The 57,671-nt window shown below is 55.9% G+C and carries 53 protein-coding genes (1 of these 53 running past the window's edge); 24 read left to right on the top strand and 29 right to left on the bottom strand.

The genetic code is table 11. The features are described 5' to 3' along the window. Nucleotides 1-756, bottom strand: partial view of a TIGR03013 family XrtA/PEP-CTERM system glycosyltransferase gene (locus VEB01_RS15650; protein ID WP_324877033.1) — the 5' portion only. Its footprint begins 639 nt before the window's first position; the window shows 756 of its 1,395 coding nt (coding positions 1-756); it begins with the start codon at nucleotides 754-756; its stop codon lies off the left edge, out of view. 990 nt (nucleotides 757-1,746) lie between these two features. On the opposite strand from VEB01_RS15650, the gene tviB reads away from it, so the two are divergent. From tviB to VEB01_RS15585, 13 genes are all read left to right on the top strand, one after another. Next, nucleotides 1,747-3,027, top strand: a complete 1,281-nt coding sequence (gene tviB, locus VEB01_RS15645; RefSeq protein ID WP_324877031.1) for a Vi polysaccharide biosynthesis UDP-N-acetylglucosamine C-6 dehydrogenase TviB — start codon at nucleotides 1,747-1,749, stop codon at nucleotides 3,025-3,027. Nucleotides 3,028-3,045: 18 nt separating this feature from the next. Continuing rightward, nucleotides 3,046-4,056 carry an NAD-dependent epimerase gene (locus VEB01_RS15640; RefSeq protein ID WP_324877029.1) on the top strand — a complete coding sequence of 337 codons (1,011 nt, stop codon included), beginning with the start codon at nucleotides 3,046-3,048 and terminating at the stop codon, nucleotides 4,054-4,056. Between the two features lie 176 nt (nucleotides 4,057-4,232). Beyond that, nucleotides 4,233-4,772, top strand: a complete 540-nt coding sequence (gene mobB, locus VEB01_RS15635; protein ID WP_324877027.1) for a molybdopterin-guanine dinucleotide biosynthesis protein B — start codon at nucleotides 4,233-4,235, stop codon at nucleotides 4,770-4,772. Next, a complete protein-coding gene (gene moeA, locus VEB01_RS15630) occupies nucleotides 4,759-6,003 on the top strand; it encodes a molybdopterin molybdotransferase MoeA (RefSeq protein ID WP_324877025.1) in 1,245 nt (414 codons plus the stop codon). Before mobB ends, moeA begins: the two co-directional genes overlap by 14 nt. Nucleotides 6,004-6,071: 68 nt before the next feature. Further along, a complete protein-coding gene (galE, locus tag VEB01_RS15625; RefSeq protein ID WP_324877023.1) occupies nucleotides 6,072-7,070 on the top strand; it encodes a UDP-glucose 4-epimerase GalE in 999 nt (332 codons plus the stop codon). 13 nt (nucleotides 7,071-7,083) lie between these two features. After that, nucleotides 7,084-8,163, top strand: coding sequence for a 23S rRNA (cytidine(2498)-2'-O)-methyltransferase RlmM (gene rlmM / locus VEB01_RS15620; RefSeq protein WP_324877022.1), 1,080 nt, complete (start codon nucleotides 7,084-7,086; stop codon nucleotides 8,161-8,163). A 127-nt stretch (nucleotides 8,164-8,290) separates the two neighbouring features. Continuing rightward, on the top strand, nucleotides 8,291-9,019 hold the full coding sequence (phoU, locus tag VEB01_RS15615) for a phosphate signaling complex protein PhoU (RefSeq protein WP_324877021.1): 729 nt from the start codon (nucleotides 8,291-8,293) through the stop codon (nucleotides 9,017-9,019). A 169-nt stretch (nucleotides 9,020-9,188) separates the two neighbouring features. Next, nucleotides 9,189-11,489: an outer membrane protein assembly factor BamA gene (gene bamA / locus VEB01_RS15610; RefSeq protein ID WP_324877019.1), complete on the top strand. Its 2,301-nt coding sequence runs from the start codon at nucleotides 9,189-9,191 to the stop codon at nucleotides 11,487-11,489. Nucleotides 11,490-11,669: 180 nt separating this feature from the next. Next, nucleotides 11,670-12,179, top strand: coding sequence for an OmpH/Skp family outer membrane protein (locus tag VEB01_RS15605; RefSeq protein ID WP_324877017.1), 510 nt, complete (start codon nucleotides 11,670-11,672; stop codon nucleotides 12,177-12,179). A gap of 48 nt (nucleotides 12,180-12,227) precedes the next feature. Then, nucleotides 12,228-12,668 carry a 3-hydroxyacyl-ACP dehydratase FabZ gene (fabZ, locus tag VEB01_RS15600; protein ID WP_475442037.1) on the top strand — a complete coding sequence of 147 codons (441 nt, stop codon included), beginning with the start codon at nucleotides 12,228-12,230 and terminating at the stop codon, nucleotides 12,666-12,668. Then, the gene (gene lpxA / locus VEB01_RS15595) at nucleotides 12,665-13,435 is read left to right on the top strand and encodes an acyl-ACP--UDP-N-acetylglucosamine O-acyltransferase (RefSeq protein ID WP_324877013.1); all 771 of its coding nucleotides are present in this window, start codon (nucleotides 12,665-12,667) and stop codon (nucleotides 13,433-13,435) included. Before fabZ ends, lpxA begins: the two co-directional genes overlap by 4 nt. A gap of 19 nt (nucleotides 13,436-13,454) precedes the next feature. Next, nucleotides 13,455-14,045: a ribonuclease HII gene (gene rnhB / locus VEB01_RS15590; RefSeq protein ID WP_324877012.1), complete on the top strand. Its 591-nt coding sequence runs from the start codon at nucleotides 13,455-13,457 to the stop codon at nucleotides 14,043-14,045. Beyond that, nucleotides 14,032-14,715 carry an MOSC domain-containing protein gene (locus VEB01_RS15585; protein WP_324877010.1) on the top strand — a complete coding sequence of 228 codons (684 nt, stop codon included), beginning with the start codon at nucleotides 14,032-14,034 and terminating at the stop codon, nucleotides 14,713-14,715. The genes rnhB and VEB01_RS15585 overlap by 14 nt, the downstream gene beginning before the upstream one ends. Nucleotides 14,716-14,722: 7 nt before the next feature. On the opposite strand, the gene VEB01_RS15580 is transcribed toward VEB01_RS15585, so the two are convergent. The 3 genes from VEB01_RS15580 to fabG are packed head-to-tail and all read right to left on the bottom strand — an operon-like array spanning nucleotide 14,723 to nucleotide 17,560. Continuing rightward, nucleotides 14,723-16,018: a cation:proton antiporter gene (locus VEB01_RS15580; protein WP_324877008.1), complete on the bottom strand. Its 1,296-nt coding sequence runs from the start codon at nucleotides 16,016-16,018 to the stop codon at nucleotides 14,723-14,725. A gap of 43 nt (nucleotides 16,019-16,061) precedes the next feature. After that, the gene (locus VEB01_RS15575) at nucleotides 16,062-16,844 is read right to left on the bottom strand and encodes a glycosyltransferase family 2 protein (RefSeq protein WP_324877006.1); all 783 of its coding nucleotides are present in this window, start codon (nucleotides 16,842-16,844) and stop codon (nucleotides 16,062-16,064) included. Further along, the gene (gene fabG / locus VEB01_RS15570; RefSeq protein WP_324877005.1) at nucleotides 16,841-17,560 is read right to left on the bottom strand and encodes a 3-oxoacyl-ACP reductase FabG; all 720 of its coding nucleotides are present in this window, start codon (nucleotides 17,558-17,560) and stop codon (nucleotides 16,841-16,843) included. Before fabG ends, VEB01_RS15575 begins: the two co-directional genes overlap by 4 nt. Nucleotides 17,561-18,043: 483 nt before the next feature. Here fabG and VEB01_RS15565 point away from each other — a divergent pair, with 483 nt between their 5' ends. Continuing rightward, nucleotides 18,044-18,778 carry a 4'-phosphopantetheinyl transferase family protein gene (locus VEB01_RS15565; protein ID WP_324877003.1) on the top strand — a complete coding sequence of 245 codons (735 nt, stop codon included), beginning with the start codon at nucleotides 18,044-18,046 and terminating at the stop codon, nucleotides 18,776-18,778. Between the two features lie 118 nt (nucleotides 18,779-18,896). After that, nucleotides 18,897-19,343, top strand: coding sequence for a methyltransferase family protein (locus tag VEB01_RS15560; protein ID WP_324877002.1), 447 nt, complete (start codon nucleotides 18,897-18,899; stop codon nucleotides 19,341-19,343). A gap of 157 nt (nucleotides 19,344-19,500) precedes the next feature. Here VEB01_RS15560 and hpnH read toward each other — a convergent pair whose 3' ends face one another. Further along, the gene (gene hpnH / locus VEB01_RS15555; RefSeq protein WP_324877000.1) at nucleotides 19,501-20,607 is read right to left on the bottom strand and encodes an adenosyl-hopene transferase HpnH; all 1,107 of its coding nucleotides are present in this window, start codon (nucleotides 20,605-20,607) and stop codon (nucleotides 19,501-19,503) included. 426 nt (nucleotides 20,608-21,033) lie between these two features. Here hpnH and VEB01_RS15550 point away from each other — a divergent pair, with 426 nt between their 5' ends. From VEB01_RS15550 to VEB01_RS15520, 7 genes are read left to right on the top strand one after another with little or no spacing between them, the layout of a single operon-like run. Further along, nucleotides 21,034-22,080, top strand: a complete 1,047-nt coding sequence (locus VEB01_RS15550) for a phytoene/squalene synthase family protein (protein WP_324876998.1) — start codon at nucleotides 21,034-21,036, stop codon at nucleotides 22,078-22,080. Nucleotides 22,081-22,112: 32 nt separating this feature from the next. After that, nucleotides 22,113-24,080 (top strand): squalene--hopene cyclase, encoded by a 1,968-nt coding sequence (shc, locus tag VEB01_RS15545; protein WP_324876996.1) that lies wholly within the window; start codon nucleotides 22,113-22,115, stop codon nucleotides 24,078-24,080. Next, entirely contained in the window at nucleotides 24,077-24,808 is a 732-nt protein-coding gene (locus VEB01_RS15540; RefSeq protein WP_324876994.1) for a phosphorylase family protein, read from the top strand. Before shc ends, VEB01_RS15540 begins: the two co-directional genes overlap by 4 nt. A 20-nt stretch (nucleotides 24,809-24,828) precedes the next feature. Further along, nucleotides 24,829-27,456, top strand: a complete 2,628-nt coding sequence (locus tag VEB01_RS15535; RefSeq protein WP_324876992.1) for an MMPL family transporter — start codon at nucleotides 24,829-24,831, stop codon at nucleotides 27,454-27,456. A 52-nt stretch (nucleotides 27,457-27,508) separates the two neighbouring features. Continuing rightward, on the top strand, nucleotides 27,509-28,897 hold the full coding sequence (locus VEB01_RS15530; protein ID WP_324876990.1) for an aspartate aminotransferase family protein: 1,389 nt from the start codon (nucleotides 27,509-27,511) through the stop codon (nucleotides 28,895-28,897). Nucleotides 28,898-28,926: 29 nt separating this feature from the next. Continuing rightward, the gene (locus VEB01_RS15525) at nucleotides 28,927-29,316 is read left to right on the top strand and encodes a copper resistance CopC family protein (protein WP_324876988.1); all 390 of its coding nucleotides are present in this window, start codon (nucleotides 28,927-28,929) and stop codon (nucleotides 29,314-29,316) included. A gap of 5 nt (nucleotides 29,317-29,321) precedes the next feature. Then, entirely contained in the window at nucleotides 29,322-30,977 is a 1,656-nt protein-coding gene (locus VEB01_RS15520; RefSeq protein ID WP_324876986.1) for a copper resistance D family protein, read from the top strand. A gap of 47 nt (nucleotides 30,978-31,024) precedes the next feature. Here the strand turns inward: VEB01_RS15520 and VEB01_RS15515 are convergent, their stop codons facing one another. From VEB01_RS15515 to VEB01_RS15400, 24 genes are all read right to left on the bottom strand, one after another. Further along, entirely contained in the window at nucleotides 31,025-31,654 is a 630-nt protein-coding gene (locus VEB01_RS15515; protein ID WP_324876984.1) for an HpnM family protein, read from the bottom strand. A 303-nt stretch (nucleotides 31,655-31,957) separates the two neighbouring features. Continuing rightward, nucleotides 31,958-32,347, bottom strand: a complete 390-nt coding sequence (locus VEB01_RS15510) for a DUF2802 domain-containing protein (RefSeq protein WP_324876982.1) — start codon at nucleotides 32,345-32,347, stop codon at nucleotides 31,958-31,960. 210 nt (nucleotides 32,348-32,557) lie between these two features. Beyond that, a complete protein-coding gene (locus VEB01_RS15505; protein ID WP_324876980.1) occupies nucleotides 32,558-33,034 on the bottom strand; it encodes a chemotaxis protein CheW in 477 nt (158 codons plus the stop codon). 97 nt (nucleotides 33,035-33,131) lie between these two features. Continuing rightward, nucleotides 33,132-33,779, bottom strand: a complete 648-nt coding sequence (locus VEB01_RS15500) for a chemotaxis protein CheW (RefSeq protein WP_324876978.1) — start codon at nucleotides 33,777-33,779, stop codon at nucleotides 33,132-33,134. Beyond that, nucleotides 33,776-34,579, bottom strand: a complete 804-nt coding sequence (locus VEB01_RS15495; protein ID WP_324876976.1) for a ParA family protein — start codon at nucleotides 34,577-34,579, stop codon at nucleotides 33,776-33,778. The genes VEB01_RS15500 and VEB01_RS15495 overlap by 4 nt, the downstream gene beginning before the upstream one ends. After that, entirely contained in the window at nucleotides 34,576-35,469 is an 894-nt protein-coding gene (motD, locus tag VEB01_RS15490; protein WP_324876974.1) for a flagellar motor protein MotD, read from the bottom strand. Before motD ends, VEB01_RS15495 begins: the two co-directional genes overlap by 4 nt. Nucleotides 35,470-35,476: 7 nt before the next feature. Beyond that, nucleotides 35,477-36,220 (bottom strand): flagellar motor protein, encoded by a 744-nt coding sequence (locus VEB01_RS15485; protein WP_324876972.1) that lies wholly within the window; start codon nucleotides 36,218-36,220, stop codon nucleotides 35,477-35,479. A gap of 2 nt (nucleotides 36,221-36,222) precedes the next feature. Continuing rightward, entirely contained in the window at nucleotides 36,223-37,272 is a 1,050-nt protein-coding gene (locus VEB01_RS15480; RefSeq protein ID WP_324876970.1) for a protein-glutamate methylesterase/protein-glutamine glutaminase, read from the bottom strand. 24 nt (nucleotides 37,273-37,296) lie between these two features. After that, the gene (locus VEB01_RS15475) at nucleotides 37,297-39,522 is read right to left on the bottom strand and encodes a chemotaxis protein CheA (protein ID WP_324876969.1); all 2,226 of its coding nucleotides are present in this window, start codon (nucleotides 39,520-39,522) and stop codon (nucleotides 37,297-37,299) included. A 12-nt stretch (nucleotides 39,523-39,534) separates the two neighbouring features. Next, nucleotides 39,535-40,272 carry a protein phosphatase CheZ gene (locus tag VEB01_RS15470; protein ID WP_324876967.1) on the bottom strand — a complete coding sequence of 246 codons (738 nt, stop codon included), beginning with the start codon at nucleotides 40,270-40,272 and terminating at the stop codon, nucleotides 39,535-39,537. Nucleotides 40,273-40,292: 20 nt separating this feature from the next. Further along, the gene (gene cheY / locus VEB01_RS15465; RefSeq protein WP_205780769.1) at nucleotides 40,293-40,667 is read right to left on the bottom strand and encodes a chemotaxis response regulator CheY; all 375 of its coding nucleotides are present in this window, start codon (nucleotides 40,665-40,667) and stop codon (nucleotides 40,293-40,295) included. Between the two features lie 70 nt (nucleotides 40,668-40,737). Then, nucleotides 40,738-41,517: an RNA polymerase sigma factor FliA gene (locus VEB01_RS15460; protein WP_324876963.1), complete on the bottom strand. Its 780-nt coding sequence runs from the start codon at nucleotides 41,515-41,517 to the stop codon at nucleotides 40,738-40,740. After that, nucleotides 41,514-42,344 carry a MinD/ParA family protein gene (locus VEB01_RS15455; protein ID WP_324876961.1) on the bottom strand — a complete coding sequence of 277 codons (831 nt, stop codon included), beginning with the start codon at nucleotides 42,342-42,344 and terminating at the stop codon, nucleotides 41,514-41,516. The genes VEB01_RS15460 and VEB01_RS15455 overlap by 4 nt, the downstream gene beginning before the upstream one ends. 28 nt (nucleotides 42,345-42,372) lie before the next feature. Further along, the gene (flhF, locus tag VEB01_RS15450; protein ID WP_324876959.1) at nucleotides 42,373-43,785 is read right to left on the bottom strand and encodes a flagellar biosynthesis GTPase FlhF; all 1,413 of its coding nucleotides are present in this window, start codon (nucleotides 43,783-43,785) and stop codon (nucleotides 42,373-42,375) included. An 80-nt stretch (nucleotides 43,786-43,865) separates the two neighbouring features. Next, nucleotides 43,866-45,956 carry a flagellar biosynthesis protein FlhA gene (gene flhA, locus VEB01_RS15445; protein WP_324876957.1) on the bottom strand — a complete coding sequence of 697 codons (2,091 nt, stop codon included), beginning with the start codon at nucleotides 45,954-45,956 and terminating at the stop codon, nucleotides 43,866-43,868. A gap of 104 nt (nucleotides 45,957-46,060) precedes the next feature. Next, complete coding sequence (flhB, locus tag VEB01_RS15440) at nucleotides 46,061-47,203, bottom strand: flagellar biosynthesis protein FlhB (RefSeq protein WP_324876955.1); 1,143 nt, start codon at nucleotides 47,201-47,203, stop codon at nucleotides 46,061-46,063. Between the two features lie 11 nt (nucleotides 47,204-47,214). Further along, entirely contained in the window at nucleotides 47,215-47,985 is a 771-nt protein-coding gene (gene fliR, locus VEB01_RS15435; RefSeq protein WP_324876953.1) for a flagellar biosynthetic protein FliR, read from the bottom strand. A 7-nt stretch (nucleotides 47,986-47,992) separates the two neighbouring features. Continuing rightward, the gene (gene fliQ, locus VEB01_RS15430) at nucleotides 47,993-48,262 is read right to left on the bottom strand and encodes a flagellar biosynthesis protein FliQ (RefSeq protein ID WP_324876951.1); all 270 of its coding nucleotides are present in this window, start codon (nucleotides 48,260-48,262) and stop codon (nucleotides 47,993-47,995) included. Nucleotides 48,263-48,269: 7 nt separating this feature from the next. Continuing rightward, nucleotides 48,270-48,998, bottom strand: coding sequence for a flagellar type III secretion system pore protein FliP (gene fliP / locus VEB01_RS15425; RefSeq protein WP_324877081.1), 729 nt, complete (start codon nucleotides 48,996-48,998; stop codon nucleotides 48,270-48,272). 35 nt (nucleotides 48,999-49,033) lie between these two features. Continuing rightward, nucleotides 49,034-49,459: a flagellar biosynthetic protein FliO gene (gene fliO / locus VEB01_RS15420; protein ID WP_324876949.1), complete on the bottom strand. Its 426-nt coding sequence runs from the start codon at nucleotides 49,457-49,459 to the stop codon at nucleotides 49,034-49,036. Then, entirely contained in the window at nucleotides 49,456-49,818 is a 363-nt protein-coding gene (fliN, locus tag VEB01_RS15415) for a flagellar motor switch protein FliN (protein WP_324877080.1), read from the bottom strand. The genes fliO and fliN overlap by 4 nt, the downstream gene beginning before the upstream one ends. A 118-nt stretch (nucleotides 49,819-49,936) precedes the next feature. Then, on the bottom strand, nucleotides 49,937-50,965 hold the full coding sequence (gene fliM / locus VEB01_RS15410) for a flagellar motor switch protein FliM (protein WP_324876947.1): 1,029 nt from the start codon (nucleotides 50,963-50,965) through the stop codon (nucleotides 49,937-49,939). A 2-nt stretch (nucleotides 50,966-50,967) separates the two neighbouring features. Next, nucleotides 50,968-51,480, bottom strand: a complete 513-nt coding sequence (locus tag VEB01_RS15405; protein WP_324876945.1) for a flagellar basal body-associated FliL family protein — start codon at nucleotides 51,478-51,480, stop codon at nucleotides 50,968-50,970. Nucleotides 51,481-51,836: 356 nt separating this feature from the next. Then, nucleotides 51,837-52,490: a hypothetical protein gene (locus tag VEB01_RS15400; protein WP_324876943.1), complete on the bottom strand. Its 654-nt coding sequence runs from the start codon at nucleotides 52,488-52,490 to the stop codon at nucleotides 51,837-51,839. Nucleotides 52,491-52,799: 309 nt separating this feature from the next. On the opposite strand from VEB01_RS15400, the gene VEB01_RS15395 reads away from it, so the two are divergent. Together VEB01_RS15395 and recC are read left to right on the top strand one after the other, a co-directional pair. Next, the gene (locus tag VEB01_RS15395) at nucleotides 52,800-54,014 is read left to right on the top strand and encodes an NAD(P)/FAD-dependent oxidoreductase (RefSeq protein WP_324876942.1); all 1,215 of its coding nucleotides are present in this window, start codon (nucleotides 52,800-52,802) and stop codon (nucleotides 54,012-54,014) included. Between the two features lie 236 nt (nucleotides 54,015-54,250). Further along, on the top strand, nucleotides 54,251-57,508 hold the full coding sequence (gene recC / locus VEB01_RS15390; RefSeq protein WP_324876939.1) for an exodeoxyribonuclease V subunit gamma: 3,258 nt from the start codon (nucleotides 54,251-54,253) through the stop codon (nucleotides 57,506-57,508). Nucleotides 57,509-57,671 lie beyond the last annotated feature (163 nt).

Here is a 57,671-nt window from a genome sequence, read left to right as displayed (position 1 = left end):
CAGGCAGTCGACACGGATCAGGCCCGCCTCGCGTTCAAAGAAGTTCAATAGATCCACCACTTCTCGGCCGTTCATCTTGCAGTCCAAAATCTCGTCAACGGCCAGCCCGCCTCGGCGGTCGTCCGGGGCTACAACAATTTCATCGATATCATGCGCAGTGGCGAATTCATTGAGAGGTACCTCCATAGCGCATAGACGGAGGGGATTTATCCGACAGGGATCTCCACCCATTTGTATGAAGCCGATGACGTGAAAGCTCGGATTGGCTGCTTTACTTTCGAACTCTTGAATCATGTTCGCGTTGTAACCCGCCCCTAAGACCAGCACTCGCCGCCTAAGCTCCTGCCGATCCACGAACTTCAGAAATAGAAAACGCGAGAACAGCGTTAACGTTAAGGCGGCTAGCAACGCATAGCCGAATACACCTCGACCTACGAAAACCGTCGGAATGACATAGAAGACCAAGCCCATCAAAATTGCACCGAGCACAAAACTTGCCAGGATTCGAAGCAGCAACCCTGCATCGCCCCCGCTCTGCACCCGTTGATAAAGGCCCATTCCCGTGGTGCTCGCCAACATGAACACACAGAAAACGGCGGACGGATTAGTTAAATCGATGGTCGAAAAGTTGCCATGGAGTTCCGGATAAAATCGTAAAACCGTCCCCATATAAAAGGCGGAGAAAAAAATGCCGCAGTCCAGTAGAAAAATAACCAGATAAACGCTTGAAATATAATGGCGAAAAACGCGAATCATAAATCTTGCCGACCCTTCATCAGATAAATTTGCCGCTAGAGTGTACGGAGTTGCCTTGTTCCGGCATGGCTACGGGATGAAAATCGGCCGAGTAGCTTTTAAAGAAAAAAATCGTATTGAAGTCATATTAAGGGGTGCTCAAGACGGCAATTGCGCTGCATGTCAGCGCTGATTTTGCTCGAAAAGTTGAGTGGATTGTTCTTGTTGTGCTCTGCCCCTGGCGCACATAATCTTATGGCTGAAAACTTACCCCTGGCACAAACGCATTCTAGGCTAGTCCACGCGCCTCTCGGCGAAGGCGCTAAATCGACTCAAACGAGCAGTCGGAATCGGATACGGAAGGTTTTATCTTGAGCCAAACCGCCCAGAAATCGAAATGGCCATTAATAAGCTTTTTTATTTTTTGCTAGAAAAGCCCAGCTTAATCCAGCACCAAGACCCTGAACGTTGATTTTTTTGCAGATGCCTAGAATAAGCTACACATAATCCACTTGTCTGGCAAAATCTCCGATTGAGCCAGGCCTTCTGCGTTATGAGCTTGGCTACGTTAAGTACTTCCCATAGCCATGAGCTTTCTCAAGCGGCATCCCAACAAGTTGGATATTTGCTTGTCTTAGGTGCGCAATCGAGGCGCCAATTTAACACATAGTTCCTTATATTTCGCCCGTCCCGATATCCTTGACGCATGGGCGCACGCGACATTCCGCCCCGATGTCCACACCACCCGAGATTGGTACAGTACCGATCAAGCCAAGGAAGAGCTTTCCGCTTCTACCACCTTCCTTTAAAATCGAATCGACGCTGTGGTATCGGTGGCGCCGCCGACCTCTCCCTTCCACGAAATCGCTTCGCTCTAACAAATGGAGAAATGCTGACCGAGCAAGGGACTGAATGTGCGAGCTATCATAGCCCAACTGTCTTCACAAGACCCTCGAGAAACATAGTCTAAGCTTTCGCTGGATTTCTAAGATTCTTCACTTATCCGGAGGCATGATGCGCTCGCTCGCTGAAGCAAAAATCGGCATAATCGGACTGGGCTACGTAGGACTTCCGCTCGCCGTGGAATTCGGCAGACACTTCGACACCATAGGCCTGGACATCAATGCCCAGCGCGTTACGGAATTGAAAGACGGACTCGATCGCTCGCTCGAGGTCGATGCCGACGAACTCGCAAGCGCGAAGCGGCTGAGCTACACCGCGAATCCCGCAGATCTCGCAGGCTGCAACGTGTATATCGTTACGGTCCCGACGCCCATAGACGCGCACAAACGTCCCGATCTGACCCCCCTGGAAAAGGCCAGCCAGACCATCGGCAAAATCCTGTCGAGAGACGACATCGTCATTTACGAATCCACGGTTTACCCGGGCGCGACCGAAGAAGTCTGCGTGCCGATTCTGGAAGCTCAATCGGGATTGGTCTTCAACCGGGATTTTTATTGCGGTTATAGCCCCGAGCGCATCAACCCCGGAGACAAGGAACACCGCGTCACCACCATCAAGAAAGTCACATCGGGCTCAACCCCGGAAATCACCGATTTTGTCGATGAGCTTTACCGTAAAATCATCACGGCGGGCACCCACAAAGCCAGCAGCATCAAGGTCGCCGAAGCGGCAAAAGTCATCGAGAACACACAGAGGGACGTGAATATCGCGCTCATCAACGAGTTGGCAATCCTGTTCAACAAGTTGGGATTGAATACTTTGGAGGTCTTGGAGGCCGCCGGGAGCAAATGGAACTTCCTTCCCTTTCGTCCGGGCCTTGTCGGCGGCCACTGCATCGGCGTCGATCCGTATTACCTCACCCATAAAGCCCAAGAAGTCGGCTATCATCCCGAGATCATCCTGGCCGGTCGCCGAATCAACGACGGAATGGGCGAGTATGTCGCTAGCCGCTTGGTCAAGCTTATGACGCAGAAGCGGCTTCAAGTCTGTCAAGCAAATATCCTCATCCTGGGATTAACTTTTAAGGAAAACTGCCCGGACATCCGGAACACACGGGTAACGGACATTATCAAAGAACTCGAGAGCTACAATGCTCGAATCGATGTTTACGATCCGTGGGCCAACCCCGAGGAGGTCCACGAGGAATACGGTATTGACCTTCTCCGGGAGCTCTCCGCAGGAAAATACGATGCTGTTGTTGTTGCAGTCGCGCATCGGGAATTCAGAGCCATGGGAATCGAAGCCATCCGCGCATTGGCAAAACCCGACGGAATCCTATTCGACGTTAAATATGCATTGCCACGCGACACCGTAGATGAGCACCTCTAATCCACAGGAATATAGCCAATGAAAGTATTGGTCACAGGCACGGCGGGGTTTATCGGCGCTGCGTTGGCGCAGGTGCTCCTTGCTCGCGGGGACGAAGTTATCGGCATCGACAACGTCAACGATTACTATGATGTCGGCTTGAAAGAAGCGCGGCTCGCCCGGCTGAAAAATCATTCCGGCTTCACGGAAATCCGCATTGCCCTGGAAGACCGAGAACGCCTGAATCAGGCGTTCTCGGATCACCGGCCGCAGCGCGTCGTCAATCTCGCTGCCCAGGCAGGGGTGAGATATTCGCTGACGCATCCTCACGCCTACATCGACGCAAATCTGGTGGGTTTCTGCAACATACTGGAAGCTTGCCGGCATCACGAAATCGAGCATCTGGTTTATGCCTCTTCCAGCTCCGTTTACGGCGCCAATACCGTTATGCCGTTTTCGGTCCACCATAACGTCGACCACCCGGTGAGCCTGTACGCGGCCACGAAGAAAGCAAACGAACTGATGGCGCATACTTACAGCCACCTTTACAGCCTACCGACCACCGGATTGCGCTTTTTCACCGTATACGGGCCCTGGGGCCGCCCGGACATGGCCTTGTTCATGTTCACCCGGAATATCCTCGAAGGGAAACCGATAGACGTCTTCAACTTCGGCCGGCACCGTCGCGACTTCACCTATATCGACGACATCGTTGAGGGCGTAGTCAGGGTTCTCGACAACATCGCCGCACCCAACCCGAATTGGAACAGTGAGCACCCGGATCCCGGCACCGGTAAAGCACCTTACCGCCTTTACAATATCGGCAATCACCAACCGGTTGAGCTCATGCGCTTCATCGAAGTGCTGGAAGAGTGCCTGGGCAAGAAAGCAGACAAAAACTTTCTCCCCATGCAGAGCGGCGATGTACCCGCCACCTACGCGGATGTAGACGATCTTATACGTGATGTAGGCTACCAACCGGCAACCCCTATAGAATCCGGAATTGCCAACTTTGTCGGCTGGTATAAAGACTATTACGGCTGTTCCTAACCGGACGCTGGGGACAACCTTTTCTAGACTGCTTCCTCCAAGAGGACACATCGTCAGCGCAATTAAACTTTGATGTTATTAATGGCTGCACACCCGATAAGCGCTCGGAAAGATCGTCGGGCCACCTTTCATTCTATTTGCAATTCGTCTACCGCTGCTCCAACTGAAACAGCCGAATGCTGAATTTCCGCAATGCGCAGGTGCCGATACTGGGCTTTGCCGCTTTCAGCGGCACCGGTAAAACCACTCTCTTAAAGAAGATTATCCCGCTGCTTCGATTAAACGACCTTAACGTCGGGCTTATCAAGCACAGTCACCACAGCTTCGAGATAGACTATCCCGGCAAGGACAGCTATGAGTTGCGCCAGGCCGGAGCGAGCCCTGTGATGCTGAGTTCGTCGCATCGCCGCGCCATCATCGTGGAACACCGGGTGATCCGAGAACCGACATTGGCCGAGGAATTAGCCTATTTTGACCAGACCGACCTGGATCTGATTTTAGTGGAAGGGTTTAAACGAGAACGCTTTCCGAAAATCGAGTTGCACCGCCCGGCTCTCGGTAAACCGCTTTTGTTTCCCGACGACGAGACCATCATCGCGATCGCGACGGATACTGAACCGGCGGTTACGCCCGGCATACCAAGACTGGACATCAACGATCCGGATCAAATCGCCCGTTTCATTTGCCAGGAATTTCTTCCCCATGCGCGAGCCTGATTGCTGCGCCGAGAAACAGCCGCAGCCCTTGCCCCTGAAAGAGGCGCTGGATCGGATATTCAAGATAATAACGCCGGCGCGGGGGACCGAGCAGCTCCCATTGAAGCAAGCACTGGGCCGCATCTTGGCGGAAGACGTCTATTCAACGATTGACCTGCCCCCGTTTCCCAACTCGGCTATGGATGGTTATGCCGTAAGAACCGGCGATCTCCGGAAAGCATCCAAGCTTCGCGTCATTGGGACCGCCTGGGCCGGCCAGCCTTTCTCGGCCCCGCTCTCGCCGGGAGAATGCGTACGGATTCTTACCGGCGCCGCGCTCCCGGAAAACGCTGATGCCGTGCTCATGCAGGAGCATGCACGCCGCGAAGGAGATCACATTCAAGTCGCCGCGGAACCGAAACCGGGCGAACACATTCGGCCTCGCGGGGAAGAACTGAAAGCCGGAGACCGACTTCTTTCCGAGGGGGAGTATCTCGGGCCCGCCGAAATAGGACTTTTGGCTTCGATCGGTATGCCGGCGGTTTCGGTCCGGCGTAAACTGCGCGTCGCATTTTTCTCCACCGGCGATGAACTCCGCGCCATTACAGAACCGCTTGCTTTCGGCGAAATTCATGACAGCAATCGTTACGTGCTGGATGCTCTGTTAACAGGTTTGGGCATCGAGACTATTGATATGGGCGTGATTCGCGATGACAAGGACGCGATCCGGCGCGCTCTGCTGGAGGCATCGGATCAAGCGGATGCCGTCATCAGCGCAGGGGGCGCTTCGGTGGGCGATGCCGATTTCATCACCGAAGTAACGAGAGAAATCGGTCATATCGACTTCTGGAAAGTCGCGATCAAACCGGGCAAGCCTTTTGCTTTCGGCCGCATCAATTCAAGCTTTTTTTTCGGCTTGCCTGGGAATCCGGTGTCTATGACGGTGACATTTCAGCAGCTAGCTCGCCCAGCCCTGCTACGATTGATGGGCGCACCGATCATTGAGCCTTTGCGTCTCAAAGCTGTTTGCACCAACCGTCTTTATAAGCTGCCGGGGCGACTCGAATTCCAGCGCGGCGTTTATCACTGTACCCCAAACGGCGGTTATACCGTTACCGGCTTGACTTGCCAGGGCGCTTCACAGATGACCTCCCTGAGTTTGGCCAACTGTTTCATTATCCTTCCCACCGAAAATTCCGGAATCGAAGCCGGTCAAACGGTGGAAATAGAACCTTTTCACACTTCATACTGAGCGGTCAGGTTCTAAAAAACGCAATTCGCTATATCAATACGCATTAACCCACCAACGAGGAGCGCTATATGGAAAGAAAAGGGGTTTTAGTCACGGGTGGTGCCGGCTATATCGGCAGCCATGTGGTCAAGCAATTGGGTGAAATGGGAGAACGCCTGGTGGTGCTCGACAATCTCTCCACCGGGTTCGGCGAAGCCGTACTTCACGGGAATTTCATCGAAGGCGATATGGGCGATACCGATTTGGTGGCCCGGATTATGCACGACTATAACGTAGACGCGGTGCTGCACTTCGCCGCCCACACCATCGTTCCGGAGTCCGTGGCCGACCCGCTGAAATACTACGGCAACAATACCTGCAAGACGCGCAATCTGCTGGAATGCGCCCGCAACGCCGGCGTGAAACATTTTATTTTTTCCTCGACGGCCGCCGTATACGGCATCCCCAATGAGCCCTATGCTTCCGAGTCGTCGCCGACCGCGCCGATCAATCCTTACGGCGCATCCAAACTAATGAGCGAATGGATGCTTCGGGATCTCTCCGCTGCAACGGATATGCGGCATGTGATTCTGCGCTATTTCAACGTGGCCGGCTCGGACCCGGAAGGCAAGATCGGCCAGTCGACTCGCAAGGCAACTTTGCTGATCAAAGTCGCGGCAGAGGTGGCCGTCGGCAAACGGGAAAAATTAAGCGTTTTCGGCACCGACTACCCTACCGGAGACGGCACCGGAGTGCGTGATTACATTCATGTCAGCGACCTTGCCGATGCGCATATTCAGGCGTTGAACCACCTCCGCAAGGGAGGCGACTCGGCCACGCTCAATTGCGGCTACGGGCACGGCTACAGTGTCCGTGAGGTTATCAATGCCGTGAACCGGGCAAATGAAAAGCCGATTGCTGTGGAAGAAATGCCGCGGCGGCCCGGTGACCCTCCGCAATTGGTGGCGGCGGTCGGAAAAATCCACGAAGTACTTGACTGGAAACCACGTTACGACGACCTGCCATTCATCGTGAAAACCTCCTTGGATTGGGAGAAGAAACTGCTCGAACACCCCTGGGGCAACTAGAAGCAGTCTGGGATTGAATACCGTAAACACCGACATCCCCGATCGCGTTTTACTCTATTGCCGCGGCGGATTCGAAAAGGAGTGTGCTGCCGAAATCTTGGAGCGAACCAGAGAATTAGGCGTATCCGGCCACGCAAAAGCCAAGCCTGATTGCGGCTTTGTGGTATTCGTGCCCGATAATATCGAGGCACGCTCGCTGCTTGGCCGGTCTCTTCGTTTTGACGATTTGGTCTTTGCACGACAATTGGTTTTCGCCGTCGGACCGATCAACGAGCTTCCCGTAGCCGACCGTACTCAGCCGTTATTGCAGGCGGTCAAGCGGTTGGGAGACCGATTCTCGGACGTATATCTGGAAACGGCGGACACCAACGAGGCAAAATCGCTTTCCACCTTCACACGCAAATTCGCGGCACCGTTCAATCGTGCCCTTAAAGACGGCGGATTGCTCGGCAGCCCCTCGGCTCCCCGTCTGCACCTATTTTTCCTCAGCTCCACGGCAGCCTATGTGGGGATGTCGATGCCCGGCAATTCATGTCCCTGGGTCATGGGCATTCCCCGCCTGAGATTTCCCCGTGGCGCACCGAGCCGATCCACGCTCAAGCTGGAGGAGGCCTTCCTGACGTTCCTCGACGATCAGCAAAAGAGCCTCAGCCCCGGCATGACGGCAGTCGATCTCGGGGCGGCTCCGGGAGGCTGGACCTGGCAGCTGACCAAACGGCACATCAAAGTCACCGCCGTCGACAACGGCAAACTCGACCCCGCCTTGCTGGACACGGGCCTGGTGGAACACCTGCGGATGGATGCATTTCGTTATCGCCCCCCCAAACCCGTCGATTGGCTGGTCTGCGACGTGGTGGAGCAACCGGCTCGAATCGCCGCCCTGATCGGCGAGTGGATAGCGCTGGGTTTATGCCGGAGGGCGATCTTCAATTTGAAGCTGCCGATGAATAAACGTTACGAAGAAGTCAAACGCTGTCGTGGAATCATTGAAGAGCAAATAGGAAAAACGGCTACGGATTATTTGCTTGCGTTCAAACAGCTTTACCACGACCGCGCTGAAGTTACCGCCTATATTTCGCGGCGAGCCACATGAAGACTTGGCCTTATCCGCCGCCGGCATCAGCTTGGAATGGCTTGAACTTTCATGCGCCCGGATGAGTTGATAGAATGCCAAGCCGAGGCGAACCACTAAAGTCAATAACCCCCGATCACGCAGCACGATGACTAATTTCTTCGACACCGAAAATTTGCATCAGCACATTTCCAAGCAGTATGACAACGAACTGCTGGACATCCGCAATCGGGTGCTCACCCTAGGCGGACTGGTCGAGGAACAAATCGAGTCGGCTGTGACGGCTTTGGTCAATAACGATGTGGAACTGGCCGAACGCGTGATTGCCGACGACTATAAAGTCAACTCCTTGGAAGTTTCCATCGACGAGGAGTGCACTCAAATCATCGCCCTGCGCCAGCCCACCGCCCGCGACTTGCGGTTAGTGGTAGCGGTCATCAAAACCATTACCGATCTGGAGCGAATCGGCGACGAAGCGAAGCGTATTGCCCGACTGTCTATCGATCTTGCGGGTCATTATCCGAAGAAAAATCAGCTAACCGAAGTCGAACAGCTGGCAAAACATGTGCGCGGATTACTTCGGGAAGCTTTGGATTCTTTCGCACGCATGGATGTGGATGAAGCCTTGCGCGTCGTCCAGGAAGACAGGATGGTGGATCGGGAGTACGAAAGCATTATGCGCCAGCAGATTACGTATATGATGGAAGATCCCCGAGCCATCCCGGTATCGCTCGATATTATGTGGTCGGCCCGCTCGCTGGAACGCATCGGCGACCGCTCCTGTAACATCTGCGAATACGTCATTTATTACGCCAAAGGTAAAAATATCCGGCACATCAGTATTGAGCAGGTGGAGAAGGACTTGCGGGAAGCTTGATACTATTGTGTTAGGCTTCACCAGGTTCTGGATCCCTCCCGCCACCAAAGTTGAACTCTCCAGGATTGTCATGGGACTGAGCCGTGTAAGCGCGTGATGCGCTATATTCCCAGACTCCCTCAAGCTGTTAATACTAACGACCCCTGCAATCCCTAGACTGCCCTAATCCATGAACCGCTACAAACTAGCGAAACTGCTGCTGTTAGGGATTTTCTGCACCTTCTCGGCCTGGGGACTTGAGCCGTTCGTTATCGAAGACATTCGTGTCGAAGGCTTACAGAGAGTTTCGACCGGTACTGTTTTTAACTATCTTCCGGTCAAAACCGGCGATCTTTTCGACCAACGACAGTCGGCGGAATCCATCAAAGCCTTGTTCAAGACGGGCTTCTTCAAGGACGTTCGACTGGAACAGGACGGTAATGTCTTGGTCATTATCGTCGAAGAGCGTCCTTCCATAGCCAGCGTTAAGATCGAGGGCAACAAGGACATCAGCACGGAAGATCTTACGAAGGCCTTAAAAGGCGTAGGGCTTTCCGAAGGTAAAGTATTCGATCGCCAAATCCTCGACAAGGTAGAGCAAGAACTCAGGCGGCAGTATTACAGCCGCGGAAAGTACGGACTGAAAATCGATTCGGAGGTGACCGACCTCCCGCGCAATCGAGTAACGGTGAACATCAAAATTTCCGAAGGCAAGGTAGCCAAGATCAAACAGATCAATATCGTCGGAAACAATACCTTTAGTGATGACGATCTTTTGGATGAATTCGAGCTCAGTACGCCGAATCTGCTCTCGTTCTACACCAAAAACGATCAATACTCGAAGCAAAAACTCTCCGCCGATCTGGAGCGGCTGCGATCGTTTTATTTGGATCGGGGATATATCAATTTCGAGATTGAATCCACCCAGGTTTCCATAACGCCTGATAAGAAAGAGATCTATATCACCATCAACGTCAAGGAAGGCGACGTCTATACTGTCAACGAAGTAAAACTGACAGGCAAACTCATCGTGCCGCCCGACCAATTGACGCCGCTAGTCAAGATTGGCCCCAGCGATACGTTCTCACGCAAGCTAGCCACGGAAACCTCCAAAGCAATCTCGGATCGTCTGGGCGATGAGGGGTATATTTTCGCGAACGTCAATATGGTGCCCGACATCAATGAGGCGCAAAAAGCGGTTTCAATCGCCTTTTTCGTCGATCCCGGCAAACAGGTTTATGTTCGCCGCATCAATTTCCATGGCAACACCAAGACGCGGGATGAAGTGCTGCGGCGTGAGATGCGGCAAATGGAGGCGGCATGGGCCTCCACCGGCAAGATCGAGCGTTCTAAAACCCGATTGGAGCGGTTGGGCTATTTTCAGGAAGTCAACGTCGAAACCCCGGCCGTCGCCGGAACCACCGACCAAATCGACGTCAATTACAACGTGGTGGAAAAACCGTCCGGAAACCTGATGGCGGGTGTCGGCTTTTCTCAGGCGCAAGGTATCATCTTCAACGCCAGCGTTACTCAGGACAATGTTTTCGGCACCGGCAAAAGAATCAACCTGACGTTCAACAACAGCAGCGTCAATACGATTTATCGACTCGGTTATTTCAATCCATACACGACACTGAATGGAATCAGCAGCGGTTTCGACATCAGCTATAGAAATACCGATGCGGCGCAAATGAACGTAGCTCGTTATAACACTGACGTCGCCGCCGCCGGCGCCAATCTCGGTATCCCGCTGAATGAATTCGACAGTCTACGTTTCAATTTGGATCTCGAGCACACAAAACTCGACGCCACCACCAGGTCGTCGCAAGAGATTCTCGACTTCCTCGACGACAATGGCGATACCTACAACACCTTAACGCTAGCGGTCGGCTGGGCCCACGACACCTTGAACCGAGCCATCTTTCCAACGCAGGGCGGAGCCCAGCGGCTTTCCTTGTTGGGCGCTATCCCTATCAGCGACCTTAATTACTACAAGGCCAGCTATAAGCTTCAACACTATTTCCCGATAGCGAAAGATCTTACGTTCATGCTGGAGGGTGAAATTGCATACGGCGACGGCTATGGAGATACCGGGAACCTGCCGTTTTTCGAAAATTACTTCGCGGGCGGCCCGCAGTCTGTGAGGGGCTTTCAACCCAATACGTTGGGGCCACGCACCAGGCCAAACAATCAAGGACTCGGCGGAAACGACCCCTTCGGCGGATCGAGCAAATTGATCGGCACCGCCGAACTATTCTTCCCGGTGCCCTTTATGCAAGACAGCAAAAACCTTCGCCTGGGTACCTTTGTCGATGCGGGCAACGTTTTTGACGGCACCTATGATTTGGGAGAAATCCGCTATTCCGCCGGATTGTCCGCCAAGTGGCTGTCGCCTTTCGGCGCTCTGGCTTTCAGCGTCGCGCAACCGATAAACGCCAGCGGCCGAGACGAGGTTCAAAACTTTCAATTTTCGTTCGGCTCCGGGTTTTAATCCTCTAGCTGTAGCATGAGATGACGCGGAGAGTCGCTGGGCATTAAACAGTTCTTGTATAATCGACAATAGAAATCCTGGATTCGACAACACCCGTATCCGGAAAAACGATTAGAAACTCAGTATTTCTGCCATCAACAACCTTTCCATTAACCGAATTTTCGAAGTGAGACTTAGAACATGTTGAAAAAAAGCATTGGTTTTGCGCTGCTTGGCTTATTGGCGAGCATGAGCCTTGAAGCCGCCGACCTCAAAATTGGATTCGTCAATGTAGCCCGGTTATTGGAAAAGGCACCCCAGGCTGAGAAGGCAAAAAAGGAACTGGAGCGGGAATTTGCACCGCGTGATAAAAAGCTGGTCGCCGAACAGAAAGAAATCAAATCGATGGAAGAAAAGCTCGCCAAAGATGCCGCGGTAATGAGCGATTCTGAACGACAGAAAATCGATAAGGAGATCATCAGCCGCAAACGTGAAGCCAAACGCTTGCAGGACGAATTTCGAGAAGATTTCAATCTCCGCCGCAACGAAGAGCTGACTCAATTGCAGAAGGAAATTTTCGAAGCCATTCAGTCCCTGGCCAAGGATGAAAACTTCGATCTTCTTTTGACTGACGGGGTAGTATTCGCCAGCGACTCGATCGACGTGACCGGGAAGGTCGAGAAAAAACTCGAAGACAGCTTTAAGCGCTAATACCGCTGAGCCATGACCTCATCCATTCCCGAAAAAGGAAAAGCGCCTTTGGATATTCAAAAAATAAAGGAGTATCTACCTCATCGATATCCTTTTCTCCTCGTGGATCGAGTTCTTGAAGTAGATCCCGGTAAGCGGCTCTTAGCCTTCAAGAACGTGACCTATAACGAACCGTTCTTCACGGGACATTTCCCGGAGTTGCCAATCATGCCCGGGGTTCTGATTATTGAAGCACTAGCCCAAACAACCGGCTTGCTCGCATCGGAAACAGCGCCGGATGTTTTGGGAAAAGGCATGGTTTACTATCTCGTTGGCCTGGATAAAGTGCGTTTTAAGCGCCCGGTCGTTCCGGGCGACCGCCTGATGCTGGAAGCAGCCTATCTGCGTCACAAGCGGAATATCTGGGCGTTTTCCTGTCGTGCGGAAGTCGACGGGGAATTCGTAGCCAGTGCGGAAATTATGTGTGCGGCGGCGGAGCAGGAGTCTTGATTCATCCCACGGCTATTATCGATCCTTCCTGTGAGTTAGCGAACGACGTCAGCGTAGGAGCCTACGCCATCATCGGACCCGATGTCCGAATCGACTCCGGCACTAGTATCGGTCCTCACGCGGTGATTAAAGGACCGGCCCGAATCGGGAAACACAACCGGATTTTCCAGTTCGCTTCTGTGGGAGAAGACCCACAAGATAAAAAGTACCGCGGTGAAGTCACCTATCTCGATATCGGTGATCGCAACATCATCCGCGAGTATGTAACGATTCACCGCGGCACTGCTCAAGATCAAGGAATTACCCGCATCGGCAATGATAATTTGCTGATGGCTTATACTCATGTCGCTCATGATTGCGCAATAGGCAACCATGTCATCATGGCCAATGCCGCCTCGCTCGCCGGCCATGTGCGCGTGGACGACCACGCTATATTGGGCGGCTTCTCGCTCGTACACCAGTTTTGCAAAATCGGCCTGCACAGCTTTTCTGCCATGGGCAGCGTCATCACCCGCGACATCCTGCCCTATGTCATGGTCGGAGGCAGCCCCACCAAGCCGCACGGCATCAATACGGTTGGCTTGGAGAGACAGAGCTTTAGCCCGGAGTCGATCCGGCAAATTCGGAAAGCCTATAAAATCGTGTACAAATCCCGGCTAAAGCTCGAAGAAGCGATCCAGCACCTTGACGAAATGACCGCCGAGACGCCTGAAATCCAAAGAATGGTGGACTTCCTCAAGCAGACTGGTCGGAGCATTATCCGCTGACAGACAGCGGATAGGTTTTTTGGAATCGAACCCAGTGGCGCTGATTGCCGGTTGCGATGAAGTGGGCCGTGGATGCATTGCCGGACCGGTGGTTGCGGCGGTGGTGATCGTTGAAGACTGCTTTTATATCGACGGACTGGCTGATTCGAAAAAGCTGACGCCGAAACGCCGCGAAGAATTGGCCGTGGCGATCAAGACCAGAGCTTTCGCTTGGGCGGTAGGCCGAGCCGAGGCGAGTGAAATCGATCGCATCAACATCCTGCAGGCATCACTGTTAGCTATGTGCCGCGCCTTTACCGCACTACCGACAAAACCGGATCGGGTTTTGGTAGACGGTAACCGCTACCCGGAACTCCCCTGCCCCGGCGAAGCCATTGTCGGCGGAGACGCAACCGTACCGGCGATCTCAGCCGCATCGATACTAGCCAAAGTATTCCGGGACTGGGAGATGAACATCCTCGACAACCTGTATCCCGGCTACGACTTCGCCCTCCACAAAGGCTATCCCACAAGCATTCATACATCGCGTTTACGCCAATTGGGACCGAGTCCGGGCCACAGACGATCTTTTGGACCGGTTAGACGCGCAATCAACCTTGGATCAGATTAGAATCAGTCCAACTTTCAGCGAGGTGTCGATGGAACTCTTGGCTATTAGCTTGGCCGAGCCGAAACAGGTCGAATATGACGACCGCTGGATTTCCACGGGCATTTACAAGGAGCCGGTCGAGGGACCGGTCAAGGTCAGCGCCTTCGGCCTTGAAGGCGACGTACAAATCGATTTAAAAAATCATGGCGGCAAGGACAAAGCCATTTATGTTTACACGGCGGAAAACTATCGTTTTTGGGAACGGGAATTGGAAAAAACGTCCCTGCCCTTTGGACAATTCGGCGAAAACTTCACCGTCACCAGAATGCCTGATGAGACCGTTCACATCGGCGACATCTTTCAAGTCGGCAAGATCGTAGTGCAAGTCACTCAGCCGCGCGTTCCCTGCTTCAAACTGGGAATCAAGATGGGCGATCCCTCGTTTGTAAATGTCTTTCTGCACTCGGGGCGGACCGGATTTTATTTTCGCGTATTGGAAGAAGGCGAGGTGCATAACGGCGATACGATTACCCTTCTTCACGAAGACGAGGAACGATTGAATATCCGGGATGCAATGCTGGCCATCATAAAAGGTCCCCGCCAGCAAGAGATTATTGAAAAAGCCCTTCGAATCAAAGCGCTGTCACAAGCCTGGCAAGAGAGTTTGGAGAAACGCCGCCTGCGGTCATAAACCCGGGTTATGCATCCCGTCCCGCCGGGATCGCGTGTCCCATGGACGGCAGCCATGCACGAAGCCCCGGTGCCGTCATGATGGTGCTGGCGATCGCCATGAGCACCAGCATGGTGAAGACTTGGGAGGGAATCACGCCCAGATCGAACCCCAAGTTCACGACAACCAACTCCATCAGCGCCCTCGTGTTCATCATAATGGCGATGTTCCGCGCTTCCGGCCTCTTTAAGCCGGATAGCCGCGCCGCAATGTAGCAGCCGCCGAACTTACCCATAACGGCCAGAGAAACAAGCCCCGCGCACCAGAACCAGAGTTCCGCAGTTTCCAATCCTCCCACATCGGTACGTAGGCCGGTATAGGTGAAAAAAATCGGCAGGAAAAACACTGTCACCAAATCCGCCACCTTGTGCTTCCATGCCTCCACGAGCCCATGCTGATCGTGCAGCAGCACACCCATCATGAACCCGCCAAAGATGGCAAAAATCCCGAGCTTGCTGGTCAACATGGCCGAGGTGAACACGATAACCAGAAGAATGGCCATAAGGTCCTGCGGCAACGCCTGACCGTCGAAATCAAAACGGCGCACCAACAATCGCAGTACTTGCCGCACCACGTACCAGCACACAATCACGTACAGCAACAGCGAGGCCACCTGCATCAACATGCCGGCGACGGAGAAGTGAGCGGTGACCACTGCGGAAATGAACGCCAGCAAAGTCCAACCGACCGCGTCATTGATGGCAGCCGACGAAATGGTGATCACCCCAATCCGGGTCCGCGTCAGGTCGAACTCCATCATGATGCGCCCTAAGATCGGCACCGCCGTAATCGAAAACGCGGTGGCCATAAACAAAGCATACCCCGACACAGGAATGCCGGAGGCCAGATGGGGCGCAGAGCCGTAGCCGAACGCCAGCCCAAGCACGAACGGCACCACAATGCCCATCACGCTGATCAGACTGACCGCACGCTTGTTCTCTCGGGATTTGAGGTGGGAAAAGTCGAATTCCAGGCCGATCTGAAACATCAGCATGATCAGCCCGATCTGACTCATAATGCTGATCGGCAGCGTATCGGTAGCCCGGAATATCAATCGAAAAGTCTCCGGTGCGAGCACGCCGAATAGCGAGGGCCCCAGCAAGAGCCCCGCGACGATCTCGCCCACTGCCCGCGGTTGGCCGACTCGCCTGGCTAGATAGCCCGCCACTCGCGCCGCGATGATGATAACGGTGACTTGTACGAGGGTAAAAAACAGTACGTGCTCGGTCGTTTGAACGGTGCCCTGAACCAAATTAGCCGTCATTATTGTATGTTCCGTTTCCGGTTACGCTTATTGGCGGGCCAGGCTACTCGTAATTGAACGGACGCATGGTCAAGCTGCGCCAAAGCCCTTTTGGATACAGGCCGCTCGTGATCAGCTTCCACGCAACCATGCGCGTAATCCTAACGATATCCGTTACCGGGCGAAAATGGCTGGGGCGCGCGTTGTCGCGATAAACGGCGCTTACCCGCGCCGGTAACGCATAAAAACCCATGCGAGCCGCTTCGATCAGAATTTCGCTTTCAAAAACGAAACTTCTATCCCGGCTATAGGACAATGTCACCGAGCGGATCAATTCCGCGGGATAAACCCGGAATCCCGATTGGCTATCCTCGATCGGTTGGCCCGAAGCCCAGGCGATCCAAAAATTGGCGAAGCGGTTGGCGCGATAACGGGCCGGAGGTATAGCGGCCTTATTCCACAGCCTGGAACCGATCACGACATGGCGCGGGAAGCGGTGCGCCGCCCGAAGCAGTTTAGGAATTTCGAGCGGGTCGTGCTGGCCGTCGCCGTCCATCGTCATCACGGCGACAACATCATCCTCCCGCAATGCGTGCTGTAAACCACGCCAAAGGCTAGCCGCCTTGCCCTGATTCGTCTCATTCCGGAGCAACTCGATGCCGAGTCCCTCCAGGGCCGACGAAGTCCCGTCCGTCGAGCCGTCATCCACTACGATGACGCGGGGCACAAATTGAAGCGCCGCGGTCACGACTTCCCGAATCGTTGCCGCTTCGTTGAAAGCCGGAATCACCAAGGCATAAGCACCGAATCCCTCAAGCTCATGGCTCGCCGCTCGATCTCGAATCATGCCATGCCACCGTTGACAGACAATACCTGCCCCGTAATGTAGGACGCCTTATCGGAGGCCAAAAAACCAACCAAATGCGCCACCTCTTCAGGCGTGCCGGAACGCTTCATAGGCACCAGCTGTTTGATCAGTTCGGAATTGAACGCTTCTGAAATCATAGGGCTTTCAATGATTCCCGGTGCAACCACGTTCACCGAGATTCCGCGGGATGCGACTTCGAGAGCAAGCGACTTGGAGGCACCGATCAATCCGGCCTTCGCCGCCGCGTAATTGGCTTGCCCGCGGTTCCCAATAAGTGCGGCCACCGACGACACGTTAATAATGCGGCCCCATCGGGTTCGGATCATGGGCAGGAGCAACGGCTGAGTAACGTTATAGAAACCGGTCAACGAAACCTCCACGACGCGCCGCCATTGCTCCCGGCGCATGCCGGCCAGCGGCGCATCGTCATGGATGCCGGCATTATTCACCAACACCTGGATCGGGCCGACTTCCAAGAGCGCCTCCAGAACCTGTGCGGTGGAATCGCCATCGGCCACGTCGAAGAACACGGCCTCCGCCGATCCACCTCGCGCCCGAATGTCTTCGACCACGACGCGCGCACCATTCGGATTTCCGTGCCCGTGCACGATTGCATGCAAACCGTCATTGGCCAATTGCCGTGCAATTGCCCCGCCAATGGCTCCACTGCCACCGGTTATTAATGCTCGCCTCATCAGTACAGCCACCTTAAAGCAAAGGCACAACCTAACCGAGACTGTCGTCGGCGCTGATTCATCTTCTTTTCATGAAAATATCGAGAACTTGGTGAGGCTGTTAGCCGCAAATCCGCTATTATCGGATTTTTCAGGAGGATAATTCGGTCTTGTTTTCATTATCGAGGGAAAGGCAGGATGTCGAATGAAATTATCCGTAATGTCTGAGTACCCGATCCGCTTGCTGTCCGTCCCGACCTTTATCGATGCTTTACTTTAAAATTTTCGGATCAATGGGATTGCAGGCTTCTAACCAATGCGTTCGAGACGAGGAGCGAATTTTAAGGTTTTCCCCGCCATGAAAGCCACCCCGAATCTCAAAGCACCTGAGATAGAAAGAGAATCCTCCGTCATGCCGGGTACAAGCTCGAAACGGTTGGGGAAGAGAAACTCCTGCCATTGCCTAACCCGTAACGCCGCTTTGCCCAACGGAGATTGCACATAATGAACTCCCGGTCCGATACCGTTGCGCACCCTACAAGCACTGAAATCCACGTTTGGCACTTGAATCTCGCCGTTACGCCTCGTGATTGCGATGCCTTCTGGAGGGTACTCAATCCGACCGAGCGTGATCGCTGTTCGCAGTTCCGCTCCGACATTCACCAGCGGCGATTTATTGTCACCCAAGGCGCGTTGCGGTGCTTGCTAGCTCGTTATTTGGACATTGCCCCGTATGCCATCCAATTCGAGCGTAACGAACACGGCAAACCGCGGCTGGCCGGAACAGAACCCGACAAGGGATTGGTCTTCAACGTTTCCCACTCGGGAGACCGGGCTCTCTTTGCCGTCGGCCTGGACCTGGCGCTTGGCGTCGATCTTGAGATCAGGCGCCCGCTTACGCGCGTGGAAGGTCTGGTGGAGCGCTGTTTTGCCCCTTCGGAGCGCGATTATTGGCACTCGCTGCCAGCATCTCGTCGCTTGGCGGCATTTTTTGACGTTTGGACTCGCAAAGAAGCGTTTATCAAGGCAGTGGGGCGGGGTTTAGGACTCGGTCTCACCCGATGCGTTCTGGCTTCCGGCGAAATTCCGCGCTGGAAGGCGATTCCGGGGTCTTGCGGTGATCCCGATGAATGGTCGCTCCGAAATTTAGATCTTGGTGAAAATATCAGCGCCGCTCTCTGTGCGCGGTCATCGGACATCCATTGGCAATTAAGCGATCTTAATAATTTTTTGCAGTGAGATACTCGGGGTTGGCGCCCCAGCGCTAGAAACATCTCAAAACAACGACAGACTTTTCAGGCAATCGCTACCTAACGTATCATCGCCCTGCCAATCAACCCTGTCCGGCTATTCGATAATGCAGCACATAATTCGCTTTCCGCCTCCTATCATCGCCTTAGCACTTGTTGGCCTAAGTTTCGGACTAGATCAATTGGCCCCGGATATTCCTCACCTCAAAGCACCACACCTGGGAATCATACTTATCGCCGTGGGCTTTGCCACAAGCGCTTCGGCGCTGTTTCAGTTCCGGCTTCTCCGAACCACCTTCGTACCTACCGGCGATCCCACTGCGCTAGTCATGGAAGGCCCTTATTGCTGGACCCGCAATCCCATGTATTTAGGAATACTCACAGCCTTGGCCGGATTCGCCTTTTTTGTCGGCTCAGCATCGCTATTCATCGCCCCGATCGGCTTCTTTTTCGTGATCGATCGCCTTTTTCTTCCTTACGAAGAAACCAAGCTGAGCGGCCTGTTTGCTGAGAGCTATCTGGAATATCAACGTCGAGTGCCCCGCTGGCTATAAGCAATTAGTCTCACCACACGAAACGAAGAATGCTTCCCGCACTCGCGGCGCAACGCGCGTCGTGCGAATTAGCCAAGGAAGGTAAAACAAATCTGGGAGAAGCAGAACGAAGCCGGCGGCGTTTTGACTCAGGACGCCGCCGGCTTCGAAGTTGGAATCAGTCGGCGGCCTCGATGCGGATGGCTGGTCTTGCCTTAACGCCGACCGATCCGACGTCGTATTCCGGTACCGGCTCGGGTGCCATCGGACCATCTGTACGCGGCCCGAAAAGAGCTACCCAAGCCGCTTTCAAAGGATTTTTCACGGAATCTTCCACCGCGCTCGCTTCGTATCCGCAATGGGCCATGCAATTGGCGCATTTCGGATTCTTGGAGTTGCCGTACTTATGCCAGGGGGTATCTTCCATCAGTGCTTTGAAGGACGGCGCATAACCTTCATCGACCAATAAATAACAGGGCTTTTGCCAGCCGAACACGTTGCGGGTGGGATTACCCCAGGGCGTGCAATTGTAGCTTTGGTTGCCCGCCAAAAAATCCAGGTACAAACTTGAATGATTCAGCTTCCACTTGCGACCGCGGCCCAGCTTGAAGACCTTGCGGAACAATTCCTTACTGTCGCGCATCTTGATGAAGATGTCCTGCAGTGGCGCGTGCTCGTAGCTGAAGCCCGGAGCAATGGTCGTACCCTCGACACCGAGCTTCTTGCAGTAGTCAAGGAATGCCGCAATTTCTTCGGCGTTTTCGCCTTGAAACAAGGTACAGTTGATGGTGACGCGGAACCCCCGTGCGATAGCCATTTCCACAGCTTCGGCGGCCCGATCGAACACGCCTTTTTGACAAACCGAAGCATCGTGGCGCTCACGGTTGCCGTCCAAGTGTATCGAGAAGGTGAGATAGGGGGAGGGCTTGTAATCGTCGATGCGCTTCTTGAGCAGGAGCGCATTCGTACAGAGATAGACGTACTTCTTACGCTGGATCATTCCTTCTACGATCTGTGGCAGTTCCTTGTGCAACAGAGGTTCGCCGCCGGCAATCGAAACAATGGGCGCACCGCACTCATCAACAGCCGCCAAGCATTCGTCGATGCTGAGTCGGCGATTCAAGATCTCATCGGGATAATCGATCTTTCCACAACCGGCACACGCCAAATTGCAGCGGAACAAGGGCTCAAGCATCAACACTAACGGATAACGTTTGTTCGCTTTTAACTTTTGTTGCAAAAGATACTTCGCTACGCTGAGTTGTTGCCGTATTGGAACGCTCATTCACCTTCCCCCAAGTTGACAAGTTCAATTCACTAAAAAATTAGGCTGTATTCTTGTTGACAGCACACAGGACACGTCGCCGACGACTATAAATCATACTGAATTCCTGACCAATACGCTTTGGAATTCGCCAAATCACCCATAACCTCGACAAGCCGGGTAATTCCGATTAGTTCAAGCTTAATTATAATGTAACATCCTAGCCTGTAGTTGTATTTTCCTCAACTAAATTTCGTTAAAATACAACACACCTTGACGATTGGGGCAATACAGCTAGAATCTTCGGTTTTTCCAGCGCACCGTTGCTGCCTTATCTCAAGATGAACTGGCCGGAACACCGCATCTAGAAACTGGTTGGAATTTTTGAACTTGAACGGAGCAACACTCGTCCGCACAAGCGGAAGCCTTTCTTTGGATTTAGACGTAATGAGCGACGACGCCCTGCAGTCCCACCTTCTGGAAGGCGTTTCCCGCACCTTCGCGCTCACCATTCCGCAACTGCCGCCAATCCTGGCCAAACCGGTCTCGAATGCCTACTTGTTGTGTCGCATAGTCGACACCATCGAGGATGAAACAGCGTTCACATCCGCGGAAAAGCGCAGGTTCTGTCAGCAATTCGTGCGGGTGGTCCAAAGCAGCGAGGCCGCTGACCTCCTAAGGGACGAACTCGGGCCGCGCCTTTCGGAAAGCACTAGTCCGGCCGAGCATGAGTTGATCCACTTAATTCCCAGGGTCATCACCATCACTCACAGCTTCGATCCGCCGCAACGGGAGGCACTGGCTTGCTGTGTCGAAATCATGGCGAAAGGCATGGCCGAATTCCAAGACCGTGATTTGCGATACGGTCTTTCAAGCATGGACGAAATGAGCGACTACTGCTATTACGTGGCCGGCGTGGTCGGAGAAATGCTCACGAAGCTGTTCTGCCACTACTCCCCCGAGATCGCAGCCCATCGCGACGAAATGATGAAGCTGGCCGTGTCGTTCGGCCAGGGCCTGCAAATGACCAACATTCTGAAGGACCTTTGGGATGATCATGCCCGCGGTGTTTGCTGGCTGCCACGCGAGATCTTCGACGAATGCGGATTTGATTTGCGCGAGCTTAAACCGGACCATAACAACCCCAAATTTTGCGAGGGGTTCAAGCAACTGATCGGAATCGCTCACGAACACCTTAGGAATGCGCTTACCTATACTCTTTATATACCTTCCCATGAGACGGGACTCAGAGAGTTCTGCCTGTGGGCATTGGGCATGGCGGTGCTAACCCTGCGAAAAATCAACAAAAATCTTTATTTCAGCGCCTCATCACAAGTCAAGATTACACGTCGGGCGGTGAAAGCGACCGTTCTCACCGGCCGCGTGCTGCGTTCGAGCAACATCCTGCTCAACGCCGCATTTTACCTGGCAGGATCCGGCTTGCCGCGCAGCGGCCGTCAGATTCTGCTCTCGGGAAATCGTACCGACACGTGAGAAGCTAACCACAAACAGGGAATCCCTTGCTCATGTTGAAAGAAGCGACCGCACTTTCCGCTCTCGATTCAGTGTTCGTCCGACCCTATAACGAATCGCCGCTGGATAATGCTATCCGGCGCGCCAAAGAGGAGTTGCTGGGACTGCAATACAAAGCCGGTTATTGGGTGTTCGAACTCGAAGCCGACTGCACCATCCCGGCCGAGTACATCCTGATGATGCACTACATGGACGAGATCGACGAGGCACTGCAAGCCAAGATTGCCAACTATCTGCGCGCTCATCAGCAAAAAGACGGCAGTTATCCGCTATTCCGCGGAGGCGTCGGCGACATTAGTTGCACCGTAAAAGCGTATTACGCCCAGAAATTGGCCGGAGACGACATCGACGCTCCGCATATGAAAAAAGCCAGAGAGTGGATTCTGGCCCAGGGTGGAGCTGCGCGCGCCAACGTCTTCACCCGAATCATGCTGGCCATGTTTGAACAGGTGCCATGGCGCGCCGTGCCTTTTATCCCGGTGGAAATCATGCTGCTGCCGCGCTGGTTTCCGTTCCACCTCGACAAGGTGTCTTACTGGTCGCGCACGGTGATGGTGCCTTTGTTTATCCTGTGCAGCTACAAAGTGAAAGCGCGCAACCCGAGGAAGATCAGCGTTCGCGAGCTATTCACCGTCGCTCCGGAAAAGGAAAAGGATTATTTCAGCCATGTAAAGACGCCCCTCGGAAAAAGCCTTCTGGCGCTGGAACGCGTCGGTCGCCTGATGGAACCCCTCATTCCCAAGGCAATGCGGCGAAACGCCACCGAAAAAGCTCGCGACTGGTTTATGGAGCGCTTGAACGGGGTAGACGGCCTGGGCGCCATCTTTCCCGCCATGGTTAACGCTTACGAGGCCATGGACTGCTTGGGAATCCCTCCCGAAGACGAGAACCGCCGGATAGCCAAGGAATCCATCGAACGTCTGCTCGTCGTCGGCGAAGATAGCGCCTATTGCCAACCATGCGTATCGCCTATTTGGGACACGGGGCTATCCAGCCTGGCGCTGCAGGAAGTCAACAAGTTTGAAAAAGATCCGCAGATCGACGACGCTTTAGCTCACGGGTTGCGCTGGCTGGCGAGCAAACAGCTTACGGACGAGCCCGGCGACTGGCGTATCAAGCGCCCGAATCTGGAAGGCGGCGGCTGGGCTTTCCAGTTCGACAACACCTATTACCCCGACGTGGACGACAGCGCCGTAGTCGCCCACGCCTTGGCTCAAGCCGAAACCTACGAGTTCGACGAACACATTCGGCGTGCCACCAACTGGATCGCCGGCATGCAATCGGAAAACGGCGGCTTTGGCGCGTTCGATGCCGACAACACGCACTATTATCTGAATCACATACCATTCGCGGACCACGGCGCCCTGCTGGATCCGCCTACCGCCGACGTGAGCGGACGCTGCGCAATGTTCTTGGGTAAGATGCTGGAGCAACGCCCGGATCTCAAACCGGTGCTGGATCGTACGATCGAATACCTCAGAAAGGAACAGGAAGCGGACGGCTCGTGGTTCGGACGCTGGGGCACCAATTACATCTACGGCACCTGGTCGGTGCTTGTAGGCTTCGAGACGGCCCGCATTCCCAAAACCGATCCCAGCATCAGAAAGGCGGTCGCTTGGCTCAAGAGCGTACAACGCCCGGACGGCGGCTGGGGTGAAGACAACTTCACCTATCATGACACGAGCCCGGAACACCGGGGCCGCTTTCACACCAGCACGGCCTTCCAGACCGGACTGGCATTACTCGCGCTTTTGGCCGCGGGCGAGGCGGATTCGCCGGAAGTCGAAGCCGGCGTGGATTACCTCGTAAGAACCCAAAATACCGATGGTTTCTGGAAAGACGATTGCTTCACCGCACCGGGATTCCCGAAGGTCTTTTATCTCAAATACCACGGTTACGATAAATTCTTTCCGCTCTGGGCGCTGGCGCGTTATCGCAACGAGCGCTACAGCACGGCGTGAAGTCCATTGGATTTGTAGTCGCGCTGCCGGCTGAGGCTCGCACGCTCGCCCGACAGCGCATCGGCTTCGGTTGCCAGCTGGAACTGCCGCAGGGGCATTGGTTAATGGTCTCGGGCGCCGGCCCGCATAACGCGCGAATCGCGGCATTCCGACTGATTGAACGCAAAATCGGAGCACTGGTAAGCTGGGGCTGCGCGGCCGCCCTCGATCACTCCTTAAATGCCGGCGATCTGGTATTGCCCGAACGGATCGTTACCCCAGATGGCACTGGGCATGCGGTCAGCCCCGGCTGGCGCGAAAGAGCTCACCATGCCCTCAAGCCAACACTGCGGATCACGTCGGGCCCTTTATGGGGAAGCCCCGAAATCGTAGCGAGCTCGGCAGAAAAACAAATGCTTCATTCCGCCAATGGCGCGGTTGCCGTCGATATGGAAAGCGCTGCCGTAGCATCGGTTGCGGAAGCCCGAGGCTTACCTTTCCTAGCGGTTCGAGCCATAGCCGATCCGGCATGCATGAGTCTTCCCCGATCCGTAACTGTCGCCGTAGATGAACGGGGCGACGTTAACCTTCCGAAACTCCTACGGCATGCATTGAGTCATCCTGCCGAATTCGTCGCGCTGGCCCGGCTCGGAAAAGCGTTTAACGCCGCCGCAAATACGCTTCGCCGAACAGTGCACCTCTTGGGGTCCGATTTCCTTCTTCCGCCGCCAGCCGCTGGCGGTTATTAACCCTCGCAACTAAGACACCGATGAGCAGAACCGCCGAGCATGTCCTTATTCGCTTCATCCACTGGTGGGAAGAAAATTTCCTGAACCGGCCATGGCTGGTCATCTTGCTGTTCTTAGTCGTCTGCGGGTTTACGCTCCAGTACACCATGGAGAACCTGAAGGTCAATACGAACACGGCGGACATGATTTCCACGGATCTGCCGTTCCAGCAGAATCGCATCAAGCTGGAAAAAGCATTTCCGCAAGATGTCAATACCATCATTCTCCTGGTCGAAGGCAAAACGCCGGAGGAAACCTCCGAAACGGTCAAACGCATCGGCGAGAAACTCAGACAGAATTCGACCGACATCAAATCGGTCCACATTCCGGACGAAGGCGAATTCTTTGCTCGAAACGGCTTGTTATATCTAAATTCGGAAGAGTTGGAGGATTTGTCCACCCAGCTTGCCAATGCCCAGCCTTTTATCGGCCATATTTCAGAGAACAACAGCCTCGGCGGTCTTTTCAATATCTTGGGCGAAGCGTTGAAGGCTTCCGAAGTGGGTTTCGAAATCGAGCTAAATCCTTTGCTGGAGAAGATTCGCGAGGCGGTTGTCGCCGCCAGCGAAGGCAAACCTTACAGGCTGTCCTGGCAGCAATTGATGCTCACCCGCGAAGAGGGCCTCGGGGTCACCAAGCGGTTTATTACCATCTCACCGGTCCTTAATTTTGACGAACTGCTGCCCGCCGAAAAAGCGGTCGGGGCCATCGACAAAGTTGTAGCGGATGTATTGCAAGGAGATCTTGCCGATGTGAGGGTCCGCAAGACCGGCGAGGTGGTGCTCGAGCATGAGGAAATGCAGACCATCGGCACCGGAGTTTCGATCGCCAGCGTCGCATCCCTCATTCTCGTTTGCGCCACCCTGTGGATCGCTTACCGCTCCCTCAAGCTGATGTTCGCCACCTTTGTTGCGTTGACCATGGGCTTGATTCTCTCCCTGGGGTTCGCTACCGTCGCCATCGGCCAGCTCAACCTGATCTCCATCGGGTTCGCAGTCCTGTTTATCGGCATGGGCGATGCGTATTCGTCCCATTTCTGTCTGCGTTATCGGGAATTGGTCCTACGCGGGTTATCCCAGCGGGATGCCCTGCGGGATACCCTAACGTCCACCGGCGCCTCACTCATTCTGTGCACCTTCACCGCGGCTATCGGTCTCTACGCCTATATCCCGACAAACTACTCGGGAGTTGCCGAACTCGGCATTATCGCCGGCACCAGCATGTTTATCGCACTGGCGACGACGTTCACGATACTGCCGGCGCTGATGAAAATCATGCCTTTGAAACCACGACAGCCGAGCAAAGAGAAGAAAGGCTCATCATTTCTGCTTTCCAACTGGCCAATCCGCTATGCGCCAGCGATCCGTGTGATCACCATCCTACTGGGCTTGATTTCCGCAGGTCTGCTCTGCGACGTAACCGTGGACTTCAACCCGATCAACCTGCGCGATCCCAATACGGAATCGGTCAAGACCTTTAAATATCTACTGCAATTCGAAGACACTTCACCCATGACGCTGGCCTCCTTGGTGCGGGGCGAAGCCGAGGTCAAAGCCAAGGAAGCCGAATTCGAAGCCTTGCCGACAGTTGACAAGGTGGTCAGTATCCTCGACTTCATTCCCGAGAATCAGGACGAAAAGCTCGCCATCATCAGCGATCTGTCGCTCATCATGGGCCCGCAACTCAGCAACTTCCCCCCACCCGCTCAAGGGGGCGTTGACCCCGAGGTAATCGAGAAATTCCATCAGGTCGTACAAGACCGTTCTGCGGCGGGCGAAAACGGCGCGATCAAAGCGTTGGACGAAGCCTTGACGCAGTTGCGCGACCGCCTTGAAACCGCCGACGAAAGCACGCGGCAAGCGGTACTCAGCAAGCTCCAGGACAGCATTTTAGGCCCGCTTCCGGCCACCATCGCCCATCTTCGCGAAAGCCTTCAGGCTCGTCCGATTTCCATGGAGACCATGCCTGACGACCTGAAAAGCCGCTGGATCAGCGCCGACGGACTGTACCGCCTGCAAATCTTCCCCAAGAAAGACTTGAACGATCTCGAGAATTTGCGAGAGTTCATTCTGGAAGCACAGAAAGTCGATAAAAATGTAACCGACGTACCGGTCACGTATCTCGAATCGATGAATGAAGTTATCGATGCCTTTCAGCAGGCGTTCGCGATCGCCTTTGCTGCCACCACAGTACTGTTGCTGCTAGTCTTAAGAAACCTAAAAGACACGCTATTGGTGCTGCTGCCGCTGCTGCTGGCATCCTTATTTACCGCCGCCTCGACGGTGCTGCTCGACATCCCGTTCAATTTCGCCAATATCATCGCCCTACCCTTGCTCTTCGGTCTCGGTGTCGACAGCGGCATTCACATGGCGCACCGTCTGCACTACTTGCATTCGAGCGGCGAAGACCTGCTCAGCACCAGCGAAGCGCAAGGGGTATTCTACGGCTCGCTGACCACCGTGTTCAGCTTCAGCAGCCTTGCCTTTACGACCCATCAAGGCACCGCCAGCATGGGCATGCTCCTGGCAATCGGCCTCATGCTTACCCTGGTCTGCGCCTTGGTCGTACTACCCGCCTTCAGTACGTTGAGGGTCTCCCACCGGCGTTGATCCATGTAAAATTCGAGCGTTTTTTTAGCCATAGATAATTCCCGAGGTTTTGATGTCCACCTACATTGCGGATTTGCTGGCCACCCATAGCGGCGAGAACTTCGAGCTACACGAAAATTATCTGAACACTCAGATGGTCCGGGTGCTCAAGGCCATCGGCTATGACCGCGTCTACACGAAAGCCCGTGGCCCGTATCTTTACGATGATCAGAACAACGAATACTTGGATCTCTTGAGCGGCTTCGGCGTATTCGCGCTTGGCCGCAATCATCCCGCGATCATCCAGGCGCTTCAGGACGTATTGCAAAGCGAACTGCCCGACATGGTGCAAATGGACGTGTCCCTGCTAAGCGGCCTGTTGGCGGAGCAAATTCTGAAGCGCTGCCCCGACAATCTCAGCAAGATGTTCTTTTGCAACTCGGGCGCGGAGGCGGTCGAAGCGGCGATCAAGTTCAGCCGCTATACCACCAAGCGGGAAAAGATCGTCTATTGCGAGCACGGATTCCACGGCCTCACCATGGGCGCGCTTTCTCTTAACGGCGAAAAGGTCTTCCGCGAGGGTTTCGGTCCTTTGTTGCCCGAATGCGTTGCCATACCCTTCAACGATATCAAGGCGTTGGATGAAGCTTTGCGTAACAAAGACGTTGCAGCCTTCATCGTCGAGCCGATTCAAGGTAAGGGCGTCAACCTGCCAAGCGACGATTATCTGCCTGAAGCGGCTCGCTTGTGCGCCCAATACGGAACCCTTTTTGTCGCGGACGAGATTCAAACCGGTATCGGCCGCACGGGTAAATTTTGGGCCATTGACCACTGGGGGGTGGAGCCCGACATGATTCTAATGGCTAAGGCCTTGTCGGGGGGATTCATCCCGGTGGGCGCCGTGGCGATGACCAAGAACGTCATGGACGCCGTATTCAATCGAATGGACCGAGCCGTGGTGCATGGTTCGACCTTCTCCAAGAATAATATGGCAATGGCGGCCGGGTTGGCCGGACTGAAGGTCATCGATGACGAAAAACTGGTGGAAAACGCCGCGCGTCTCGGAGATGAACTTCTGGCCGGAATACAAGGCTTGGTCGACAAGTACGAGCTGTTTCAGGAAGCCCGCGGCAAGGGACTGATGATCGCCCTTGAATTCGGCTCGCCCAAGAGCTTCTCGCTAAAGGCCGCCTGGAGCCTGCTGGAAACCGCCAACAAAGGGCTGTTCAGCCAAATGATCACCATCCCTTTGTTCAAGAACCATCGCATCTTGAGCCAAGTTGCCGGGCACGGCATGAACGTGGTGAAGTTTCTTCCCCCGCTGGTGATCGACGAAAAAGACACGCAGTGGATTCTCACTGCATTGGACGACGTTATTGCCGACTGCCACAAGGTTCCGGGAGCCATTTGGGACCTTGGAAAAAACCTTACCAGCCATGCCCTTAAATCCAAGGCTGGCTGAATCCACATCCACGACAAAAACCGCATACCATGCACCAATCAATCGCATTCCGCAGAAATAAACTTGTATTCCTGCTGTTTTTCATTTGCCTGTCCCTGGCTTACGGCGAACGACTATGGGCTCATGCCGTCGTTACCGAATCCTCCCTGGCCCAAAACCCGATTCAGCCAAATCACGCCACGACAGTCGTGCTTTTTTTCAATTCCAATGTGGAATTGCCGCTGTCACGAGTATTTCTCGTCAGTAAAGGCGATGTTTTTCATCCGGTACAAATCGAAAAAGGAAAAAAACCGGGCGAGATGCGTATTCACGTACCTTCCCTCGCGCCGGGCGAATATGCCCTGAAATACAAGGTATTCGCTGCGGATGGACACTTCACGGAAAATGTCATTCGTTTCCACGTCTCTGAGCCGCGGTGACCTCTATGTACATGCAAGGTTTAGCCAATTTTATCGATGATTTCCTCGGCGGGCTGATTTTGATCAGCTATGCCCTGGTTGTGGGAAGCATGCTATGGAGTGCTTTTATCCTTAAGGTATGGTCGTCCGAATCCGTCTCCCATGAGTCCGTGGTCCGCCGCGGCGTTGGCTTGTTGCGCGCCGGCGCCATTGCCTTGGCCGTCACCCAGGGCCTCAAATTGGTCATCAAGGCCGCGGTTTTGACTTCGGTTCTGGGCGAATTTCCGATTGAGGCTTATATAGGCACCGTTCAGTTTCAGGCCGGTTTAGTCCGTTTCCTGCTGTCCTTGGGACTGATCTTGATCGCCAGCCAGTTGCGTCAAACACCGGACAAACAATTTTCTTGGAATCTCGCCGCGATTTTAACCGTCCCCATGGTTATCAGCGGCGCGTGGCTGGTGCATGGCGTGGGCCGTTTCGAAGACAGGGAGCAGCTCATGACCATGACCGTGCTCCATCAGTTCGCGGCGGCCGTGTGGTTCGGCGGCGTTGCGCAACTCTTGTCGCTTTGGCATATGAGCCGGCGATCTCATGAGGCAAAAGCGCTATGGCCGATTGCCATCACCCGTTTCGCTTGGCTAGGCGTCAGCTCGGTCGGCATTCTCCTAATCACAGGGCTCCCGCTGGCTTGGACTTACATCGGCAGTTGGGACGGTCTTTTCGGCACCGGCTACGGCAGTCTGGTCGTCACTAAAGTCATCCTTCTAATCGTCGCTCTTGGCTTCGCCTATCTGAACCACCGGGCCGGCCGGCTGTGGTTGGGACAGCGGCAAACGTCCGGCATAGATCAGAAGGTTCCGCATTACATCGAGGCCGAGACCTTCATATTGGTAGGAGTGCTTTTCATTGCCGCTACCTTGTCGTCGCAGCCGCCTTCCGCGGACATCAAGGAACTGTCCGCGACCGTCTCGGAAGTAGCCGAGATGTTCGCCCCGCACGTCCCCCGTCTCACTTCGCCCACGCACGAACAACTGCTGGCCGGAGAACCCGGGCGCGTGGCGGTGGTTGACAAGATTCCGTCACCCGCGGCTACGGAATGGTCGGATTACAATCACAACGTGTCCGGCCTCTTCCTGACGTCCATGGGGCTGATCGCCATGCTTTCCTACAACAGGCGCTTACGGTGGGCCAGGTATTGGCCCCTGGGTTTCGTAGGATTGAGCATTTTTCTGTTCTTCCGTAGCGATGCCGAAACCTGGCCTCTAGGTCCTATCGGTTTCTGGGAAAGCACCTTCGGCAACGGTGAAGTGTTCCAGCACCGTATTGCCACGCTTCTGGCCTTCGCCTTGGGTGTAATGGAAATACGCGCTCGCACCAATCGAGAAGCTTACCGCTTGCGTTACCTGTTCCCAATGCTGTGCGCGTTCGGAGGCATTTTGCTGCTTACCCATGCTCATGCGGAGTTCGAATTGAAAAGCGAATACCTAATTCAGTCGACGCACACGGCGATGGGACTCCTCGCCGTGATCATGGCGAGCGGACGGTGGCTTGAACTCCGTTTGGCGGGAACCGACGAGAATTACGGCGGGTATTTGGAAGGAAAAATCGCCGGTTTTGTATCCATCATGGCGATGTTCCTGATTGGCAATGTATTACTGTTCTATCGCGAACCGTTGTTCTAAAGCCGAACAACATCTGTTGTAAAAAAGGGCGCCAGCGGCGCCCTTTTTTATCCGGAAGTGGAATTATTACTGGAATAATCGGCGATCTTCTGGGATAGCTTGTTCAGAAGACTATCAAATCCCTCGCGGTCAATAACGCTGGTATATTGCGCTTTCTTGAGCGCCAAATCGCTGATGCCGTCGACGATGATATTGATAATACGCCACTGCCCATTGAATTCATTCACGATGTATTCGAATTTAATGGGCTTTTCGTTAGGTGAAGTGAGAAAGTAGCGCAGCAACACACGATCGCTCTTCATATCTTGGGCGGAATCATATTTAAATTCCTCCCCCGAGTGGTCATTAAACTGAGCGGCGTAAGTGGCAATGCTCAGATCGGTCAACTTCTCTATAAATGCCGTTTTTTGCTGCCTGTCCAGCTTCTTCCAGTGATTACCGAGAGCAATCTGTGAAACAGCTTCAAACTCGAACACCTCCTTGACTACCGGTTCGAGTTTCTTATACCGCCCTTCATATCCTAATTGTTTAGCCTCCTTCATGACCTCAATTAGCGTGCTATTGAGCAGGTCTACGTTTTTTTTCGCTTCCGTGGCGGCATCCGCTGCAACTGACAACGGAGATAAAGCAATCAGAAATAATCCCAGGATAAACCGAAGAAACATTGTCTTACCCATAAGTCCGAAATCGAAATCGCCGCGACTATATCACAAAACTCCAAGCGGAACCCTACGCTTCGTTGTGATCCCGCTACGATTTTGCGCTAAAGCAACAAACCAGATCTTACGACCTTCGAATCAAGCTTTCCGGTATTCGATTCGGAAGCGCGGGAATTGTTCTCGACAAGGGACTCAATCGATCATATTTTGCCGGCCGAGCCGTATGCAAACTTCGATCTGCTAAAGCTCGGCGGTGAGATATGCAGTCCAAGAAGCCCACACAACGCCTGGAAAACAAAAGCTTACTTCGGCGAATCCGTATCAGCCCTGTCGCTGAGCATAGAGACGCGCCAGCAAGTTTGCCTCGGATAGGGAAAGACCCAGCTGGGATACCAGTTCCTGGGGATCGACGCCGTCCTTGAGCCTTTCGATTGCCGCACGATAAGGTTGATAGCCCGTCTCCTGCGAGGATAGCGACGCTACTCTCTCATCGCACTCTCGAAGCCGTTGCTCTTGATCTAGTACACGTCGATCTACCTGCACCGCGGCTGCTGACAACCCGATCAAATCGTTTTGCTGCTTAGCGAGCCGTGCGGCTAAAGACGAGTAATCGCGCCTAAGAATCAGGTAAGCCCACGTCAGAATGAGCATTCCCACCAACAACGCGACCATCAGCCCAACCAGAATAAAATACGGGGGATGCCAGTCCATCAGGCGTATTCATCGATATGGGGCGTTGAATCGCCATTTTCCGCCGGCCCTGTTTTTTTCTTTTCTTGCGAATTGGATTTTTGCTGTTTTCGGCTTTCGTCCCGCTTGACCTTGTCCACAGCCGGCAAAGGCCTCATGTGTTCGACAGGATGAATCTCAACCATAATCTACTTTTTAACCGTGAAAACAGCGAACTCAAAGTGGCAGAAATTAAAACAAATCGAGCTCGGCCTTGTCTTCGTCGCTTAAAAACCGATTCAAGTCGACCAGGATCAGTAGTTCACCGTTATGGCTCGTCACACCCTGGATATAGCGGGCACTTTCTTCGTTGCCCACGCTGGGAGCCGATTCGATTTCGGAGGCCCTGAGTTCAACGACCTCCGCAACGCTATCGACCAAAATGCCGATGACTTGGTCTTCCGCTTCGATAATCACGATCCGCGACGCGTCGTCCGGCTCTTTGGGAAACAGACCGAAGCGCTTACGGGTATCGATCACCGTGACCACATTTCCGCGCAAATTGATGATACCCACCACGTAATCCGGCGCCCCCGGAACCGGAGCAATCTCGGTAATGCGCAGTACCTCCTGCACCTGCATCACGTTAATTCCGTAGGTTTCTTCGCCCAAACGGAACGTGACCCACTGATTCACCGGATCGCTGCGTTTTTCCAACGCTTCGCTCATATTACCCTCTCGCTTATAGCATTATCATGAAGATCTTAAAGCCATTCCCCGGTGACGAACCCTCGCCGTTGCTCCCTTAAACGTATCGCCAGCCGACTCAGGGACGCCGGTGTCGCCAAATCCGTTTGTCGTTGGATTGAGTGCCCGGAATCAAGCGGTCCGGATCCATTAACACGCATAAGCGATTGATAACGGTACCGGCCGCCCACACTCGTTTCGATTGATTTACACGCCAGCGAACATCACTCTCGCGCAGCCGGACCATATCGACAATCTCGTCGCACACCAGTCCCCACCGCCCTTCATCAAGCAATAGAGCATGGCGATACGAACTGCGAGTGGACGTCGAACTCTTTCCGCTTATGAGAAGCTCCGTATCCGCCAATTGGATGATCTCGCCCTGAAATCGTACCAGCCCTAGGAACCAATCAGGCTTCCCCGGCAAGACCGTCACCCGGGACGAATCATTAAGGCGTTCGATTCTTCTCACTCCGGCCAAAGGCGCCGCAACAACCATGTGACCGACTCGAAAGTAAACGACTTGAAATTCCGGTTGAGCCCAGCCGGGCAACGCCGGGGGAGCGGCTTGGGCAGGCTGAAACGTCGTTATCGAATCTTGCTCCGTCCGCTCGGCTACCAAAGGCTCGGGTTGCCCGTAGGTCTGGTTCAGCAGGCTCCGCAGATAAAAGCTTAATACCTGATCCTGCCATCCGATTGTGCTTTGCCCAAGGCTATCGGCTCTCATGCGGTCGCTAAAGCCGGCTCGATCCGGCGAGACTGGTCTTGCGAGAACATATGCTCGAGCAGTTCGGTGTAAGCCATGACGGCTTTGGATTTGGGCATGTAATGAGACAGCGGGATTCCGGCGTCACTTGCCTCCCTCACCTGGGTGTCGACCGGAACTACGGAGCCCCAGACTTGATCGCCATAACGTTCGCGCATCACCCGAAGGGTTTGTATCGATGCTCGGGTACGCCGATCAAACAAGGTCGGAACGATGGTGTAGTTCAGCTTTGTTTTTCGGGACCTACCAATCATTTCAAGGGTATTCAGCATCCGCTCCAAACCCTTGAGGGCGAGAAACTCGGATAACACCGGAACGAACAGATGTTCGCAGGCGGCAAGAGCGTTCACCATCAGCACGCCCAACATGGGTGGACTGTCGATCAGCACGAAATCGTATTGTTTGCGAACGGCCGACAAACCATTGGCAACCACCAGCCCCATGCCGCCGGCTCCGCCTTGCCGCTCGACGGTCGCAATGGCGGTAGCGGCCGGCAGCACCGAGAGCCCCTCGAACTCCGTGGAAACAATGTAAGGGCTCGGGAGCAACTTTTTCTTGGCAAGCACATCCTGAAACAGGTTGTAGACGCTGAAATCGATCTGGTCCGGGTTCATTCTGAAATAGCTGGTCAGCGAACCGTGGGGATCGAGATCTATCAATAAAGTACGGTATCCCCGAGACGCTAGAATCCCTCCCAAAGTAACAACCGTAGTGGTCTTACCGACGCCGCCTTTTTGATTGGATACGGCCCAGACTCTCATGGCTGCTTGACCTCCGACGGGTGTGTCGATGCACCCGACGCCACCGGCTTTCGAGGTGCGTCGAGTTCCTGGACTCGGTCGCCGGAAGAGAGTTTGTAACGTGTCGCCCCGTCGGACATCAGGACAATCACCACTCGCCGATTCTGATAACGCCCTTCCTCGGTCTTATTGTCGGCAATGGGATGATGCTCCCCATAGCCGATAGCCGCCATTCGGCGCGGATCGATGCCGTTGCTCATTAATTGGTTGACCACAACGGCGGCGCGCGCGGAAGACAACGCCCAGTTGGAAGGAAATTCGGCGGTGCTGATCGGCAGATTGTCGGTATGGCCCTCCACATGTATGGCGTTGTCGATTTCGCGGAAAATTTCGGACATTCGATAAAACATAGGCAGTGATTCCTTCGAAAGGTCAGCCTTGCCGCTGGAGAAAAACATCCCGCTCTTCATCTCCACCTCCACCCACAGATCATGGCGCTTGACGGCAACCAAATCGTCCTGGATGTACGGCGATAAAGCCGCTTCGATCTGGTCCGCCAGACTCTCCAGTTGAGCTTGCTCCGCCTTAAGATCCTCGCCCGCCAACTCGGCCATGCTCTCGGACGAAGTCGAACCGGCCGGCGTTGAGGGTTCGCCTAAAATGTCTTCCCCTTTCTTTAGCTGGCCGATTTGGATCGGTTCCAGCGTATGCCCGAGGTTATGGTCCTTCTGCGGTTCCTTGAACACCGCCGAGAGCGATTCTGACAGCACCCGATATTTGCCTTCGTTGACCGAAGAGATCGCATACATCACGACAAAAAACGCGAACAAGAGCGTAATGAAATCGGCATAGGAAACCAGCCAGCGCTCCAGGTTTTCATGCTCTTCTTCCGAATGTTTCCGTCGCGCCATACTCTTGTCACCCGTCCAGGAAACCGGTCAGCTTCATCTCGATGTTCCGCGGATTCTCGCCTTCCGCTATCGAGATGATCCCTTCCAGAATCAGTTCCCGCGCCTGGTTATTGGCTTGTGCCCTGGATTTCAATTTGTTGGCAATGGGCAGAAATATCAAATTGGCGAAACCGACACCGTAGATCGTCGCCACGAACGCCGTTGCAATGCCGCTGCCCAACTTGCTGGGATCCGACAAATTCTGCATCACGTGGATCAACCCCATTACCGCACCAATGATTCCGACGGTTGGCGCGTAGCCTCCCATGGCCTCGTACACCTTGGCCGCACTGATATCGCGTTGTTGCCGAGCGTATATTTCTACTTCCAAGCTGTCCCGTATAACCTCGGGCTCGTTACCGTCAACCAACAGCTGAAGCCCCTTTTTTGCCAGTGGTTCCTTCTCGCCGCTTATGAAGGTTTCCAAGCCGAGCAGCCCTTCCCGCCGCGCCAATGCGCTCCAACTGACAATTTTCTTGATTTGCTCCTTATGGTCTATTGGCGGAACTACAAAGACCCATTTGAGCATTTTGACGGCATAGAAAAACACCGCCGGCGGGGCCTGTAGCATGGTTGCGCCCAGCGTGCCGCCGAATACGATAATCATGGCCGGGGCATTCAGCAGTGAATTGATATGCCCACCCTCCAGCCAGTTGCCGCCTAGAACGGCGGCGAGCCCGAGAGTGACGCCGATAATGCTTAAAGGATCCATGCCTAAAGGTTCTTCAGTTCGTCGGCCATGTCATCGAGATCATATATGCAGTCGGCCAGGTTGCCGTCGACGATGGCTTTCGGCATGCCGTAAACAACGCAACTCTGCTCGTTTTGAGCCCAAACGACCGCACCTTTGGCTTTCAATTTTTCCGCGCCGAGCTTCCCGTCAGACCCCATGCCGGTCAGAACGATCGTGAGAACTTTGCCGGGCATGCTTTTGGCGATGGAACTAAACGTCACGTCGGCACTGGGGCGGAAATGTTCTCCGTTTCCGCTCTCCCGAATAACGATCGTCTTACGCGCCCTGTGCTCGCTCAACTCCAGTTGGAAACCTCCGGGCGCCAGAAGAGCGACACCGGGTCTGAGTTCGTCTCCGTCCTGAGCTTCCTTGACCCGAATCCGGCAAAGTTGATCCAGTCGCTCGGCAAAACTGGCGGTAAAGTTTCCCGGCATGTGCTGGATCAATATGATGGGAACCGAAGCGGTTTCGGGAATTTGCGTCAAAATTTTCTGTATAGCCACGGGGCCGCCGGTAGAGGCGGCGATTACCAGCAAACGAAAATCCCGGATCTGCGCTTTCGCAGCCGCCGGTCTGGTAACGGGCCGAGCGGTGACCGGTCTGGTCAACCGGCCGGACCGCCTTAACCTCGCCGCATGCTCGGCCAAGTCTCGAACACGGCGCCGCAAAATGCGCTTGGCCATGTCCTGATCTCCGCTGATTTCGTGCAACTGTTTGGGCATGAAATCCATCGCACCGGCTTCGAGTGCGTCCAGCGTCGCCTTCGCGCCCGCCTTGGTGGACGAGGAAAACATCAGAATCGGTGTCGGCTGATCTCTCATGATCTGGCGCGCCGCGGTAATGCCATCCATAACTGGCATATCCACATCCATGGTGATTACGTCCGGATTGAGGGATGCCGCCTTTTGCACGGCCTCGGCGCCATTGGCGGCGCTTCCTACGACCTCCATGTCACTGTCGATGCTGAGGATTTCGGTCAATCTACGGCGTATAAAGCCCGAATCATCCACCACCAAAACCCGGATTGTCATGAAAACCCCTTAGTTGCTCTATGGTTAACGCAACGGAGCGTACCGTTTCATCAAGCCGGGCACATCCAAAATGAGGGCGATTTTGCCATCGCCGGTAATCGTAGCGCCGGCCATTCCGGCTACGCCGTCGAGCTTAGCGCCTAAAGGCTTGATAACCACTTCCTCCTGCCCGACCAGGTGATCAACCACAAACCCTATGTGCCGTCCGACGACATTCACCACCACCACATGGCCGGAATCATTGGCCCGCTTTCTGTCATGCCGATAATCCGGAATCAGCCACTCCTTGAGATAAAACAACGGCAACGCTCGCTGCCGGACCAATACGACCAACTGCCCGTCTATCGTATTGGACTTCTTGAGATCGAGGTCGAGGATTTCGACGACGCTCGCCAGCGGCAGAGCGAAGGGCTGATTGTTCAGCTTGACCATCAAGGTCGGCATGATGGCCAAAGTCAGCGGCAACTTGATGGTAATACGGCTGCCCTTGCCCTTGTTCGAATCGATCGCTACCGAGCCGTTCATCTGGGCAATCCGGGTCTTGACCACATCCATCCCGACGCCTCTCCCGGAAATATCCGAAATCTCCGACTTGGTGGAAAAGCCGGGCATGAAAATCAAGTTGTAACATTCTTTGTCATCCATGCGCGCGGCACTTTCTTCGTCCATCAGCCCTTTTTCCACGGCCTTGCGCCGGAGCACGTCCGGGTCCATTCCCTTGCCGTCGTCCTCGATGGTCAACTCGATATGATTGCCCTCCTGAGAGGCGGTCAAAACGACCAAGCCTTCGCGGGGCTTGCCGGCCGCAACTCGCGCGTCGGGAGTCTCGATGCCGTGATCGACCGCATTGCGGACCAGATGCACCAGGGGATCGGCCAAAGCCTCGACAAGATTCTTGTCGAGATCGGTCTCTTCGCCGCGAAGCTCGAGCTGCACTTCCTTGTTAAGGCTTCTGGCCAAATCCCGCACGACGCGCGGAAAACGGCCGAACACCTTTTTGATCGGCTGCATGCGCGTCTTCATGACCGATAGCTGAAGGTCCGACGTCACCACGTCCAGATTGGCGACCGCTTTGGCGATCTCTTCGTCATTGAGGGCGGTCTTGAGGGTCTGAAAGCGGTTGCGGACCAAGACCAGCTCGCCCACCATGTTCATAATCTCATCCAGGCGCTGGGTGTCGACGCGAACCGTGGTTTCCACCGCCGAGGCGGCCGGCGCCTTAGCCGTCGTTTTGGTCGGGTTCCGCGCCGTACCGGGCATTTCGGTCGGCGCAGGGGGCACGGCGGCAGGACGCGCTATCTCCTTCTTCGGCACGCCGCCATGCCTGCCCTTGCCGTGGAGATTATCCAGCAGGCTCTCGAATTCGTCCTCCGTGATGTCATCACTCCCGGCTACGGGTTTCGGTGCCTCGGGGACCATGGCGCCCGGTATTCCACTGTGTTTACCCTTGCCGTGAAGCTCGTCCAACAGACGGTCGAACTCGTCCTCGGTGATTTCGCCGCCCGATCCGGTCTCCGGGGCCTTTGAAGCCGCCGTGTCGGGCACGCCGCCATGTTTGCCCTTGCCATGAATCTCATCCAGCAGGCGGTCGAATTCTTCCTCGGTAATTTCCTCGGAAACCGGACTCTTAGCTTCATTTGCCGGGGTGGATGATGACTGATTCGACTCCTCCGGCGCATCCGGCAATTGCCCGAACTCCGTCTCGGCCGGATCGTCGTCTTGAGCGGGTTCCAGCATCGCCGCAAGCGCCATCTCCACAACGTTCTGCGCGGACGGGACGATTTTGGAACTGGCCGGCCGAACAATTTCCGGTTCCGCAGACGTCCGGATTTGTGGGCCAGGACTTGGATTTTCTTTGGTTTCCGGCAGCGCAAGAATTTTCAGCCGGTTTATTAACGACGGATCAGCCGATTCGGGATCCTGCCCGAACCGAATGTCCCGAAACATGGAATTAACCACGTCCAAGACTTCCAAAATGACGTCCATCAAAGCCGGATCGGCGCGCCGCTCTCCCTGCCGAAGGACGTTGAACACATCTTCAGCGTTGTGGCAAACATCAACCAGGGCAGAGAGATTGAGAAAACCCGCCCCACCCTTGACGGTATGAAAGCCGCGAAAAATGGCATTCAATAAATCGTAATCGTCCGGTGACTGCTCAAGCTCAACCAACTGAGCATTGAGTTTTTCTAGGATTTCTCCGGCTTCCACCAGGAAATCCTGAACGATTTCATCGTCGAGATCGATCGCCATTACGCGCTACCTTCAGAAGCCTAAACTCGACAGCAAGCTGTCCACGTCGTCCTGACTGTGCACGGTATCCTTGTCCACACCCGGAACGGCAGGGCCAAGCGGTTGCGACTTAGCTTCCGGCACGCTTTCGCCGGAAGCCTTGAACCGACGCCCGGAAATCCGGATCAAATCGACCATGCTGTGCTCCAGGTCTTGAACAAGTTTGATCACGCGTCGAATAATCTGGCCGGTCAGGTCTTGAAATCCCTGCGCCATGAGCACTTCGGTGAGACTGCCCTGGATGGTCTGCAAATGCCCCGCGGAAACGTCGAAATAATCCGCCAGGTCTTGAGTCAACGATTTGAACTCCTCGTAAGGCATTTCCCGCTGGCGAAAACGTTGCCACCGGACGCCCAGCTCATTCGACTGCTCGTGGAGGCTCTCGGCAAAAGGCAAGATGGACTCGACGGCATTCAAGGTGGTGTTCGCCGCCTGCTCGGTCATGGTAATGACATAGTTGAGGCGCTCTTTGGCGTCGGGGATTTCCTTCTCCGTCAAATCGGCGATCTTCTCGTCCAGCGAAAAATTCGCCAGCGTGTCATGTAGCTGCCGGGTCAATTTACCGACTTCTTGAAACATCAAGGTTTCCCGAACTCGACCGATCTCATCGAGAATACGGTCGGCCAACTCGTCGTCACCTTGCTCCAAAGCCGCCAGAAGTGCCCGCGCCTGCTCGATCCGCCCGTCGGCGGACGGTTGATTGTCAGTCATTAGCCGCCCCAAAGGTTTGATCAGGCTTCCAGGCGTTCGAAAATCTTTTCGATCTTCTCTTGCAGGGTAGCCGCGGTGAAAGGCTTGATCACATAGCCGTTTACGCCGGCCTGTGCCGCTTCCACAATCTGGTCCCGTTTCGCCTCGGCGGTCACCATCAATACGGGCAACTGAGCCAGATTGGGATCGGCGCGTACCGCACGCAGCAGATCGATACCCGTCATTCCGGGCATATTCCAATCGGTGATCAGAAAATCGATCCCCCCCGACTGCAGCTTCGGCAAAGCGCTCTGTCCATCGTCAGCCTCAAAGATGTTGTTGAACCCGAGCTCCCGCAGCAGGTTTCTGATGATCCTTCGCATGGTGGAAAAGTCATCCACAACCAGGATTTTCATATTCTTATTCAAGGACCCTCACCTCGCATTCCGGTTGACCATCTTCTGTTAACTGTTCGTTATATGAGCTTCAGGCTTGCACGGCCTTACGCCGCCCTTTTGCACGGGCTCCGGCGGATTGCTCCGCATCCAGCCAGCCCTGCATCCTCGCCCGTAGGCGCAGCATGGCTTGGCTTTGAACCTGACAAACCCGGGATTCGCTGACGCCCAGCACTTCGCCGATTTCGCGCAGGTTGAGTTCCTCCTCGTAATAGAGCGAAATCACCAGCCGTTCCCGCTCCGGCAAACCCGAAATGGCATCCGCCAGAGCCTCCGCAAACCCGGATTGGGTCAATGCTTCGATGGGCGGCGAAGCCGAATCCGCACACTCGTCCAGGGCTGAATCGCCGGCCTCCAACAGCTCTTCGATGCTGAAGATGCGACAGCTCAAAGCATCCTGAAGAACCTGGTGGTATTCGGAGACCGAAAGCCCTAAATACTCGGCGACTTCCGCATCGCGGGCGTCGCGGCCGGTTCGGGCCTCGATGGCCCGCATCGCTTCGGCCACATCGCGAGCCTTGCGATGAACCGAGCGCGGCGTCCAATCGTAGCGTCTGAGCTCATCCAGCATGGCGCCGCGTATCCGAATTCCCGCATAAGTTTCGAAGCTCGCGCCTTGAGCGTGATCGTACTGGCGGGCCGCCTCCAGCAATCCCACCATGCCGGCCTGGATCAAGTCCTCCACTTGCACGCTGGAAGGCAGCCGGCTCATGAGATGGTAGGCGATCCGCTTGACCAGCGACGCATGCTGCCCGACGATGGCATCCACGCCGGGCGCTTGTACCGAGGCGTACAAGGCGATGCCGTTCATAAGGCTGCCGCGCTGGTGTACTGAATCATCCGCTCGACGAAAAACTCCAGCCGACCGCTGGTTTGTTCCGAAATCGGCAGGGCATCCGTTTTCAGCGCCAGGGCGCGAAACGCCTGCGCCGCTTTACTGTGAGGATAGGCGACAGCCACGGGGGTTTGCCTTTGGACCGCCTTCCGCAATTGCTCGTCCCGAGGCACCGCGCCCAAGAAATTGAGGGCCACGTCGAGATAACGGTCCGTCACCCGGCACAGCTTGCTGAATAGCGCCTGCCCTTGCTGAAAATCTTGAACCATGTTGGTCAAGATCTGGAACCGACAAACCCCGTAGTCCCGATTCAACAACTTGATGAAGGCGTAGGCGTCGGTGAGCGATGTGGGCTCGTCGCAGACCACCAGAATGATGTCCTGGCAGGCACGCGCGAAATTGACCACGCCCCCCGAAATGCCCGCCGCCGTGTCCACCAGCAGCACGTCGATATCCTGATTCATCTCCCCGAATGCGCGAATCACGGCCGCTTGTTCCGCGGAGTTGAGTTCCGACATGCGCTGAATGCCGGACGAGGCCGGCACGATTTTCAGGCCCGAAGGCCCTTCGACGAGGATTTCATCCAGGGTGCGCTCGCCGCTCAACACGTGGGACAAATTGAACTTCGGCTGCAGTCCCAACAGTACATCCACGTTCGCCAGCCCCAAATCGGCATCCAGCAGGACCACTTGCCGACCGAGTTCGGATAGGCAGACACCGAGATTGACGGCGACATTGGTCTTGCCAACGCCTCCCTTGCCGCTGCTCACGGCCAGAACGCGCACCGGTCTAGGCTGTGCCATACGTCGAATTCCGTCGGCCTGATCTGTGTCAAACATTCGCATGGACTACCCAGTCTTCGTAGGAAGGCGCCGGGGCGCCGACTTCCTCGGCATCGGACCGCTCGGCAAAACACCGGTTTAATAATAGATGAGTTCTCGCCACGTGCAGGTCTTCCGGGACCTGCTGCCCATCGCACACAAACGCGACGGGGAGCCGGTTTTCCACCACGGTGGATACCGCGGCGCCCAGCTGGCCAGTTTCATCCAGCTTGGTCAGAATGCAGGCTTCCGGAGAAAAGCCGCGGAAGGCCTCCACCGCTTCCTGCATCGCGCGCAGCTGGCTGGCCGCGGACATGACCAGGTACGATTTGATGGGCATCTCGGTACGGCTGAACAACGCGACTTGCTCGGCCAAGCGCCGGTCCCGCTGCCCCATGCCGGCTGTATCGATGAGCACGAGACGCTTATCGTAAAACCCGGACAGCAATTGACGCAGATCCTCGATACTGGACGCGGCCCGGACCGGCACGTCCAGGATGCGGCCATAGGTGCCGAGTTGCTCATGGGCTCCGATGCGGTAGTTGTCCGTGGTGATCAGTGCGATTTGCCGGGGTCCATGCTTGAGCCTGAACCGGGCCGCCAGCTTCGCGATCGTCGTCGTTTTCCCGACACCCGTCGGCCCGACCAGCGCGACGACGCCGCCGTAGTCGAGCAGATTGTCTTCGGCGAGCGGAATCTGCCGTGCCAAGACGTGCTGACTGGCTTGCCACGCCACGTCGGCATCGTTGACGCTGCCCAATCGCTCGGCCAGTTCCAGGCTGATTTTCTTGGAGAACCCGAGTGCGCTGAAACGACGCAGCAGATCCAGTCGGGTCGGGCTTCGGCTCGCCGCAGCCTGCCATCCGGTTTCGCTCAAATGGGCATCGATCACGCGCCGCATCTGTCTGAGTTCCCGCTGCATCTCCTTGAGCGCCTCGGCATCGACGCTCGGCTTGACGGAATCCGGCTGTCTCGCAACCGCCGCGGCCGAGCGATCTTGCCGGGGCTGGAAAACCGGCTTTCCGGCAATGGGCCCGGCCGCAGCACCGTCCTGTTCAACCCGTTTCGCCGCTTGAGGGGCTGGCCTGCTAACATTCTCCGTGGCTACCGAACCCGTCCCCAATGCGGCGGCAGAGGTGTTACCTAAAGCCTCTCGAAAAGCGCCCTCGGCACGGCGCTTCGTGTCCGTTTCGACTTTCGCGAAAGGCTCGGCATCGCCTCCCGAAGCACCGGCCGGTTCGCCGCGCAGCTCCGGCTTCGAGCGGTCCAAAAGCAACTGCTCGTCAAAATCGCGGGCCGCCACGATTTCCACGCCGCCGTCCACTTTTCGGTTGGACAAAATGACGGCGTCAGGCCCCTGCTCTTCGCGGACCATACGGATCGCTTGACGAATATCGGGTGCGAAATATCGTTTGATCTTCATGCCTATGCCCCAAGTCTTTCAGAAGCCGTCCAAAAATCGCCGTAAACAACACTGGCAAGCTCAGCAGGGTTTTCGGCTGCTCAGCCGCGCTGGCCTATACTCGCCACCACCCTAACTTGCCGATCCTCCGGAATCTCGTTGTAAGCCAGAACATTGAGTCCGGGAATGGAATGGCGCACGAAGCGCGCCAACCACGACCGTACCGGCGACGACACCAGCAAAATGGCGGGATGTCCCTCCATCTCCAGTTTCTGCGCCTTCTCTTCCAAGGATTTGTGAAGCTGCTCCGCCAATCCCGGCTCGATACCGGCGCCTTCCTGCCCGGCCGTTTGCAGTATTTTTTGCAACAACTGTTCCAGGTCCGGGTCCAAGGTCAGAACCAGGATCTCTTTCTCCATGCCACTGATTTTCTGAACGATTAACCGCCCCAGAGCCGCACGTACCACAGCCGTCAAAACGCCGGGATCTTGGCTTCTGCCGCCGAACTCCGCCAAAGTTTCGGCGACGGTCCGCATATCGCGGATCGGCACGTTCTCCTGAAGGAGGCTTTGCAGCACTTTGACGATGACGCTGAGGGGCAGGGTTTTCGGTGTCAGATCCTCGACCAGCCGTGGCATCGATTTGGCGAGGACGTCGAGCAGTTGCTGCGCTTCCTGATGTCCGAACAGTTGGTGAGCATGGGACTGCAGCAAATGGCTGAGATGCGTGGCCACCACCGTGCCGGGATCGACCACGGTATAACCTAGTGTTTGGGCATGGTCGCGCTGATCCGGATCGATCCAAACGGCCTCCAAGCCGAAAGCGGGATCTTTGCCCTCGACGCCTTTCAGCGTTCCGTAAACCCGTCCGGGGTTGATGGCCATCAGACGCTCCGAAAACACTTCGGCCTCCCCCACGATGACGCCTAGCAAGCTGATGCGATAAGCGTTGGGGGTCAAATCCAGATTGTCCCGGATGTGCACGGAGGGAATCAGGAATCCGAGATCCTGGGACAACTTTTTGCGCACGCCCTTGATCTTCGACATGAGCTGCCCACCCTGATTTTTGTCAACCAGCGGGATGAGCCGATAGCCCACTTCCAGCCCGATGAGATCGACCGGCATGACATCGTCCCAACCGAGCTCTTTCGCTTCGGGCGCCGCCGACGGCTTGGGCGCGATCCGCATTTCCGCCAACTCGCGCTCCCGCCGCTGGCGCTTGAGAATGGAATAAGACGAGGCGCCCATGGCCCCGGCCAGGAGCAGAAAGGCGAGATTCGGCATGCCCGGTATCAGGCCCAAAAGCCCGACCACGCCCGCGGAAAGCCCCAAAGGTCTGGGATCGGCAAAAAACTGGGCGCTGAACTGGGCGCCGATGTTCTCGCTGCTGCTGGAAACCCGGGTCACGATCATGGCCGATCCGACCGACAACAGCAAAGACGGGATCTGAGCCACCAGACCGTCGCCGATGGTGAGCAGCGTGTAATTGTGCAAGGCTTCGGAAAACGGCAGCCCATGCTGCAGCATGCCGACGATCAAGCCGCCGATGACGTTGATGAGCAAAATGAGGATACCGGCCACGGCGTCTCCCCGGACGAATTTGCTGGCGCCGTCCATCGATCCGTAGAAATCCGCTTCGCGCGATACTTCCTGACGCCTCGCCCGGGCTTCCTCCTGATTGATGAGACCGGCGTTGAGGTCCGCGTCGATCGCCATCTGCTTGCCCGGCATCGCGTCCAAGGTGAACCGGGCGCTGACTTCCGACACGCGCCCGGCGCCCTTGGTCACGACCACGAAGTTGATGATGACCAGAATGACGAACACCACCAAACCCACGGCGTAATTGCCCCCGATCACGAATTCGCCGAAAGCCTCGATCACCTTGCCGGCCGCGTCGGGACCTTTGTGCCCTTCCAGCAGGACGACGCGGGTCGAGGCCACGTTGAGACTCAGCCTGAGGAGAGTGGCGACCAGCAGGACCGACGGAAACACGGCGAAATCCAAAGGGCGCAGCGTGTAAATCGTCACCAGCAGGATCAGGAGCGAGAACGCGATGTTGAATGTAAACAGCAGATCGAGAATGAACGGCGGCAGCGGCAGCACCATCATCATCATCATGAGGAGGATGACGAGTGGTGCGCCCAGGCCGAGCTTGCCGACGACTTTGATTCTTTCTAATACCGTTGCGGCCATGACGAAAACCGTGCGAAACCTTCAGTGACACCGAGGGCAATCACTTTTCGTGCCGACCGGCCGTGAAACGGGAAGCCGCGAAGAAAATGCAGGCGATACGCGGGTTATGGGTCGCCGGATTTGCGCAAGAACTCTTCGGGTACCTCGAATTCGGTCGGCGGCGTCGGAATGTCGCCGCCGAAAACCCGGGCCGCTTTGAGTTGGTAGACGTAAGCCAGAACCTGGGCGACCGCGAAATATAGACCGGCAGGTATTTCGCGGCCCAGATCGGTGGACGCATAGAGCGCGCGGGCGAGGGGCGGCGCGGACAGGAGCGGCACGCGGGCGCCGACGGCCAGGTTCCGGATCTGCGCCGCCACCAGATCCGCGCCCTTGGCGACCACCCGGGGTGCTTTCATGCTGGCCTGGTCGTATTTCAAGGCCACCGCGTAGTGAGTCGGGTTGGTCACGATAACATCCGCCTTCGGCACCTCATCCATCATCCGGCGACGCGCCAGTTCCATCTGCAAACTGCGAATCCGACTTTTGACCTCCGGCTTGCCTTCGAGATCGCGCATTTCGTCCTTGACTTCCTGGCGCGTCATCTTCAATTGGCGCTTGTAACTCCAAAGCTGGAAAGGCACATCCAGAATCGCGATTAACCCTAAGGACGCACACAGCCAGAACATGGAGGTTATGATCAAGTGCGCGGTCTTGTCGACCGCCGGAAACAAAGACTGGCGGCTGAGACCTATAAGATCGTCGAAATAAGCCATCAGCAGCCCGGCCGTCACAAAGCCGATCAGGAGAAACTTGAGAACCGACTTCACGACTTCCGCGAAGGCCTGCATGGAAACCATGCGGGCTAAGCCCGTCATGGGATTGAGCTTTTCCAGCTTGGGCATGAGGTTTTCGCCGCTGAAATTCCAGCCCCCCAGCACCATGGGAGCGGCCAGCGCGGCCAGCACGGTCAAACCGAGAATAGGAAGCAGGAGCTGGCCTGCCGCCAGCAGATCCCGACCGAGATGGGCGATCGGCGCCGCGGGATCGAAAAGATCGCGGCGACTCAGACGGAAATCGCCCTCCATCACGTTCCACAGGCTTTGCACCATGCCGCCGCCGAACGCGAACATCGCCACCGAGCCGGTCAGCAGAAGAACCAGGGTGTTCAATTCGCGGGAGCGCGGGATCTGTCCTTTTTTCCGCGCATCGCTCAGCCGTTTACTGGTAGGGTCTTCTGTGCGTTCCTGATCGGATTCCTCGGCCATAACGCACCGTCCTACCGCAAAATCGCGGTCATCAATTGATAACCTTCGTCGAGAAAACCGGAGAAAAGGCTTAAAACGTCCGGCAGGCTGATTCCGATCAGAAACAGACCCAAGCCCAAGCTGATCGGGAACCCCACCGAGAAGATATTAAGTTGGGGCGCCGCGCGACTGGCGACGCCGAATCCCAAATTGACCAACAGCAAGGCCGTCACCAACGGCAGCGAAAGCAGGACTCCGGCAGCGAACAACCGGCTGGCCCATAGCGCCAGCCGCCGCATGCCGTCAGCGCTCAATCCCTCGAATCCCACCGGAACCATCTGAAAGCTGTCGACGAGCAGCCGGATCAGCATCAGATGTCCGTCCATGGCGAGGAACAGCAGCGTCGCCAAGATTTGGTAAAACTGGGCGATTACCGGAACCTGCACGCCGGTCTGCGGATCGACCATCGACGCGAAACCCAGCCCCATGCTGTAGGCGATGCCCTGCCCGCCGAAAACGATGGCCTCGAACACCAGGTGCAAGACAAAACCGATCGCGAGGCCAATTAGAAATTGCTGAATGGCGATCCAGAAACCGGCCAGGCTGAACAGGGCCGCGTCGGGCATGGCCGGCAACATCGGCGAGATCAGCCAGGTGATGGACGCCGCCAGCATGACGCGGACCCGCACCGGCACCGTATGGCCGGTAAAAACCGGGATCGCAAGAAACAGGGCGCTGACGCGCAAAAACGGCCATGCGACGCCAGCGACCAAGGTCAGGAGCTGGCTTTCGCTGAACTGCACCGGCGTTTCAACCGATCAGACTGGGGATGCTGCGAATCAACGACCGGGTGTAATCGATCAGGAGTTGCAGCATCCAAGGCCCGGCCAGCATCAGCACGATCGCCATGACGATGAGCTTGGGCACGAACGTGAGCGTCATTTCGTTGATCTGCGTGGCCGCCTGGAACAAGGCGATCACCAGGCCCACGGCGAGCGTCGCCAACAGCATGGGCGCGCTGATTTGCATGGTGACGGTCATCGCCTGCTGGCCCAGGGCGGCAATCGTTTCGGGTGTCATTTCGAGCTTATTCGACGAAAAAACTGGCCGCTAGCGTCTCGACCACCAGCGCCCAGCCGTCCACCAGAACGAACAGCAACAGCTTGAAGGGCAGCGAAATGATCATGGGAGACAGCATCATCATACCCATCGACATCAAAATGGTGGCCACCACCAGATCGATGATCAGAAACGGCAAAAACAAAAGAAAGCCCATTTGAAAGGCCGTCTTCAGCTCGCTCGTCATGAAGGCCGGCACGAGCAAGGAAAACGGCGTTTCCTCGGGACTGGCGATGTCCTGCTTGCCGGAAATTCGCGCGAAGACCTCCAAATCCGTTTCCCGCGTCTGCCTGAGCATGAACTGCCGGAACGGAACGGCGGCACGCTGAAGGGCCGCGCCGGGCGCAAGCTCTTCTTTCATGTAAGGCTGCAAGGCCTGTTCGTTCACCTGCTCGAAGACCGGCAGCATGGTGAACAAGGTCAGAAATAGCGAAATGCCGAGCAACACCTGATTATTGGGCGTTTGCCCGGCGCCCAGGGCCTGCCGCAATATGGCCAGGACGATCATGATGCGGGTAAACGAGGTCATGCTGAGCAACAGCGTAGGCAGTACGGTCAGCGCGGTCATCAGCGCCAGCACCTGTATCGTTACCGTATAGGTCTGGCCGCCCTGGCCGTTGGCGGCCATGGTGAAAGCCTCGATGCCCGGAGCGCCTTGAGCGGAAGGGATCACCAGCCCAGAAAGGGCCGCAATCATCCCGAGAGACGTTACGGCGAAGCGCAGCCGGCGGTTCATGACCGCCGCCCCATCAACTCGTGCAAACGCTCGGCGAATGAGCCATTTGCCTCGGCTGCCGGCGCTCCGGTCTCGACCGGAATGATTTCCGAATTTTCCAGCACGCACAGGGTCTCGACCCGTCCGGGCGCCACCCCCAGCACCAATTGTTTCCCCCCCGCCTGCAGCAACACGGCTCTTTCCCGCGATCCCAGCGACACGGCGGCCAATACGCGAAAGCTTCCGGGCGCGAGCCGCGAGAACGTGCCGAATCGCCGCAGCAGCCAAGCCAGCGCGAGAATAACCGCCAGTACCGCCACCAATCCGGCCAGACTCTTCGCCATATCCACCGAAGGCAAAGCCTTGGGCACGGCTGGGGCGGTCTCGGCCAACAGCGCCGGCGACAGCAGCAACGATACCGCGGTAAAGAAACGCGCCGTCATTTCAGCTTTCTCACCCGTTCCGCGGGACTGATTACATCGGTGAGGCGGATACCGAACTTGTCGTTGACCACCACCACCTCGCCGTGGGCGATCAAGGTGCCATTCACCAGCACATCCATGGGTTCGCCCGCCAGCCGGTCCAATTCGACGACCGAGCCCTGCGTCAACTGCAACAGATTGCGGATGTTGATCTTGGTGTGCCCTATTTCCATCGCTATGGTCACCGGGACGTCCAGCAGCACATCCAGATTGATGTCCTCCGTCCTCGCCGCGCCATTCGCAGGAGAGGTTTTCGCAAGGTCCTCGAAAGTCGCGGGTTCCGGTCTCGGAGCCGCCGGCTGGGAAGGGGGCTCCGCCATTTTTTTGGCGACCTCTTGCTGCTCCAGCAGGGCCGCCGCCCAGTCGTCGGCGAAATCGTCGGACTCGCCGGCCGGCTCTCCTCCGTCGACCGGCACCTCGAATTCTTCTTCATTCATGTCATTCAACTCCGCTTCCCAATACCCCGATTAAGCGCTCTTTGTCGCCGCTGGTGCGGCTGATCTTCTCCAGAATCTGCACGGCATAATTGCCCCTTGATACCCCGATCTTGCCCCGGAACACGGGCACGTCGTCCACAACGACCGAAATCATCTCCGGCATTTCGATCGGAATGACGTCTCCCGCCTTTAGCCGCAGCATGTCCTCCAGGGACAAGGTTTTTTCGACCAGGGTGCTGTGCAATTCAATTTCGGCGTCCAGGATTTCCGCTTGCAGTGCCGTACGCCAGCGGTCGTCCGAATCGTCGCTTCTATCCCCTTGGATGCCTGCATCCAGAAGTTCCCGGATCGGCTCGATCATGGAATACGGCAGGGTGACGTGCAGGTCGCCTCCGCCGCCCTCCAGTTCGATATGTATGGTCGAGATCACAACAACCTCGGCGGGGCTCACGATGTTGGCGAACTGCGGGTTCACTTCCGAACCCAGATATTCGAACTCGATCGGCATGACCGGCGCCCAGGCTTCCTTCATATCCTTGAAAATCAATTCGAGCAGGATGCGGATGATCCGCATCTCGGTCGGCGTGAATTCGCGTCCCTCGATCTTGTTGTAGAACTGGCCGCTGCCGCCAAAAAAATTGTCCACGACCGTGAACACCAGAGTCGGCTCCATGACCATCAATCCCCGCCCCCGCAAAGGGCTGAGCCTGACCACGTTGAGATTGGTGGGCACGAAGAGGCTGTGCACGTACTCCGAGAATTTCAGAATCTGGACGCCCGAAACCGAAATCTCCGCGGAACGCCGCAGCAAATTGAATAGGCTGATGCGGAAATGACGGACGAAGCGGTCGTTGATCATTTCCAGCGTGGGCATCCGCCCGCGCACGATGCGGTCTTGACTGGTGAAGTCGTAAGCCCGTGCCTCGCCGCTTCGAAAGTCGAGCTCCGATTCGGTGTTGATGTCTCCGTCGTCGACGCCGTGCAGAAGAGCGTCGATTTCTTCCTGAGTTAAGAGATCATGAACGGCCATGGCTATTGCATGATGAAACCGGTGAAAAAGACCTCTTCGGCGCCTTCTTTCTTGCCCGTTTGCTTCGATACTATCGCGTTGATTTCCTCGAGCAGCTTGCCCCGAAGCGCATCCTTGCCTTCGATCGTCTTCAGTGTCGCGGGATCCTGGCCGCTCAACAGCAAAAGCACGTTGTTGCGGATCATCGGAGTATGTTTTTTGATGGCGTCGACGACCGTTTGATTTTTGGAGGCCACGCTAAGGCTGATCTGAAGCAGGCGCGCGTCCGGATTGCTCTTGAAATTGACGACGAATGCCGGGTCCAGTACGTGGTAGATCATGGGCAGAGCGTCCGCTTCATCGCCATGCGACTCCGCGACGGCCTCCGCCTGCTGCGGCGGAAAGATCCCCAAAAAATAAAGCGCCGCGAATACGGCAACGAGCGTCCCCAGCACAGCCCCCAGGACGATGAAAATAATACTCTTGGATGACTTTTTCTTTTCTTCGCCCAAATCCAGCTTATCTTGTTGCGCCATCGTGGTTTCCCGGAGTTTTTCGCTATCAGCAGCAACAATAATGCCCACGAAAAAAGCTTAGCATCGACAAGGCATTAGCAGGACCTGAACGTTTTTCGTCACGGCACTGAAGGGTAAAGTTTAGCGTCGCGCCAAAATTCAGACGCTTGGAAACCGAAGGGAAATAATTGCTCAAGGCTCAAAGGACGAGGTCAAACCCGACAAGCATTACTGCCGGTTTGAAAAAGAGCGGGGCTGCGGCAATAGAACAGGTATTTAGATACAGAGGACTAAAAAGGGATCGGCATAATCCGTATCAACCGGCTAAGCCGATCCCTCAAGCACTATGGAATCGAGATTGACGATCCGGTCCAGCGTTAATTTAAAAGCGTTCCGGTAATACTGGTGAATACATTTTGGCCGGTACACGCATCGATTGTACCCATTACGGTAAGAGTTCCGCCGGTAACGCCGCTGAATAGTCCAGTATTCCCGGGAGCATCGATAATAGGCCCTACTGTCAGTCGAGGCGCCTTGACATACATGATTTCCGTGACCTCCCATTTACAGGGATATGCTTCCACTACCGGCGAGAAACTAACCGGCGTATCTCCGTCCGTGCTCAGCCGGGACAGTTCTGAGTTCAATGAGTCGGTGGTACATGTGATGACATGACGAAGATGGCTGGGGGCCACGAGAGGCTGGCCTGTCGGAAGCGATACCCCCGGAACGACCTGCAGGTCATATCCTTTTCCCAAAACAGCACATGTCAGCGTCGTTTTACCTTCCAGTTTTACAACCATTTCTCCAAGCTGGGTATCGCCCTCGAGTACAATCGGCTGCTGGTTCACGTCCACTATAGCCGGCCAATTGATATCGTCACCTCCCAAATCGCCGTAATAAATCGAGGCTTCCATAACCGTTTGAGTGCGCCCCCCCCCTGATTTAATCACCATATCCGCAGAAGCGGAGGCCGAAACAATCATCCCAACAGTTACGCAAGCGGTAATTACAGAAGCTTTTTTAAACATTTTTTTCCTTGTAATTGATGGACAAACAAAAGCGCGACTGAACCCCGAAGATCGTGTTGTTCCCCCGCCACATCAAGATAGCAGCTTACTTCGACCTCAGCCATAACAAAGACTTACCGAAACGGACTAAGTGTCCTTCGATCAATCATCGACATCCGGCCCCCGGGACCGGAATACATTGTCAAAGGATCATCATACAAGGCAGAATTGGGCGGACGAAGAAAATCAAGTCACCGGGAACAAAGCCTGAAGAAAAAAGAAATCCCGGTTAACAAACCCGCAACATCATCCACTCAAGAGGAAGGCCATATGGATAGCAAGATTCATCACCGTGTCGTCGTTGTCGGCGGTGGCGCTGCCGGACTCGGCATCGCAGCCCGTCTGCTGCATGCCGGGGTAACGGATGTCGCAGTCATCGAGCCGTCCGACAAACATTATTACCAACCTTTCTGGACATTCGTCGGAGGCGGAGTCGTCAATCGCGAGCAGTCGGTTAAACCGATGGCCGATTTGATTCCCACAGGCGCCACCTGGATTCGCGACGCCGCCGCGGAGTTCGATCCTGCCAATAATTCGCTGAAAACCCAGGGCGGCAAGGAGGTCGGCTACGACTATCTGGTCGTCTGTCCGGGGCTCCAGATCGACTGGGACAAGATCCCGGGAGTAAAGGAAGCGGTGGGCAAGGACGGAGTTTGCAGCAATTACAGCTACGACACCGTCAACAGCACCTGGGAAAACATCCGGAACTTCAAGGGCGGCAATGCCGTGTTCACGTTCCCGCCGCCGCCCATCAAATGCGCCGGAGCGCCGCAGAAAATCATGTATTTGGCCGAGGATTATTTCCGCAAGCACGGGATTCGCGACAAATCCCGCGTCGTCTATTACTGCGCCACGCCCACCATCTTCACCGCGCCCAAATACGCCGCCGCTCTCATGGAACAGGTGGTGAAACCGCGCAATATCGAGGTCCATTTCAAGCACAACCTGGTGGAACTGCGCCCCACTGCCAAGGAGGCGGTATTCAAAAACCTGGACACCGGAGAAAGCGTCGTTCAGCCCTACGACATGATTCACGTGGTGCCGCCCATGAGCGCTCCGGATTTCATCAAGAAAAGCCCGCTCGCAAACGAAGCCGGATGGGTGGACGTGAACAAGGACACCGCGCAGCACGTCCGCTATCCCAACGTGTTCAGCCTGGGCGATGCGAGCAGTCTGCCCACGTCCAAGACGGCGGCCGCGATCCGGGCGCAAAGTCCGGTTTTGATCGCGAATCTCCTGTCGGTCATGAACAGCGGACAGCCGGTGGCCAAATACGACGGCTACACATCGTGCCCGCTGATCACCGCTTACGGCAAATTGATCCTGGCCGAATTCGACTACGACCTGAAGCCCAAGGAAACCTTCCCCTTCGACCAGGGCAAGGAGCGCTACAGCATGTATCTCTTAAAACGGTACATCATTCCGGTGATTTACTGGCAGGGCCTGCTCAAAGGCTATAAATGGCCTCACCTAGGCAAGGCGTAAACCGGTGCCTCGCGCCGTAGGAAGGGCAAAGTCCGTAGGCTGGGATAAAGTTTTGCGGAATCCCAGCTTGATCCAGTATCTGCGGTCCTGAAAATGCTGGGTCTCGTTCCTCGACCCAGCCTACCGTGCTAATCGGTAAACCGGGCGAAAGGCCTGCTCGACAATGCTTCCAGCAGGCCTTTTTTCTGCCATGCAGAGCCTTGATCGAATGACAACAAGACCAAACTGACCACCCTGTGCTCCGCCTTTACCAATCCGACAAGCTGGAATTTCTTGCCGAACTGTTGACGGCGGACAGCACATCACCGATCTCCCCTTTCGAGCCGGAAATCATCATCGTTCAAAGCCAAGGCATGGGACGCTGGCTGTCCCTGCGCCTTGCGGAACAGCTCGGCATCTGCGCGAACGTCCGCTTTCTGCTGCCGGCCTCGTTCGTCTGGGACCTACTCCGGCAATTCTTCGGCGAACTCCCGAGACGCTCGGCGTTCTCCTGCGAGGTGCTCACCTTCCGCATCTTCGACTGGCTGGGACGATCCGCAAATTTGGAACGCACTCCGCGCCTTTTCGGGTATCTGCTAAACGGCGATGAGCTTCGCCGGTTCCAACTGGCCAAACGGATCGCCGACCTGTTCGACCAATACCTGATCTACCGGGCGGACTGGATCGAGGCCTGGGAATGCGGCGAAACGCTCGGTTTGGGCGGCGACGAGGAGTGGCAAGCCCTATTGTGGCGCGACCTGAGTTCGGGGGAAGCCGCACCCCACCGCGCGCGCTTCATGAATGAGCTGCTGTCGGCGCTCGAATCCGACTCGGCAACCGACCGGCTACCCGGGCACATCAATGTATTCGGTATCTCGTCGTTGCCACCGGCCTTTCTGGATGTGCTGAATGCACTCACCAAGCATACCGAAATCAATCTGTACGCGATCAATCCCTGCCGCGAGTACTGGGGCGAAATCCGGGACGACCGGGAAATCGGCCGCGTGGCCGGAGAACGCCCGCCTGAGGATTTGTACCTCGAAGTGGGGCATCCTTTGCTGGCATCGCTCGGGAAACAAGGCCGCGAATTTTTCGATCATCTGGCCGAACATTCGGAGCTGTACAGTCTGTTCCAGGCCGAACCGCCGCGCGATTCGATGCTGCACATTCTCCAGGCCGACATTGTGGAACTGGTCGACCGCCGTGTCGCCGGACGATTGCCCGTACAACCCGACGACCGCTCGCTGCAAGTCCATGCCTGCCACAGCCCGATGCGCGAAGTCGAAGTCCTGCACGATCAGCTTCTGGCGCTGTTCGACCTGAATCCGGAATTGAAGCCGGGCGACGTGGCCGTGCTGACGCCCGATATCGAGCGGTACACGCCTTATATCGAAGCGGTATTCGCCGAGAGCCGCGACACCCCGATGATCCCTTTCAGCATCGCCGACCGCGGTTTGGCGCACGAACAGCCGCTGCTGGATACTTTTCTCGCCCTGCTCGATCTGCCCGAAAGCCGGTTTGCGGCGGACACGACGCTTGGCTTTCTGGAACAACCCGCCATTCAGCGCCGTTTCAGGCTATGCGAAGACGACCTCCCCGTGATCCACCACTGGGCGCGGTCGGTCGGCACCCGCTGGGGACGGGACGGTGCCCACAAAACCGAATACCGGCTGCCGAACATTCCGCGCCACACCTGGCGTGACGGGTTGCAGCGCTTGATGCTGGGGTATGCCCTGCCGCAGGAACTGGCCGGCGACGGCCTTCCTTTATTCGCCAAGACCCTGCCTTACGACGACATCGAAGGCAGCCGGGTTTTGATTCTGGAGCGGTTCGCGGAATACCTGGAAACCCTGTTCGAATGGGCGGACCGGCTCAAAGCGAAGTTGCCGCTGACGGAGTGGGTCGAGCGATTGAATGCGCTCATCGATCAGCTGTTCGATCCGCGGAACGAGGATGAATCGGTCCTGCTTCAACTGCGCGGTACGCTCGATCTGTTGCGGGAACTCTCGGGGCAAGCCGTCTTCCGCGAGCCGGTCGGGATACGGGTCGTCAAGCGCTGGCTCGCCGACCGCTTTTGCCAGCCCTCGGGCGCCGGCGGGTTTCTGACGGGCGCGGTCACCTTCTGCGCCATGGTGCCGATGCGCAGTCTGCCGTTCAAGGTCATCGCCGTGCTCGGCCTGAACCACGACAGCTTTCCGCGCCAGCGGCATCCCCCCGATTTCGACCTGATGGCGAAGCATCCCCGCCGGGGAGACCGCTCCCGCCGGCTGGACGACCGTTATCTCTTCCTGGAAACGCTGCTGTCGGCCCGCGAAGTCCTTTATCTCAGCTATGTGGGCCGGAGCATCCGCGACAACGGCGAGCTGCCGCCCTCCCCTTTGGTTTCCGAACTCATCGACGTGGTGAAACAAAGCTGCGAGCTGGCCGAGGGTGATATCGAGACCCACCTCGTTACCGAGCATCCTTTGCAGCCGTTCGATCCCGGCTATTTCAAGGACGATCCCCGGTTGCCGGGCTTTTCATCGGCCTGGCTAGTCGCGGCCCGCCTGATCGGACGGGGTGAGAAGCAGCCCGCGCCGTTGTTCGCCGGTACCCTTCCGGAACCGGAGGATGAATGGCGCACGGTCGATCCGGAGAGCCTCGCCTATTTTTTCGGCAATCCGGCCCGTTATTTGTTGCGGCGGCGGCTGAACCTGATCTTGGGGGGTGCAAATGCGGAGTTCGAAATCCGCGAACCTTTTGCGCTGGACTACCGGACGAGAAACCAGGTCCGACAGAACCTGCTGCATGCCTTGGCGCATGATCGAAAGCCGCAGATCGCGCTGCAGTTGGCCGACGCTCAAGGCCTGTTGCCTCATGGCCAATTCGGCGAGGCGCTGCACGGCAAGGAACAACGGCTGGTCGAAAGCTTCGCCGTCAAACTGCTCCCGGATCTCGTCAAACCGCGCTTCGAGCCGCTGCCGGTGGATTTCGAGGCAAACGGCCTGCGCCTGCTCGGCTCCCTCGCAGAAGTCGGCCCGAGCGGCCTGACCGACTACAGCTTCGAAGAACCCAATCCGCGCCAGCTCTTTGAGCTCTGGCTGAGACACCTGATGCTATGCCTGATCGCCCCTGAAGGCGTGACACCAGAATCCGCGCTGCACACGCCCAAGCAAACCCTCAAATTCCAAGCGGTCGACAATCCCGAAAACGAGCTCGCGAAACTGTTGCACGCATATTGGCAAGGATTGTCCGCCCCGCTGCCGTTCTTCCCGAAAACGAGCCATGGCTACGCCCGCTGCCGGCACGATCCGCCGGCCAAGCTCGGCGGCGATCCGGAAACTATCCAGCTCAATGCACTGAAACAGGCCCGAAGCTTTTGGGAAGGCTCCGAATTCCAGCCCGGCGAAAGCATGAATCCCTATTATCAAACGGTCTACCGGGGCAGCGATCCGCTGGACGAAAGCTTCGAGGCACTGGCCGTCGATTTCATCAGCCCGATGTTGGCCTCGATGACGAAAGAGGTATCTCGATGATTTTGGACGAAGGTCGTAGATACGTAAGCGCTCTTTTAACGACGCCCTTGAGCTTGGCGAGACGAGGTTGTAGTCGATCGGGTCAGGTAGCCGCAACGGGCTGGGTGAGATGCCAGGGCAGGAGTTTCTCGAACTCGTCGACCGTTGTTGCCAAGGGCAGCTT

Source organism: Methylocaldum sp. (assembly GCF_035627495.1).
In the GTDB taxonomy this organism is placed as follows: Bacteria; Pseudomonadota; Gammaproteobacteria; order Methylococcales; family Methylococcaceae; genus Methylocaldum.
Note: the sequence above shows the minus strand (reverse complement) of the source record. Positions and strands in the feature narration are given on the sequence as shown.

Coding starts and splice junctions, on each gene's coding strand:
- tviB (WP_324877031.1), top strand. CDS start 1,747: ATGATGCGCTCGCTCGCTGAAGCAAAAATCGGCATAATCGGACTGGGC.
- VEB01_RS15640 (WP_324877029.1), top strand. CDS start 3,046: ATGAAAGTATTGGTCACAGGCACGGCGGGGTTTATCGGCGCTGCGTTG.
- mobB (WP_324877027.1), top strand. CDS start 4,233: ATGCTGAATTTCCGCAATGCGCAGGTGCCGATACTGGGCTTTGCCGCT.
- moeA (WP_324877025.1), top strand. CDS start 4,759: ATGCGCGAGCCTGATTGCTGCGCCGAGAAACAGCCGCAGCCCTTGCCC.
- galE (WP_324877023.1), top strand. CDS start 6,072: ATGGAAAGAAAAGGGGTTTTAGTCACGGGTGGTGCCGGCTATATCGGC.
- phoU (WP_324877021.1), top strand. CDS start 8,291: ATGACTAATTTCTTCGACACCGAAAATTTGCATCAGCACATTTCCAAG.
- bamA (WP_324877019.1), top strand. CDS start 9,189: ATGAACCGCTACAAACTAGCGAAACTGCTGCTGTTAGGGATTTTCTGC.
- VEB01_RS15605 (WP_324877017.1), top strand. CDS start 11,670: ATGTTGAAAAAAAGCATTGGTTTTGCGCTGCTTGGCTTATTGGCGAGC.
- VEB01_RS15580 (WP_324877008.1), bottom strand. CDS start 16,018: ATGACGGCTAATTTGGTTCAGGGCACCGTTCAAACGACCGAGCACGTA.
- VEB01_RS15575 (WP_324877006.1), bottom strand. CDS start 16,844: ATGATTCGAGATCGAGCGGCGAGCCATGAGCTTGAGGGATTCGGTGCT.
- fabG (WP_324877005.1), bottom strand. CDS start 17,560: ATGAGGCGAGCATTAATAACCGGTGGCAGTGGAGCCATTGGCGGGGCA.
- VEB01_RS15565 (WP_324877003.1), top strand. CDS start 18,044: ATGAACTCCCGGTCCGATACCGTTGCGCACCCTACAAGCACTGAAATC.
- VEB01_RS15560 (WP_324877002.1), top strand. CDS start 18,897: ATGCAGCACATAATTCGCTTTCCGCCTCCTATCATCGCCTTAGCACTT.
- hpnH (WP_324877000.1), bottom strand. CDS start 20,607: ATGAGCGTTCCAATACGGCAACAACTCAGCGTAGCGAAGTATCTTTTG.
- VEB01_RS15550 (WP_324876998.1), top strand. CDS start 21,034: ATGAGCGACGACGCCCTGCAGTCCCACCTTCTGGAAGGCGTTTCCCGC.
- shc (WP_324876996.1), top strand. CDS start 22,113: ATGTTGAAAGAAGCGACCGCACTTTCCGCTCTCGATTCAGTGTTCGTC.
- VEB01_RS15535 (WP_324876992.1), top strand. CDS start 24,829: ATGAGCAGAACCGCCGAGCATGTCCTTATTCGCTTCATCCACTGGTGG.
- VEB01_RS15530 (WP_324876990.1), top strand. CDS start 27,509: ATGTCCACCTACATTGCGGATTTGCTGGCCACCCATAGCGGCGAGAAC.
- VEB01_RS15525 (WP_324876988.1), top strand. CDS start 28,927: ATGCACCAATCAATCGCATTCCGCAGAAATAAACTTGTATTCCTGCTG.
- VEB01_RS15520 (WP_324876986.1), top strand. CDS start 29,322: ATGTACATGCAAGGTTTAGCCAATTTTATCGATGATTTCCTCGGCGGG.
- VEB01_RS15515 (WP_324876984.1), bottom strand. CDS start 31,654: ATGGGTAAGACAATGTTTCTTCGGTTTATCCTGGGATTATTTCTGATT.
- VEB01_RS15510 (WP_324876982.1), bottom strand. CDS start 32,347: ATGGACTGGCATCCCCCGTATTTTATTCTGGTTGGGCTGATGGTCGCG.
- VEB01_RS15505 (WP_324876980.1), bottom strand. CDS start 33,034: ATGAGCGAAGCGTTGGAAAAACGCAGCGATCCGGTGAATCAGTGGGTC.
- VEB01_RS15500 (WP_324876978.1), bottom strand. CDS start 33,779: ATGAGAGCCGATAGCCTTGGGCAAAGCACAATCGGATGGCAGGATCAG.
- VEB01_RS15495 (WP_324876976.1), bottom strand. CDS start 34,579: ATGAGAGTCTGGGCCGTATCCAATCAAAAAGGCGGCGTCGGTAAGACC.
- motD (WP_324876974.1), bottom strand. CDS start 35,469: ATGGCGCGACGGAAACATTCGGAAGAAGAGCATGAAAACCTGGAGCGC.
- VEB01_RS15485 (WP_324876972.1), bottom strand. CDS start 36,220: ATGGATCCTTTAAGCATTATCGGCGTCACTCTCGGGCTCGCCGCCGTT.
- VEB01_RS15480 (WP_324876970.1), bottom strand. CDS start 37,272: ATGACAATCCGGGTTTTGGTGGTGGATGATTCGGGCTTTATACGCCGT.
- VEB01_RS15475 (WP_324876969.1), bottom strand. CDS start 39,522: ATGGCGATCGATCTCGACGATGAAATCGTTCAGGATTTCCTGGTGGAA.
- VEB01_RS15470 (WP_324876967.1), bottom strand. CDS start 40,272: ATGACTGACAATCAACCGTCCGCCGACGGGCGGATCGAGCAGGCGCGG.
- cheY (WP_205780769.1), bottom strand. CDS start 40,667: ATGAAAATCCTGGTTGTGGATGACTTTTCCACCATGCGAAGGATCATC.
- VEB01_RS15460 (WP_324876963.1), bottom strand. CDS start 41,517: ATGAACGGCATCGCCTTGTACGCCTCGGTACAAGCGCCCGGCGTGGAT.
- VEB01_RS15455 (WP_324876961.1), bottom strand. CDS start 42,344: ATGGCACAGCCTAGACCGGTGCGCGTTCTGGCCGTGAGCAGCGGCAAG.
- flhF (WP_324876959.1), bottom strand. CDS start 43,785: ATGAAGATCAAACGATATTTCGCACCCGATATTCGTCAAGCGATCCGT.
- flhA (WP_324876957.1), bottom strand. CDS start 45,956: ATGGCCGCAACGGTATTAGAAAGAATCAAAGTCGTCGGCAAGCTCGGC.
- flhB (WP_324876955.1), bottom strand. CDS start 47,203: ATGGCCGAGGAATCCGATCAGGAACGCACAGAAGACCCTACCAGTAAA.
- fliQ (WP_324876951.1), bottom strand. CDS start 48,262: ATGACACCCGAAACGATTGCCGCCCTGGGCCAGCAGGCGATGACCGTC.
- fliP (WP_324877081.1), bottom strand. CDS start 48,998: ATGATTGCGGCCCTTTCTGGGCTGGTGATCCCTTCCGCTCAAGGCGCT.
- fliO (WP_324876949.1), bottom strand. CDS start 49,459: ATGACGGCGCGTTTCTTTACCGCGGTATCGTTGCTGCTGTCGCCGGCG.
- fliN (WP_324877080.1), bottom strand. CDS start 49,818: ATGGCGGAGCCCCCTTCCCAGCCGGCGGCTCCGAGACCGGAACCCGCG.
- fliM (WP_324876947.1), bottom strand. CDS start 50,965: ATGGCCGTTCATGATCTCTTAACTCAGGAAGAAATCGACGCTCTTCTG.
- VEB01_RS15405 (WP_324876945.1), bottom strand. CDS start 51,480: ATGGCGCAACAAGATAAGCTGGATTTGGGCGAAGAAAAGAAAAAGTCA.
- VEB01_RS15400 (WP_324876943.1), bottom strand. CDS start 52,490: ATGTTTAAAAAAGCTTCTGTAATTACCGCTTGCGTAACTGTTGGGATG.
- VEB01_RS15395 (WP_324876942.1), top strand. CDS start 52,800: ATGGATAGCAAGATTCATCACCGTGTCGTCGTTGTCGGCGGTGGCGCT.